This window comes from Streptomyces sp. NPDC007189 (assembly GCF_040703635.1).
Taxonomy (GTDB): domain Bacteria; phylum Actinomycetota; class Actinomycetes; order Streptomycetales; family Streptomycetaceae; genus Streptomyces.
The window spans coordinates 56,800-113,284 of the sequence record NZ_JBEYEY010000023.1; the positions used below are offsets into that span (position 1 = coordinate 56,800).

56 protein-coding genes and 1 tRNA gene (2 of these 57 running past the window's edge) are annotated in these 56,485 nt (G+C 68.8%); 10 read left to right on the plus strand and 47 right to left on the minus strand.

What is annotated here, in order from left to right; all coding sequences use genetic code 11:
* The 3 genes in view from AB0950_RS34945 to AB0950_RS34955 are tightly spaced (at most 13 nt apart) and all read left to right on the plus strand, a layout consistent with a single transcriptional unit that may run on beyond the window.
* A protein-coding gene (locus tag AB0950_RS34945) for an ATP-binding cassette domain-containing protein (RefSeq protein WP_360155127.1) crosses the window boundary here: on the plus strand, positions 1–517 show its 3' portion. 269 nt of this gene lie to the left of the window's left edge; only the last 517 of its 786 coding nucleotides appear in the window; the start codon falls outside the window, past its left edge; the stop codon is at positions 515–517.
* Between the two features lie 9 nt (positions 518–526).
* Positions 527–1,276, plus strand: a complete 750-nt coding sequence (locus AB0950_RS34950; protein WP_360155124.1) for an ABC transporter permease — start codon at positions 527–529, stop codon at positions 1,274–1,276.
* A gap of 13 nt (positions 1,277–1,289) precedes the next feature.
* Complete coding sequence (locus AB0950_RS34955; protein WP_366780222.1) at positions 1,290–1,865, plus strand: cob(I)yrinic acid a,c-diamide adenosyltransferase; 576 nt, start codon at positions 1,290–1,292, stop codon at positions 1,863–1,865.
* A 68-nt stretch (positions 1,866–1,933) separates the two neighbouring features.
* Here the strand turns inward: AB0950_RS34955 and AB0950_RS34960 are convergent, their stop codons facing one another.
* From AB0950_RS34960 to AB0950_RS34975, 4 genes are all read right to left on the minus strand, one after another.
* Positions 1,934–2,146, minus strand: coding sequence for a hypothetical protein (locus tag AB0950_RS34960; RefSeq protein ID WP_360155118.1), 213 nt, complete (start codon positions 2,144–2,146; stop codon positions 1,934–1,936).
* Positions 2,146–2,553 (minus strand): hypothetical protein, encoded by a 408-nt coding sequence (locus tag AB0950_RS34965; RefSeq protein ID WP_360155115.1) that lies wholly within the window; start codon positions 2,551–2,553, stop codon positions 2,146–2,148. The genes AB0950_RS34960 and AB0950_RS34965 overlap by 1 nt, the downstream gene beginning before the upstream one ends.
* Before the next feature lie 88 nt (positions 2,554–2,641).
* The gene (locus AB0950_RS34970) at positions 2,642–4,159 is read right to left on the minus strand and encodes a HAMP domain-containing sensor histidine kinase (protein ID WP_360155112.1); all 1,518 of its coding nucleotides are present in this window, start codon (positions 4,157–4,159) and stop codon (positions 2,642–2,644) included.
* A complete protein-coding gene (locus tag AB0950_RS34975) occupies positions 4,156–4,851 on the minus strand; it encodes a response regulator transcription factor (RefSeq protein WP_360155109.1) in 696 nt (231 codons plus the stop codon). The genes AB0950_RS34970 and AB0950_RS34975 overlap by 4 nt, the downstream gene beginning before the upstream one ends.
* Positions 4,852–5,101: 250 nt before the next feature.
* On the opposite strand from AB0950_RS34975, the gene AB0950_RS34980 reads away from it, so the two are divergent.
* On the plus strand, positions 5,102–6,922 hold the full coding sequence (locus tag AB0950_RS34980) for a glycosyl hydrolase family 18 protein (protein WP_360155106.1): 1,821 nt from the start codon (positions 5,102–5,104) through the stop codon (positions 6,920–6,922).
* 5 nt (positions 6,923–6,927) lie between these two features.
* Here AB0950_RS34980 and AB0950_RS34985 read toward each other — a convergent pair whose 3' ends face one another.
* The 26 genes from AB0950_RS34985 to AB0950_RS35110 form a co-directional block, all read right to left on the minus strand.
* Positions 6,928–7,374, minus strand: coding sequence for a DUF2550 domain-containing protein (locus AB0950_RS34985; protein ID WP_330337788.1), 447 nt, complete (start codon positions 7,372–7,374; stop codon positions 6,928–6,930).
* A 156-nt stretch (positions 7,375–7,530) separates the two neighbouring features.
* Entirely contained in the window at positions 7,531–7,905 is a 375-nt protein-coding gene (locus AB0950_RS34990; protein WP_270081641.1) for a F0F1 ATP synthase subunit epsilon, read from the minus strand.
* Positions 7,906–8,028: 123 nt separating this feature from the next.
* Positions 8,029–9,465 carry a F0F1 ATP synthase subunit beta gene (gene atpD, locus AB0950_RS34995; protein ID WP_360155101.1) on the minus strand — a complete coding sequence of 479 codons (1,437 nt, stop codon included), beginning with the start codon at positions 9,463–9,465 and terminating at the stop codon, positions 8,029–8,031.
* Positions 9,466–10,383: a F0F1 ATP synthase subunit gamma gene (locus tag AB0950_RS35000; protein ID WP_360155098.1), complete on the minus strand. Its 918-nt coding sequence runs from the start codon at positions 10,381–10,383 to the stop codon at positions 9,466–9,468.
* Positions 10,384–10,404: 21 nt separating this feature from the next.
* A complete protein-coding gene (atpA, locus tag AB0950_RS35005; RefSeq protein ID WP_360155095.1) occupies positions 10,405–11,997 on the minus strand; it encodes a F0F1 ATP synthase subunit alpha in 1,593 nt (530 codons plus the stop codon).
* Positions 11,998–12,124: 127 nt separating this feature from the next.
* Positions 12,125–12,940: a F0F1 ATP synthase subunit delta gene (locus AB0950_RS35010; protein WP_360155092.1), complete on the minus strand. Its 816-nt coding sequence runs from the start codon at positions 12,938–12,940 to the stop codon at positions 12,125–12,127.
* Positions 12,937–13,488, minus strand: coding sequence for a F0F1 ATP synthase subunit B (locus AB0950_RS35015; RefSeq protein ID WP_360574813.1), 552 nt, complete (start codon positions 13,486–13,488; stop codon positions 12,937–12,939). Before AB0950_RS35015 ends, AB0950_RS35010 begins: the two co-directional genes overlap by 4 nt.
* 39 nt (positions 13,489–13,527) lie before the next feature.
* Positions 13,528–13,767, minus strand: coding sequence for an ATP synthase F0 subunit C (gene atpE / locus AB0950_RS35020; protein WP_009190636.1), 240 nt, complete (start codon positions 13,765–13,767; stop codon positions 13,528–13,530).
* 72 nt (positions 13,768–13,839) lie between these two features.
* Positions 13,840–14,610, minus strand: a complete 771-nt coding sequence (atpB, locus tag AB0950_RS35025; protein WP_360574838.1) for a F0F1 ATP synthase subunit A — start codon at positions 14,608–14,610, stop codon at positions 13,840–13,842.
* A 273-nt stretch (positions 14,611–14,883) separates the two neighbouring features.
* On the minus strand, positions 14,884–15,321 hold the full coding sequence (locus tag AB0950_RS35030) for a hypothetical protein (RefSeq protein WP_366780224.1): 438 nt from the start codon (positions 15,319–15,321) through the stop codon (positions 14,884–14,886).
* A 301-nt stretch (positions 15,322–15,622) separates the two neighbouring features.
* The gene (locus AB0950_RS35035; RefSeq protein WP_360155080.1) at positions 15,623–16,942 is read right to left on the minus strand and encodes an MraY family glycosyltransferase; all 1,320 of its coding nucleotides are present in this window, start codon (positions 16,940–16,942) and stop codon (positions 15,623–15,625) included.
* Between the two features lie 151 nt (positions 16,943–17,093).
* A complete protein-coding gene (gene glyA, locus AB0950_RS35040) occupies positions 17,094–18,335 on the minus strand; it encodes a serine hydroxymethyltransferase (RefSeq protein ID WP_360155077.1) in 1,242 nt (413 codons plus the stop codon).
* 84 nt (positions 18,336–18,419) lie between these two features.
* Complete coding sequence (locus AB0950_RS35045; protein WP_360155074.1) at positions 18,420–19,097, minus strand: protein-tyrosine-phosphatase; 678 nt, start codon at positions 19,095–19,097, stop codon at positions 18,420–18,422.
* Positions 19,094–19,741: an L-threonylcarbamoyladenylate synthase gene (locus AB0950_RS35050; RefSeq protein WP_360155071.1), complete on the minus strand. Its 648-nt coding sequence runs from the start codon at positions 19,739–19,741 to the stop codon at positions 19,094–19,096. The genes AB0950_RS35045 and AB0950_RS35050 overlap by 4 nt, the downstream gene beginning before the upstream one ends.
* 49 nt (positions 19,742–19,790) lie before the next feature.
* Entirely contained in the window at positions 19,791–20,636 is an 846-nt protein-coding gene (gene prmC / locus AB0950_RS35055) for a peptide chain release factor N(5)-glutamine methyltransferase (RefSeq protein ID WP_360155068.1), read from the minus strand.
* 43 nt (positions 20,637–20,679) lie between these two features.
* Positions 20,680–21,747, minus strand: a complete 1,068-nt coding sequence (prfA, locus tag AB0950_RS35060) for a peptide chain release factor 1 (protein WP_360155065.1) — start codon at positions 21,745–21,747, stop codon at positions 20,680–20,682.
* 106 nt (positions 21,748–21,853) lie between these two features.
* Positions 21,854–22,078: a 50S ribosomal protein L31 gene (gene rpmE / locus AB0950_RS35065; protein ID WP_014675000.1), complete on the minus strand. Its 225-nt coding sequence runs from the start codon at positions 22,076–22,078 to the stop codon at positions 21,854–21,856.
* 149 nt (positions 22,079–22,227) lie between these two features.
* Positions 22,228–23,364 (minus strand): LCP family protein, encoded by a 1,137-nt coding sequence (locus AB0950_RS35070; protein WP_360155061.1) that lies wholly within the window; start codon positions 23,362–23,364, stop codon positions 22,228–22,230.
* A 195-nt stretch (positions 23,365–23,559) separates the two neighbouring features.
* On the minus strand, positions 23,560–25,395 hold the full coding sequence (locus AB0950_RS35075; RefSeq protein WP_366780226.1) for a trypsin-like serine protease: 1,836 nt from the start codon (positions 25,393–25,395) through the stop codon (positions 23,560–23,562).
* Between the two features lie 134 nt (positions 25,396–25,529).
* Positions 25,530–27,509, minus strand: coding sequence for a transcription termination factor Rho (rho, locus tag AB0950_RS35080; RefSeq protein WP_360574809.1), 1,980 nt, complete (start codon positions 27,507–27,509; stop codon positions 25,530–25,532).
* A 404-nt stretch (positions 27,510–27,913) separates the two neighbouring features.
* Positions 27,914–28,831: a homoserine kinase gene (gene thrB / locus AB0950_RS35085; protein ID WP_360155052.1), complete on the minus strand. Its 918-nt coding sequence runs from the start codon at positions 28,829–28,831 to the stop codon at positions 27,914–27,916.
* Between the two features lie 305 nt (positions 28,832–29,136).
* Positions 29,137–30,195 carry a threonine synthase gene (gene thrC / locus AB0950_RS35090; RefSeq protein ID WP_366780227.1) on the minus strand — a complete coding sequence of 353 codons (1,059 nt, stop codon included), beginning with the start codon at positions 30,193–30,195 and terminating at the stop codon, positions 29,137–29,139.
* A gap of 6 nt (positions 30,196–30,201) precedes the next feature.
* Positions 30,202–31,491, minus strand: a complete 1,290-nt coding sequence (locus AB0950_RS35095; protein WP_360155297.1) for a homoserine dehydrogenase — start codon at positions 31,489–31,491, stop codon at positions 30,202–30,204.
* Positions 31,492–31,678: 187 nt separating this feature from the next.
* Positions 31,679–33,070, minus strand: coding sequence for a diaminopimelate decarboxylase (gene lysA, locus AB0950_RS35100; RefSeq protein WP_360155046.1), 1,392 nt, complete (start codon positions 33,068–33,070; stop codon positions 31,679–31,681).
* A 55-nt stretch (positions 33,071–33,125) separates the two neighbouring features.
* The gene (gene nrtL, locus AB0950_RS35105; protein ID WP_366780228.1) at positions 33,126–34,214 is read right to left on the minus strand and encodes an ArgS-related anticodon-binding protein NrtL; all 1,089 of its coding nucleotides are present in this window, start codon (positions 34,212–34,214) and stop codon (positions 33,126–33,128) included.
* 154 nt (positions 34,215–34,368) lie between these two features.
* On the minus strand, positions 34,369–34,920 hold the full coding sequence (locus AB0950_RS35110; RefSeq protein ID WP_366780229.1) for a response regulator: 552 nt from the start codon (positions 34,918–34,920) through the stop codon (positions 34,369–34,371).
* A 189-nt stretch (positions 34,921–35,109) separates the two neighbouring features.
* Here AB0950_RS35110 and AB0950_RS35115 point away from each other — a divergent pair.
* Together AB0950_RS35115 and AB0950_RS35120 are read left to right on the plus strand one after the other, a co-directional pair.
* Positions 35,110–35,181, plus strand: a tRNA-Arg gene (locus AB0950_RS35115).
* Positions 35,182–35,448: 267 nt separating this feature from the next.
* Entirely contained in the window at positions 35,449–38,040 is a 2,592-nt protein-coding gene (locus AB0950_RS35120) for a DEAD/DEAH box helicase family protein (protein ID WP_366780253.1), read from the plus strand.
* A 242-nt stretch (positions 38,041–38,282) separates the two neighbouring features.
* Here the strand turns inward: AB0950_RS35120 and AB0950_RS35125 are convergent, their stop codons facing one another.
* From AB0950_RS35125 to AB0950_RS35190, 14 genes are all read right to left on the minus strand, one after another.
* Complete coding sequence (locus AB0950_RS35125) at positions 38,283–39,683, minus strand: hypothetical protein (protein ID WP_366780230.1); 1,401 nt, start codon at positions 39,681–39,683, stop codon at positions 38,283–38,285.
* A 180-nt stretch (positions 39,684–39,863) separates the two neighbouring features.
* Positions 39,864–41,327, minus strand: a complete 1,464-nt coding sequence (locus AB0950_RS35130) for a tyrosine-type recombinase/integrase (protein ID WP_366780231.1) — start codon at positions 41,325–41,327, stop codon at positions 39,864–39,866.
* Complete coding sequence (locus AB0950_RS35135) at positions 41,324–41,518, minus strand: helix-turn-helix domain-containing protein (RefSeq protein WP_111004752.1); 195 nt, start codon at positions 41,516–41,518, stop codon at positions 41,324–41,326. Before AB0950_RS35135 ends, AB0950_RS35130 begins: the two co-directional genes overlap by 4 nt.
* Positions 41,515–42,672 (minus strand): AAA family ATPase, encoded by a 1,158-nt coding sequence (locus AB0950_RS35140; protein WP_366780232.1) that lies wholly within the window; start codon positions 42,670–42,672, stop codon positions 41,515–41,517. Before AB0950_RS35140 ends, AB0950_RS35135 begins: the two co-directional genes overlap by 4 nt.
* On the minus strand, positions 42,669–43,568 hold the full coding sequence (locus AB0950_RS35145; protein WP_366780233.1) for a bifunctional DNA primase/polymerase: 900 nt from the start codon (positions 43,566–43,568) through the stop codon (positions 42,669–42,671). Before AB0950_RS35145 ends, AB0950_RS35140 begins: the two co-directional genes overlap by 4 nt.
* Before the next feature lie 90 nt (positions 43,569–43,658).
* A complete protein-coding gene (locus tag AB0950_RS35150; RefSeq protein WP_366780234.1) occupies positions 43,659–44,168 on the minus strand; it encodes a hypothetical protein in 510 nt (169 codons plus the stop codon).
* Positions 44,169–44,185: 17 nt separating this feature from the next.
* Positions 44,186–44,629 carry a hypothetical protein gene (locus tag AB0950_RS35155; RefSeq protein WP_366780235.1) on the minus strand — a complete coding sequence of 148 codons (444 nt, stop codon included), beginning with the start codon at positions 44,627–44,629 and terminating at the stop codon, positions 44,186–44,188.
* Between the two features lie 11 nt (positions 44,630–44,640).
* Positions 44,641–44,829: a hypothetical protein gene (locus AB0950_RS35160; RefSeq protein ID WP_193460181.1), complete on the minus strand. Its 189-nt coding sequence runs from the start codon at positions 44,827–44,829 to the stop codon at positions 44,641–44,643.
* Between the two features lie 35 nt (positions 44,830–44,864).
* Positions 44,865–45,116 carry a hypothetical protein gene (locus AB0950_RS35165; RefSeq protein ID WP_366780236.1) on the minus strand — a complete coding sequence of 84 codons (252 nt, stop codon included), beginning with the start codon at positions 45,114–45,116 and terminating at the stop codon, positions 44,865–44,867.
* A gap of 138 nt (positions 45,117–45,254) precedes the next feature.
* Positions 45,255–47,498, minus strand: a complete 2,244-nt coding sequence (locus AB0950_RS35170) for a cell division protein FtsK (RefSeq protein ID WP_366780237.1) — start codon at positions 47,496–47,498, stop codon at positions 45,255–45,257.
* Between the two features lie 82 nt (positions 47,499–47,580).
* Positions 47,581–47,964 (minus strand): RRQRL motif-containing zinc-binding protein, encoded by a 384-nt coding sequence (locus tag AB0950_RS35175; RefSeq protein WP_366780238.1) that lies wholly within the window; start codon positions 47,962–47,964, stop codon positions 47,581–47,583.
* A complete protein-coding gene (locus AB0950_RS35180; RefSeq protein ID WP_366780239.1) occupies positions 47,964–48,614 on the minus strand; it encodes a GGDEF domain-containing protein in 651 nt (216 codons plus the stop codon). The genes AB0950_RS35175 and AB0950_RS35180 overlap by 1 nt, the downstream gene beginning before the upstream one ends.
* Entirely contained in the window at positions 48,611–49,603 is a 993-nt protein-coding gene (locus tag AB0950_RS35185; RefSeq protein WP_366780240.1) for a DUF2637 domain-containing protein, read from the minus strand. The genes AB0950_RS35180 and AB0950_RS35185 overlap by 4 nt, the downstream gene beginning before the upstream one ends.
* On the minus strand, positions 49,600–49,899 hold the full coding sequence (locus AB0950_RS35190) for a hypothetical protein (RefSeq protein ID WP_366780241.1): 300 nt from the start codon (positions 49,897–49,899) through the stop codon (positions 49,600–49,602). Before AB0950_RS35190 ends, AB0950_RS35185 begins: the two co-directional genes overlap by 4 nt.
* A 163-nt stretch (positions 49,900–50,062) precedes the next feature.
* Between AB0950_RS35190 and AB0950_RS35195 the strand changes: the two genes are divergently transcribed.
* Positions 50,063–50,458: a winged helix-turn-helix domain-containing protein gene (locus AB0950_RS35195; RefSeq protein ID WP_351799847.1), complete on the plus strand. Its 396-nt coding sequence runs from the start codon at positions 50,063–50,065 to the stop codon at positions 50,456–50,458.
* 216 nt (positions 50,459–50,674) lie between these two features.
* On the opposite strand, the gene AB0950_RS35200 is transcribed toward AB0950_RS35195, so the two are convergent.
* Positions 50,675–51,253 carry a flavoprotein gene (locus AB0950_RS35200; RefSeq protein ID WP_366780242.1) on the minus strand — a complete coding sequence of 193 codons (579 nt, stop codon included), beginning with the start codon at positions 51,251–51,253 and terminating at the stop codon, positions 50,675–50,677.
* On the minus strand, positions 51,235–52,470 hold the full coding sequence (locus AB0950_RS35205) for a helix-turn-helix transcriptional regulator (RefSeq protein ID WP_366780243.1): 1,236 nt from the start codon (positions 52,468–52,470) through the stop codon (positions 51,235–51,237). Before AB0950_RS35205 ends, AB0950_RS35200 begins: the two co-directional genes overlap by 19 nt.
* Before the next feature lie 577 nt (positions 52,471–53,047).
* Between AB0950_RS35205 and AB0950_RS35210 the strand changes: the two genes are divergently transcribed.
* The 3 genes from AB0950_RS35210 to AB0950_RS35220 all read left to right on the plus strand — a co-directional run bounded on the left by AB0950_RS35210 (position 53,048) and on the right by AB0950_RS35220 (position 55,899).
* Positions 53,048–53,641: a hypothetical protein gene (locus AB0950_RS35210; RefSeq protein WP_366780244.1), complete on the plus strand. Its 594-nt coding sequence runs from the start codon at positions 53,048–53,050 to the stop codon at positions 53,639–53,641.
* Positions 53,641–55,041 carry a hypothetical protein gene (locus AB0950_RS35215; RefSeq protein WP_366780245.1) on the plus strand — a complete coding sequence of 467 codons (1,401 nt, stop codon included), beginning with the start codon at positions 53,641–53,643 and terminating at the stop codon, positions 55,039–55,041. Before AB0950_RS35210 ends, AB0950_RS35215 begins: the two co-directional genes overlap by 1 nt.
* Positions 55,042–55,266: 225 nt before the next feature.
* A complete protein-coding gene (locus AB0950_RS35220; protein WP_366780246.1) occupies positions 55,267–55,899 on the plus strand; it encodes a DUF4145 domain-containing protein in 633 nt (210 codons plus the stop codon).
* A 202-nt stretch (positions 55,900–56,101) separates the two neighbouring features.
* On the opposite strand, the gene AB0950_RS35225 is transcribed toward AB0950_RS35220, so the two are convergent.
* On the minus strand, positions 56,102–56,485 hold the 3' portion of the coding sequence (locus tag AB0950_RS35225) for a hypothetical protein (protein WP_366780247.1). Its footprint extends 78 nt past the window's final position; only the last 384 of its 462 coding nucleotides appear in the window; its start codon lies beyond the right edge, outside the window — the gene reads right to left on this strand; it ends in the stop codon at positions 56,102–56,104.

Here is a 56,485-nt window from a genome sequence, read left to right on the forward strand (position 1 = left end):
CGGCGTCGATCCGCAGATCACCGTGCGGGAGGAGCTGGTCACCCAGGGGCGGATGTACCGCCTGTCGAAGACGGAGGCCGCCCTGCGCGCCGGGGAGCTGGCGCGGGAGCTGGACCTCACCGGGTTCCTCGACCGGAAGGCCGGTGCCCTCTCCGGCGGGCAGCGGCGCCGGCTGGACATCGCGATGGCGCTCACCCACCGACCGAAGGTGCTGTTCCTGGACGAGCCGACGACCGGACTCGACCCGGGCAGCCGCGCCGACCTGTGGGACCTGGTCCGCCGGCTGCGCGACGAGCACGGCACGACCGTCTTCCTGACCACCCACTACCTGGACGAGGCCGACGCCCTCGCCGACCGCCTGGTGGTCGTGGACCGGGGCACGGTCGCCGCCGAGGGCACGCCGACCGCGCTCAAGCTCGCGTACGGCGGCTCGATCGACGCCACCCTCCAGGACACCTTCCTCGCCATCACCGGACGCGGGCCGGTCCCGGCCGACTCCGTCCCCGTAGCCGTCTAGGAATCCCCGATGCTTCTGCACGACACGGCCCTCGTCTACGGCCGTTATCTGCGCCAGTCGCTGCGCTCCCGGTTCGCCCTGCTCTTCGGGGTGCTCACGCCGCTGCTCTACCTGGTCTTCTTCGGTCCGCTGCTGACGCGTCTGCCGCTCGGCGGGGCGGGCAGCTCCTGGCAGGTGCTCGTGCCCGGCCTGCTGCTCCAACTCGGCCTGTTCGGCGCCCTGTTCGCCGGGTTCGCGGTCATCGTGGAGAAGGGGCAGGGGGTGGTGGAGCGGATGCGGGTCACCCCGGTCAGCCGGCTCGCGCTGCTGCTCGGCCGGGTGCTGCGCGACGCCACGGTCCTCGTCTTCCAGTCGGTGCTGCTGGTGCTGGCCGCGCTGCTGATGGGCCTGCGTGCGCCGCTCGCCGGCGTCCTGATCGGCTTCGGCTTCGTCGCCCTGCTCACGCTGTCGCTGGCCTCGCTGTCGTACGCGCTCGGTATGAAGGTCCGCACCCCGCAGGAGTTCGGCCCGCTGATCAACATGGTGTCCATGCCGTCGATGCTGCTGTCCGGGCTGATGCTCCCGATGACCCTGGCGCCCGCCTGGCTGGACGTGCTCTCGCACTTCGTCCCGTTCCGCTATCTGGTGGACGCGGTGCGCGACGCGTACGTCGGGCAGTACACGAGCGCGCACATGCTCTACGGCGTCCTCGTCGCCGTCGCCTTCGCCGCGCTGACGGTGACGGTGGGCACACGGGTGTTCCGGACGGCCGGGGCGTAACTACGCTGGTCGCATGGTCAATCTGACGCGCATCTACACCAGGACCGGCGACAAGGGCACCACGGCGCTCGGCGACATGAGCCGGGTCGCCAAGACCGACCTGCGGATCTCCGCCTACGCCGACGCCAACGAGGCCAACGCGGTGATCGGCGCCGCGATCGCGCTGGGCGGCCTGGACGCGGAGATCGTGAAGGTGCTCACGCGCGTCCAGAACGACCTGTTCGACGTGGGCGCGGACCTGTCGACGCCGGTGGTGGAGAACCCGCAGTTCCCGCCGCTCCGGGTGGAGCAGTTCTACATCGACCGGCTGGAGGCGGACTGCGACCGCTTCAACGAGCAGCTGGACAAGCTCCGCTCCTTCATCCTGCCCGGCGGCGCCCCGGGCGCGGCCCTGCTGCACCAGGCCTGCACGGTCGTACGCCGCGCCGAGCGCTCCACCTGGGCGGCCCTGGAGGCGCACGGCGACACGATGAACCCGCTCACGGCGACCTATCTCAACCGGCTGTCCGACCTGCTGTTCATCCTGGCCCGCGTGGCGAACAAGAAGACCGGGGACGTGCTGTGGGTGCCGGGCGGGGAACGCGGCTGAAGCGGCCTTGCGGTGCCGTGGGTCCCCGGTGGGGGCGCTGAGCCCTCCCCCACCGGGGCCCGCCCGGGTCAGCGGTCGGTGTTGCTCGCGGCGTCCCGGTCGGCCGCGGCGGCCGCCGACTCGGCCGCGTCCACCTTCTTCTGCATCTCCGCATAGCCGGAGGGCGTGCCGGACGCCGGCCGTGTCTTCGGAGCCGCCGCGTCGTGGTGGGCGCAGCCCGCGGTGAGCGCCGCCAGCAGGGCCACCGCCGGCAGGGCGGCCGCCGCCCGCCGCGCCCGCATCAGCTCGCCGCCTTCCCGCCGCCGTCGGCCTGGCACCAGGTGCGCACGTCGCCCAGGTCCTTCTGGCGCTGCTTCAGGTTGGTCACCAGCGACTTGCGGAACTCCAGCCGGTCCTTGAGGAAGGTGGCGACCGCGGTGTGGCCCGCCTTCTCGGCGTTGTCCACCCGCTGCTGCAGCCGGGCGATGGAGCCACGGGTGCCGGGCCCGGCGTCCAGCCGCTTCAGGGCGCGCGCGATCCGCCGGTCGATCTTGGGCACCCGCTTGCACAGCTTCTGCGCCCCGTCGCCGGTCGGGGCCGGCTTCGGCGTGCTGTCGGCCGACGCGACCCCGGCGGTGCCCGCCACCGCCAGTACGGCCGCCATCGCGCCGCCCGCGAGCAGCGTGCGCGTACGTCGTCGTGCGTTCATCCTTCTCTCCGTTTCCCTCCCGGACCGGTCCGGTCGCCGGTCCGGCCGCTTTCCGGACGGGCGGGTCGCCGTCCGTACGGGACGGAGGCTAGGGACGGTCTTTGGGGAAACTCTGTGACCGGTTTGCCCCGGCTGTGCCGATCAGCCAGTCCCGGTCTGCCCCGGCTGTGCCGATCAGCCAGTCCCGTCGGCCCGGCAGTCCCCCGCCGTCCGCGGGCAGGCCGCCGCCGTCCGCGGGCAGCCGTACCTCGAAGCGGGCGCCGGTCCCTTCGGGGCCGTCCGTGACGGTGACGCTCCCCCGGTGCAGGGCCGCCTGCTGGGCGACGAGGGTGAGGCCGAGCCCGGAGCCCGCGCTGTCCGGGCCTCGCTGGAACCGTTCGAAGATCCGGGCGCGGGCGTCGGGCGGCACGCCGGGGCCCTGGTCGTCGACCGTGACGAGGAGCCCGCCTGCGGCGCCGGTCACGCCGACCCGCACCCGTGCCCGGCCCTGTGCGTCGCGGCCGTGGGCGAGGGCGTTGCCGAGCAGGTTGTCCAGCAGCAGCCTGAGGCCCGGCTCCCAGCCGTGCATGGTGAGTCCGGGGGCCGCCTGGAGGGTGATGTCCGCGTCCGGGGCGCGGCGGCGGGCCTCGGCGACGGCCGCGTCGGCGAGGTCGGCGAGGTCGACGGGCCGCAACGCGTCGGCCTCCACCAGATCCGCCCGCCCCAGGTCCCGCAGCATCACCAACAGGCCGAGCAGGCGGGCGTGTTCGCGGTGCAGGTCGGCCAGCACCTCGGCGCGCTCCGCGTCCGGCAGATCGGGGTGGTCGGTGAGGATGTCGAGGTTGGTGCCCATGCTCATCAGCGGGGTGCGCAGTTCGTGCGCGGCGGCGGAGGAGAAGGAGCGGGCGGTGTCCAGGGCCTGGCCGGTGCGGGCGGCCTGTTCGTCGTAGCGGGCGAGGACGGTCCTGAGGGTCGCGGCGAGTTCGTCGACCTCCCGTACGCCGGTGCGTTCTTCCGGCAGCCGGGCGGTGCTGGTGCGCGGGTCGAGTCCGGCGGTGCGGCGGGTGAGGCGGGCCAGGGGCGCGCTCGCCCCGGCGGCCAGGCCCCAGGCGAGCAGTCCGGACAGGGGCGCGGCGAGCACGGCGGTGAGGATCACGCGGTTGCGCACGAGCCGGACCTGCGCGCGGTCGGCGGTGTCGGGCGCGAACAGCCACAGGGTGCCGGAGGCGGCGGGGGTGCGGACGGACCGGACGAGGGCCCGCCAACTGCGCCCGCCGGAGCGGACGGTGACGAACCCGGCGGACCGGTCGGGCAGGGTCACGGACGGGTCCGGCTGGGGGCCGCCCCTGAAGTCGGTGTCCGGTCCGACGAGCCGTACGCCGACGTCGAGGGCCGAGCTGAACAGCCGCCGCTCGCGGGTGTCGGCGGCCTTGGGGCGGCCGTTCGCCGAGGCCCGCAGCAGTGCGCGGGCCTCGGGGCCCAGCGCCACGGCGCGCTGCTGGAGGTGCCCGTCCTCGGCCCGGTGCAGATCCCGGGCGACGAGGCTCAGCAGCAGCCAGCCGGCGGCGAGGACGAGCAGCGGGACGGTGCAGCCGACGGCGAGGGCGATCCGGGTGGAGAGCCTCATGGCCGTTCCCTCAGCACGAAGCCGACGCCGCGCACGGTGTGGATCAGCCGGGGCCGCCCCTCGGCCTCCAGTTTGCGCCGCAGATAGCTGACGAAGGTGTCGACGGCGTCGGTGCGCACGTCGAAGTCGTAGCCCCACACCCGTTCCAGGAGCTGGTCGCGGGTGAGGACGAGGCCGGCGTTGCGGGCGAGCACCTCCAGCAGCTCGAACTCGCGCCGGGTGAGGTCCAGCGACCTGCCGTCCCGCTCGGCGGTGCGGGCGGCCGGGTCGACGACCAGGTCCGCCACCCTGAGCTGCTCCCGGCCGGCGGGCGGGCGGCGGCGCAGCAGGGCGCGCAGCCGGAGCACCAGTTCCTGCAGGGCGAAGGGCTTGACCAGGTAGTCGTCGCCGCCCGCCTGGAGCCCGGCGATCCGGTCGGCGGTCTCGTCCAGCGCCGAGAGCATCAGCACCGGCAGGTCCCGGCCCTCGTCGCGCAGCCGGGTGCACACCTCGATGCCGCTCATGCCGGGCATCGACACGTCGAGCACCAGGACGTCGGGCGGCACGTCCCGGATCTCGGCCAGCGCCTGCGGCCCGTCGGCGGCGGTCCGCACCGCGAACCCGCTCAGCCTCAGGCCGCGCTCCAGCGAGCGCCGGATCGCCGCGTCGTCGTCGACGACCAGCACCGCTCCCTGGCCCGCCGTGTCCGTCATGCGCCCCTCCTCGTCGCCGGGTCAGCGTACGACCCTCCGCCGGGCGCGGGGCAGCCCAGGTGGGCGATCCGGTACGCGGGTGGCAAGCAGCCGCATGGACACGGGAGTTGCGGATCAAGGGAGCCCTACAGCCAACTGGTCCAGACCTATTGACCCGTGGTCCAGACCTTTCTACTCTCGCAGCACCGTGGGCGTGAAGGCTCAGTCATGCTCACGACATCCTCAACTCCCCCTAGCGAGGAGGCGCAGCATGCGCTTCAGACACAGAGCCGCGGCAGGGTTCGCGACCCTGTTGCTCCCCCTGGCCGGCCTCGTCGGTCTCGCGAGCCCCGCCCAGGCCGCGACCAACGCCACGGCCACCTACACCAAGTCCAGCGACTGGGGAACCGGTTTCGGCGGTCAGTGGACCATCAAGAACACCGGTACCAGCAGCATCAGTTCCTGGACCGTCGAGTGGGACTTCCCCACGGGGACGTCCGTCACCTCCGCCTGGGACGCGGACGTCACCAGCTCCGGCACCCACTGGACCGCCAAGAACAAGTCCTACAACGGCACCATCGCCCCCGGCGCCTCCGTCTCCTTCGGCTTCAACGGCTCCGGATCAGGCTCGCCGAGCAACTGCAAGCTCAACGGCGACAGTTGCGACGGCACGACGGCCCCCGGTGACGCCCCGCCCTCCGCGCCCGGCACCCCGACCGCCTCCGGCGTCACCGACACCTCGGTGAAGCTCTCCTGGGGCGCGGCCACCGACGACAAGGGCGTGAAGAACTACGACGTCCTGCGCGACGGCAAGGTCGTCGGCACCGTGACGACCACCTCGTACGCGGACAGCGCCCTGACCGCCGGCACCGACTACTCCTACACCGTGCAGGCCCGCGACACCGCCGGCCAGACCGGCCCGGTCAGCGGTGCGGTCAAGGTGCACACCACCGGCGGCACCACCACTCCCCCGGCCACCGGCGACAAGGTCAAGCTCGGCTACTTCACCGAGTGGGGCATCTACGGCCGCAACTACAACGTCAAGAACCTGGTGACGTCCGGCTCGGCGGCGAAGATCACGCACATCAACTACGCCTTCGGCAATGTGACCAACGGCCAGTGCGCCATCGGCGACTCCTACGCCGACTACGACAAGGCCTTCACCGCCGACCAGTCGGTGAGCGGTGTCGCCGACACCTGGGACCAGCCGCTGCGCGGCAACTTCAACCAGCTGCGCGAGCTGAAGGCCAAGTACCCGAACCTCAAGGTGCTGTGGTCCTTCGGCGGCTGGACCTGGTCCGGCGGCTTCGCCCAGGCCGCGGCCAATCCGGCCGCGTTCGCCGACTCCTGCTACAAGCTGGTCGAGGACCCCCGCTGGGCCGACGTCTTCGACGGCATCGACATCGACTGGGAGTACCCCAACGCCTGCGGCCTGTCCTGCGACACCAGCGGGGCGGCGGCCTTCAAGAACGTGATGGCCGCGCTGCGCGCCAAGTTCGGCTCCAAGGCCCTGGTCACCGCGGCGGTCACCGCCGACGGCTCCTCCGGCGGCAAGATCGAGGCCGCGGACTACGCCGGTGCCTCCCAGTACGTCGACTGGTACAACGTGATGTCGTACGACTTCTTCGGCGCCTGGGACGCCCAGGGCCCGACCGCCCCGCACTCCCCGCTCACCTCGTACTCCGGCATCCCGAAGGCCGGCTTCGACACGGCCGACGCGATCGCCAAGTACAAGTCCGTCGGCGTCCCCGCGAGCAAGCTGCTCATCGGCATCGGCTTCTACGGCCGCGGCTGGACCGGCGTCACCCAGGACGCCCCGGGCGGCACGGCCACGGGACCGGCGGCCGGCACCTACGAGCAGGGCATCGAGGACTACAAGGTGCTCAAGTCGTCCTGCCCGGTCACCGGCACCGTCGCGGGCACGGCGTACGCCCACTGCGGCAGCAACTGGTGGTCGTACGACACCCCGTCGACCATCGCCGGGAAGATGAGCTGGGCCAAGTCCCAGGGGCTCGGCGGAGCCTTCTTCTGGGAGTTCAGCGGCGACACCAGCGACGGCGAGCTGGTGAACGCCATCAGCAGCAATCTGTAAGTGCGCTAAGCAACGTTGACGCGCTGACCGGGCGGGGCTGCTTCCAGCCACGCGAGGAATCCGGTCAGCGCGTCTTCGCTCATGGCGAGTTCGAGGCGCGTGCCCCGATGGGTACAGGCGAGGACCACCGCGTCGGAGAGCAGCGCCAGTTCCTCCTCGCCCTCGGGCAGCCGGCGGCCGGCCACCTCGATCTGCGCGCGCTCCAGGGTGCGGCGCGGACGGAAGGCGTAGGAGAAGACGCGGTACCACTCGATGCGGTCGCCGTTGTAGCGGGCGACGCCGTAGGACCAGCCCTTGCCGCCCGCGTCCGGTTTCTCGGCCACGTCCCAGCGCAGGGAACAGTCGAAGGTCCCGCCGGAGCGCTGGATCAGCCTGCGCCGCAGCCCGAACAGGAACAGCCCCACCACCACGAGCGCGACCACGATCCCGCACACAGTCAGAGCGAGGACCATCGGCACCGACCTCCTCGTCTCCTCGGTAGGGGAACTGCTTCTGTGCTTGAGTAATGAAACGGAAAAAACACCCACATCTGCCTCAGCCGCGGCCGGCACCGGATTGCTCCGGGCCGGCCGCGGCTGAGTGACGTCATACGGCGGACGAGCGTGGGCTCAGCTCGCCGCCGCCGCACGCAGGCGGACATCCGCGCGGCGCTCGGCGGCGGCGTCGCCCTCCGCCTTCGCGCGCTCCAGCTCCCGCTCCGTGCGCTGGACATCGATCTCGTCCGACAGCTCGGCGATCTCGGCCAGCAGGGACAGCTTGTTGTCCGCGAACGAGATGAAACCGCCGTGCACCGCGGCGACGACCGTTCCACCTTCACTCGTACGGATGGTCACCGGGCCCGACTCCAGCACACCGAGCAGCGGCTGGTGACCGGGCATGACGCCGATGTCGCCGGACGTGGTGCGCGCGACGACCAGGGTGGCCTCGCCGGACCAGACCTGGCGGTCGGCGGCGACCAGCTCGACGTGCAGCTCAGCAGCCAAGGGTGGCTCCTCGGGTCACCACCCGGCGGGGGTGCCGGGTGTTGGGGTCAATTCTAGTGGGCGTGACGGAGGGGGCGGGACGGACCCGCCCCCTCACACGAGCACGAGGCTCGGAGCCGAGGCTCAGGAGACGCCCAGCTCCTTCGCGTTCTTCTTCAGGTCCTCGAGACCACCGCACATGAAGAACGCCTGCTCCGGGAAGTGGTCGTACTCACCGTCGCAGATCGCGTTGAACGCGGCGATCGACTCGTCCAGCGGCACGTCCGAACCGTCCACGCCGGTGAACTGCTTGGCGACGTGGGTGTTCTGGGACAGGAAGCGCTCCACGCGACGGGCACGGTGGACGACGAGCTTGTCCTCCTCGCCCAGCTCGTCGATACCGAGGATCGCGATGATGTCCTGGAGGTCCTTGTACTTCTGCAGGATCCCCTTGACGCGCATCGCGCAGTCGTAGTGGTCCTTCGCGATGTAACGCGGGTCCAGGATCCGGGACGTGGAGTCCAGCGGGTCCACGGCCGGGTAGATGCCCTTCTCCGAGATCGGACGGGACAGCACCGTCGTCGCGTCGAGGTGGGCGAAGGTGGTGGCCGGGGCCGGGTCGGTCAGGTCGTCGGCGGGGACGTAGATCGCCTGCATCGAGGTGATCGAGTGACCGCGGGTCGAGGTGATGCGCTCCTGCAGGAGGCCCATCTCGTCGGCCAGGTTCGGCTGGTAGCCCACCGCGGACGGCATACGGCCGAGCAGGGTGGAGACCTCGGAACCGGCCTGCGTGAAGCGGAAGATGTTGTCGATGAAGAACAGCACGTCCTGCTTCTGGACGTCGCGGAAGTACTCGGCCATGGTCAGGCCGGCCAGCGCGACGCGCAGACGGGTGCCCGGGGGCTCGTCCATCTGGCCGAAGACCAGCGCGGTCTTGTCGATGACGCCCGAGTCGGACATCTCCTCGATCAGGTCGTTGCCCTCACGGGTGCGCTCGCCGACACCGGCGAACACGGAGACACCGTCGTGGTTGTTGGCGACACGGTAGATCATCTCCTGGATGAGCACCGTCTTGCCGACGCCGGCGCCGCCGAACAGACCGATCTTGCCGCCCTTGACGTACGGGGTGAGCAGGTCGATGACCTTGACGCCCGTCTCGAACATCTCGGTCTTCGACTCGAGCTCGTCGAAGTTCGGGGCCTTGCGGTGGATCGGCCAGCGCTCGCCGTCGTAGGTCTCGTCGACGTTCAGCACCTCACCGAGGGTGTTGAACACCTTGCCCTTGGTGAAGTCGCCGACCGGCACGGTGATCGGCGCGCCGGTGTCGACGACCGGGGCCTGGCGGACCAGACCGTCGGTCGGCTGCATGGAGATCGCGCGGACCAGGCCGTCACCCAGGTGCTGGGCGACCTCCAGGGTCAGCGTCTTCTTCTCGCCCTGGTTCGCCGGGTCGGCGACCTCGACGTGCAGGGCCTGGTAGATGTCCGGCATCGCGTCGACGGGGAACTCCACGTCGACGACCGGGCCGATGACCCGGGCGACGCGGCCCGTAGCCGTCGCGGTCTCAACAGTGGTGGTCATTTATCGGTCACTCCCCGCGGTCGCGTCGGCCAGGGCACTGGCGCCACCGACGATCTCGCTGATTTCCTGGGTGATTTCGGCCTGGCGGGCCTGGTTGGCAAGCCGGGTGAGCGTCTCGATCAGCTCTCCGGCGTTGTCCGTGGCCGACTTCATCGCGCGCCGCGTGGCGGCGTGCTTCGAAGCGGCCGACTGGAGCAGCGCGTTGTAGATACGGCTCTCCACGTAGCGCGGCAGCAGGGCGTCGAGGACGTCCTCCGCCGACGGCTCGAAGTCGTACAGCGGGAGGATCTCGCCCTGGGGGCGGGCCTCCTCCGCGACCTCCTCGAGGCGCAGCGGCAGCAACCGGGCGTCCAGCGCCGTCTGCGTCATCATCGAGACGAACTCGGTGAAGACGATGTGGAGTTCGTCCACGCCGCCGTCCGCCGTCTCCTTCTCGATGGCCTCGATCAGGGGCGCCGCGACCTTCTTGGCGTCCGCGTACGTCGGCTCGTCGGTGAAGCCCGTCCACGACTCCGCGATCTTGCGCTCACGGAAGTTGTAGTGGGCGACACCGCGCCGGCCGACGATGTACGTGTCGACCTGCTTGCCGTCGCGCTCCAGGCGCTCGGTCAGCTGCTCCGCCGTCTTGATGGCGTTGGAGTTGAAGGCGCCGGCCAGACCGCGATCGCTCGTGAGGAGCAGGACCGCGGCACGGGTCGGGTTCTCCGCCTCCGTGGTGAGCGGGTGCTTGGTGTTCGAGCCGGTGCCGACCGCCGTGACCGCACGCGTCAGCTCGTTCGCGTACGGCGTGGAGGCCGCCACCTTGCGCTGCGCCTTGACGACGCGCGAGGCGGCGATCATCTCCATCGCCTTGGTGATCTTCTTGGTCGCGCTGACGGATCGGATGCGACGCTTGTAGACCCGGAGCTGGGCTCCCATGAGTCAGGTCCCTTCCTTACGTCACTTGGCGGCAGCGGCAGGAACGTCCTCGCCGAGCAGCTTGCCGTCGCTCGTCTCGAACTGCTTCTTGAACTCCGCGATCGCGTCGGCGACGGCCGTGAGCGTGTCGTCCGACATCTTGCCGCCCTCCCTGATGGAGGTCATGAGCGGCTGGTGCTTGCGGTGCAGGAACTCCAGCAGCTCCTTCTCGAAGCGGCGGATGTCGACGACCGGGACGTCGTCCATCTTGCCGGTGGTGCCGGCCCACACGGAGACGACCTGGTCCTCGGTGGACATCGGCTGGTACTGCTCCTGCTTCAGCAGCTCGACCATGCGCTGACCGCGCTCCAGCTGCGCCTTCGACGCGGCGTCCAGGTCGGAACCGAAGGCCGCGAAGGCCTCCAGCTCACGGAACTGGGCCAGGTCGACACGCAGACGGCCGGAGACCTGCTTCATCGCCTTGTGCTGGGCGGAACCGCCGACTCGGGAGACGGAGATACCGACGTTCAGCGCGGGACGCTGACCGGCGTTGAACAGGTCCGACTCCAGGAAGCACTGGCCGTCGGTGATGGAGATGACGTTGGTCGGGATGAACGCCGAGACGTCGTTGGCCTTCGTCTCGACGATCGGCAGACCGGTCATCGAACCGGCGCCCATGTCGTCGGAGAGCTTGGCGCAGCGCTCCAGCAGCCGGGAGTGCAGGTAGAAGACGTCACCCGGGTAGGCCTCACGGCCCGGCGGGCGGCGCAGCAGCAGGGACACGGCGCGGTAGGCGTCGGCCTGCTTCGACAGGTCGTCGAAGATGATCAGGACGTGCTTGCCCTGGTACATCCAGTGCTGGCCGATGGCCGAACCGGTGTACGGCGCCAGGTACTTGAAGCCGGCCGGGTCGGACGCCGGGGCGGCGACGATGGTCGTGTACTCCAGGGCGCCGTTCTCCTCCAGCGCGCGGCGCACGCCGGCGATGGTGGAGCCCTTCTGGCCGATGGCGACGTAGATGCAGCGGACCTGCTTCTTCGGGTCGCCCGAGCGCCAGTTGTCGCGCTGGTTGATGATCGTGTCGACGGCCAGGGCGGTCTTGCCGGTCTGGCGGTCACCGATGATCAGCTGACGCTGACCGCGGCCGATCGGGGTCATCGCGTCGACGGCCTTGTAGCCGGTCTCCATCGGCTCGTGCACCGACTTGCGCTGCATGACCGTGGGGGCCTGCAGTTCCAGCGCGCGCCGGCTGTCGGTCTCGATCTCGCCGAGGCCGTCGATCGGGTTGCCGAGCGGGTCGACGACGCGGCCGAGGTAGCCCTCGCCGACCGCGACGGAGAGGACCTCACCGGTGCGCGTGACCGGCTGACCCTCCTCGATGCCACTGAACTCGCCCAGGACGACCGCACCGATCTCGCGCTCTTCCAGGTTCAGCGCGAGACCGAGGGAGCCATCCTCGAACTTCAGCAGCTCGTTCGCCATGGCCGAGGGCAGACCCTCGATCTTGGCGATACCGTCGCCGGCGACGGTGACCGTACCGACCTCCTCGCGCGAGGCCGCGTCCGGCTTGTACGACTGGACGAAGGTCTCCAGTGCGTCCCGGATCTCCTCCGGCCGGATCGTGAGCTCCGCCATCTGGGTTCCCTGCTCTCCTTGTTGGGCCCGAAGTTTCACTTGGGGGGTATGGGCACACCCCCCAATAGGAGGTGAATCCTCTGCACGGCCCAACCAGGGCCGTAAGTAAGTACTGACTCTTGAGTTGCTAACTCGCCATGCGACGGGCGGCGTCGTCCAGCCGGTCCGCGAGGGAGCCGTTGATGACCTCGTCACCGACCTGCACCCGGATACCGCCGATCACCTCGGGGTCCACGTCCAGGTTGAGGTGCATCCGACGGCCGTAGAGCTTGGCGAGGGCGGCGCCGAGGCGCTGCTTCTGGCCGTCGCTCAGCGGCACCGCCGAGGTGACGACCGCGACCACGCGGTCCCGGCGCTCGGCAGCCAGCTTGGACAGGGACTCCAGTCCCGCTTCCAGGCTACGTCCCCGCGGCGCGGTCACAAGGCGCGTCACCAGACGCTCGGTGATCGGCTTGGCCCGTCCGCCGAGCAGCCGGTGCAGCAGCTCGGTCTTGGCCTCGCCGGCGGCGGCACGGTCGGTCAGCGCGGCGCGCAGGTCGGTGCTGGAGGAGACGATCCGGCCGAACCGGAACAGCTCGTCCTCCACCTCGTCGAGGTTGCCCCGCTTCTCCGCGGCCGTGAGGTCGGCGACGTCCGCCAGCTGCTCCAGCGCGTCCACCAGGTCGCGCGGCTGCGACCAGCGGGAACGCACCATCCCGGCGACCAGGTCGGCGGCGGGCCCGCTGACCTGGCTGCCGAACAGACGCTGGACGAGGCCGGCCTTGGCCTCCGCGGACTTCGCCGGGTCGGTGAGGGCCCGGCGCAGCCCGGCCTCGCGGTCGAGCAGCGCGGTGACGGCCGCCAGCTCGTCGGCGAGCGCGGTGGCGTCGACGGACGTGGAGTCCGTCAGCGCGTCGAGACGCTCACGTGCGGCTGCCAGGGCCTCGCGGCTCGCTCCGTTCATCGCGTGGCCTCGGCCTTCTCCTCGAGCTCGTCGAGGAAGCGGTCGATCACACGGCTCTGGCGGGCGTGGTCCTCGAGGGACTCGCCGACGAGCTTGCCGGCCAGTTCGGTGGCGAGCCGGCCGACGTCCTGCCGGAGCGTGGCAGCGGCGACCTTGCGGTCGGCCTCGATCTGGGCGTGGCCGGCGGCGATGATCTCCTCACGCTGCCGCTGGCCCTCGGCCCGCATCTCGGCGATGAGCGCGGCACCCTGCTCCTGCGCCTCCTGGCGCAGGCGCGCGGCCTCGTGCCGGGCCTCGGCGAGCTGGGCCTTGTACTGCTCAAGGACGCTCTGGGCCTCGACCTTCATGGCGTCGGCCTCTTCGATACCGCCTTCGATCGCCGCGCGGCGCTCCTCCAGAACCTTGTTGATGTTCGGAAGCAGCTTCTTCCAGAAGAAGAAGAACACGATGGCGAAGGCGATGGTGCCGACGAGCAGCTCGGGACCAGCGGGGACGAGCGGGTTCTGCTTCGTCTCCTCGGCCGCCAGCTGTGCCAGGTTGGCGATCACATCAGTGCCTTTCGTCGAAACGTGTCGGTGGGTGGCTGATTACCGACCGAACACGAACGGCATAACGATGCCGATGAGGGCGAGCGCCTCACAGAAGGCGAAGCCGAGGATCTGGTTGGCACGGATCAGACCGGCCGCCTCGGGCTGGCGGGCGAGGGCCTGGGTGCCGTTACCGAAGATGATGCCGACGCCGATGCCGGGGCCGATGGCCGCGAGGCCGTAGCCGATGGAACCGAGGGAACCGGAGACGCCGGCGGCGAGGTCGATGGCAGCGGACATGCCGTTTCTTCCTTCTCTTTTACGGACCGGTGGGGGTTGGCCACCGGACGACCGGGGGTTGGGGGGTGTGGCTCAGTGGTGCTCGGCGAGAGCGCCCTGAATGTAGGAGCAGGCCAGCAGCACGAAGACGTACGCCTGGACGGCCTGCACGAAAAGCTCGAAGCAGATCATGGCCATCGTCATCACGAAGGAGACGCCGGCGCCCACGACCAGCCAGCTGTTCAGCAGGTACCAGGAGGCCACGGTGAACATGACCAGCATCAGGTGACCGGCGAACATGTTGGCGAAGAGTCGCACCGCGTGCGTGAACGGGCGGACCAGCAGGTTCGAGAAGAACTCGATGACCATGACGAGGGGCAGCACGGCGCCGAGCGACTTGTCGTAGCCCGTGACGTTCTTGAAGAAGCCGACGAATCCGTGCTTCTTGAAAGTGAGCGCGATCCACGTGACGTAGACGATCACGGCCAGCACCATCGGGAAGGCGATGACCGAGGACACCGGGAACTGCGCCAGCGGGATCACGGACCAGACGTTCATGATCCAGATGAAGAAGAACAGCGAGACCATGAGCGGGACGTACTTCTCGCCCTCGCGCTTGCCGAGGGTCTCGTACACGATGCCGCGGCGTACGAAGTCGTAGCCGGCCTCGCCGACCATCTGCAGCTTGCCCGGGACGACCCTGGCCTTGCCGAAGGCGGCCCAGAAGAAGGCGATGATGAGAACGGTGGTGACGAGCGCGAGCAGCATCACCTTGTTGAACTCGAACCCGCCGGCCGTGAAGAGCGGCTTGAACAGGAAGGACTGCAGGCCCGGGGCCGGGAAGCCGCACCCGTTGTCGGACATGATCCGACAACTCCAGTCAAAGGCGAGCTGGGTCTGGTCAGCACTCACCGCGGGCTCCTTCGGCATGACGCATGGGTACGGCAACCTCGTTGTGTCGGCGCGGCGCACGGCCGCGGATCGGCACCGGACTGGTGTTACGGATGTGGGGGCGGCTGGGGGGCATCGAGCCTCGCGATTGAGCAGGCGTCAGCTCAGATGCCCGCGCCCGCGATGCCGCAGTTGGCACCGGACGATAGCAGGAGATCTCACAAGCCTTTATCCCGCCCCTACTCCTCACGACGACGGCCCTGTCTTCTCGGGCTTCTCGCTCTTCTGGGAGTCCGGGTCGACGTAGAAGATCTTGGCCTTCATATGCGCGCGAGCCTGCGCGGCCATCCACACGACGGTCGCGACGACGAGCGACACAGCGAACGTCTTCGGGTTGAAGAGAGAGGTGTCCTTGAAAACAGCGACGAAGATCAGGAGAAGCAGCAGCTGCGCCACATAGAGCATCAGGCCCATCATCTGGAACAGCTGCGGGAGCGTTTTTGCCGTCCACTGGAGCACGTACAGGCCGATTCCCATGAACAGAATCGCCAGCAGCGTGCCGACGACCGCGCCGACCGCGCCCTTGCCCCCCGCGACCGCGGCGCTCACGGCGACGGCGATCACGCCGGCAGCCGCTGCGGGCACAGCGATCTGCGCAAGGTTCCGGACGTCATTGGACGGCATGGCGGCAACTCCGCTTTCACAGGGGGCAGGGTGTCGTCATGGACGAGCGTAGTCCCGGGCTGAGTGGTCGAGACCTCATACGGGCGGGCCGTCGCACTACGGTCCTTCGGTTCTCTCCGGGGTTCTCGTGAACCGTATCACAAACTATTTGATGAGGTCTTTACCCGTGACGTGTGCTTACTCTCACACATGAGAGTGACAGTGCGCGTCTGTGCAGGAACCCGGCCCACTTGTCTGGTAATGGGGGCTTTGTTCCCCCACGAGTTGGCAATGCTCTAGTCAGATTCTTACCTTGGGCGTCTCAGTCACGGTCAAGGAAACGCGAACGGGCGCCCAGCGCCGTCGCTCCGTTGACGCCCGAGACCCCGGCCGTGACCGGAGCCCGCCGAGCGGTCTCCTGCGTCTCGTGGTGCTCGGCGGACTCCATCGCCACAGCCGTCTCGGCCGCCCGGCGCCGCGGCCGGTAGCGCGGCGGCACGAACCGCTGGGCCCACACCGGCACCCGCGGCGTGAAGCGCGGAAGCAGCAGCAGGATCAGACCGACCGCGCTGAGGAAGACCACGCCGAGCACGATCCACATCGAGGCGGAGTTGACCGAGTATGCCAGCGCGCCGAAGGCGATCAGCGCCGACCAGAAGTACATGATCAGCACGGCCCGGCTGTGCGAGTGGCCGATCTCCAGCAGCCGGTGGTGCAGATGCCCGCGGTCTGCGGCGAACGGCGACTGGCCGCGCCAGGTGCGCCGGACGATGGCGAGGACCAGGTCGGCGGCGGGTACGGCGATGATCGTCAGCGGCAGCAGCAGCGGGATGTAGACCGGGACCGTCGCGTGCACCGCGGCCTTCTCGGAACCCACGTACAGGTTCAGCGCGTCCGGGTCGAGCTGACCGGTGATCGAGATCGCACCCGCCGCCAGCACCAGGCCGATCAGCATCGAGCCGGAGTCGCCCATGAAGATCCGCGCGGGATGCATGTTGTGCGGCAGGAAGCCCAGGCACATGCCCATCAGGATGGCCGCGAACAGGGTGCCGGGAGCGGCGGCCTCGATGCCGTACGAGTACCAGATCCGGTAGGCGTACAGGAAGAAGGCGGCGGCCGCGATGCACACCATGCCCGCCGCGAGGCCGTCCAGGCCGTCGACGAAGTTCACCGCGTTGATCGTGATGACGACGAGCGCCACGGTCAGCAGCGTGCCCTGCCACTGGGTGAGCGCCACGTTGCCGACGCCGGGGATGGGCAGCCACAGGATCGTCAGACCCTGCACGACCATGACGCCCGCGGCGATCATCTGGCCGCCCAGCTTGATCAGCGCGTCGATCTCGAACTTGTCGTCCAGGACGCCGATCAGCCAGATCAGGGCCGCGCCGGAGAGCAGGGCGCGCGGCTCGTTCGACTTCGCGAAGACCTCGTTGAGGTTGGTCAGGTGGTCCGCGACCAGCAGGCCCGCGCACAGGCCGAAGAACATGGCGATACCGCCGAGCCGCGGAGTGGGTTCCCGGTGCACGTCACGGGCCCGGATCTCCGGCATCGCCCCGGCCACGATCGCGAACTTGCGTACCGGCCCGGTCAGCAGGTACGTCACCGCGGCCGTGATGCAGAGCGTCAGCAGGTATTCACGCACGGGCTTCCCCACAGGTCTCGCTGGCCATCACAGCCCCACACCCTAGCGACGGTCGTATAAGGATGGGGACTTCCGGGTAGCCACGATGGTTGCACGAGTGGCTGTGGACCACGTCGCACACCGGGGTGTACGGGACATCGCCTACCCCCGTTCAGGCCGGATACGGCGGAAAAGCGGCTGTGAGTCCGCGCACCTCCTCCCGCGCCGCGGCCGGCTCGGTCTCGCCGCGCAGCACGGCCGCCGTCAGCGCGGCGATCCGCACCATCTCCGGCTCCCCCATGCCCTGCGTGGTCACCGCCGCCGTACCCAGGCGCAGGCCCCGGCCGTCGCCGTGCGGCAGCGCGCAGCAGTCCATGACCAGTCCGGCCGCCAGGAGCCGGCCGCGGGCGGTGCGGCCCTCCACGCCGAGCGGGGCCGGGTCGGCGGTGATCAGGTGGGTGTCGGTGCCGCCGGTGACCACGGTGAGGCCCTCCGCGGCCAGGTGACCGGCCAGCACGCGCGCGTTGGCGATCACCTGATGGGCGTACACGGCGAAGGCCGGTGTCGCCGCCTCGCCGAACGCGACGGCCTTCGCGGCGATCGTGTGCATCTGCGCACCGCCCTGGGTGAACGGGAACACGGCCCGGTCGACGCGCTCGGCCAGTTCGGGGGAACCGCACAGGATCATGCCGCCGCGCGGGCCGCGCAGCACCTTGTGGGTGGTCGCGCACACGAGGTCGGCGTACGGCACCGGGTTCGGCGCCGCGCCGCCCGCGACCAGCCCGATGGGGTGGGCGGCGTCGGCGATCAGATAGGCCCCGACCTCGTCGGCGACCTCCCGGAAGAAGGCGTAGTCGATGTGCCGGGGGTAGGCGATCGAGCCGCACACGATCGCCTTCGGCCGGTGGTTCCTGGCCAGATGGCGCACCTGGTCGTGATCGATGAGCCCGGTCTCCGCGTCCACGCCGTAGCCGACGAAGTCGAACCAGCGGCCGGAGAAGTTCGCGGGCGAGCCGTGCGTGAGGTGGCCGCCGTAGTGCAGGCCGAGGGCGAGGACGGTGTCGCCGGGGCGCAGCAGGGCGGCGTAGGCGGCCAGGACGGCCGAGGAGCCGGAGTGGGGCTGGACGTTGGCGTGGTCGGCGCCGAACAGTTCCTTGGCGCGGTCGATGGCGGCGCGCTCGGCGACGTCGGCGAGTTCGCAGCCGCCGTGGTGGCGGGCGCCGGGATAGCCCTCGGCGTACTTGTTGGCGAGCGGCGAGCCGAGGGCGGCGAGCACGGCCGGCGAGCAGAAGTTCTCGGCGGCGATCAGCTGCAGGGTGGTCGACTGCCGGTGCAGCTCGGCCATGAGGATCTCGGCCATCGCCGGGTCCTGTTTGCGCAGGACGTCGGTCTCGAGAGTAGGGGTGACCGACATGGCGGGCTCCCGGGCGGTCGGTGGTGACGTAGGTCCAATGTAGGCCTGCGATGTGCGCTATGCCCGGTATCTGCGCCTTCCGGCCTACGTCCGCGCCGGTACTCCGGTCAGCGCCGTCACCACCGGGTCCAGCGCCTCGCGTATCTCGTCGCCGATGGACCGGAAGAACGGCAGCGGCGCCCCGTAGGGGTCGTACACCTCGTCCGCCTCCGCCGTCGGGGCCAGGAGCCACCCGCGTAGAGCGGCGGCCGCGCGGACCAGGGCCCGCGCGCGCATGACCACGCCGTCCTCCAGCGGCGGGAGGGTGGCGGGGTCTATGGCGCGCACCAGGCGGGTGAACTCCTTCAGGGTGAAGGTGCGCAGGCCCGCCGAGTGCCCCATGGAGATGACCTGGGCGCGATGGTCGCGGGTGGCCGTCAGCACCAGGTCGGCCCTGATCACGTGCTCGTCCAGCAGCTCCCGGCCGAAGAACCCGGAGGCGTCCGCGCCGAACTCGGCCAGCACGGTCTCCGCGTTCGCCTCCATCGGGGCGCCCTCGTGGCCCCAGGTGCCCGCGCTCTCCACGATCAGCCCGCCGCCGAGCACGCCGAGCCGCTCCGCGACGAAATGGCGGGTCAGCCGCTCGGTGATGGGCGAGCGGCACACATTGCCGGTGCTGACGTGGAGGATGCGGAAGGTGTCGCGCGGAAAGCCGAACGTCGTCGTCTGTTCCGCCGCGCTTTCCCCGGTGCCTATGCCACGCCCCGCCTCAGGGGCCGTCAATTCGCCACCTCGAGGTCGGGTACGACCTTGCGCAGCTCCTCCGGCGAGATCGCGCCCTCGCGCAGCAGCAGCGGCACCCCGCGGGAGACGTCCACGATGGAGGAGGGCACGTTGCCCGGGGTGGGGCCGCCGTCGAGGTAGACGGAGACGGAGTCGCCGAGCATCTCCTGGGCGGCGTCGCAGTCCTCCGGCGCCGGGTGGCCGGTGAGGTTGGCGGAGGAGACGGCCATCGGGCCGACCTCGGTGAGCAGCTCGATGGCGACCGGGTGCAGCGGCATGCGGACGGCCACCGTGCCCCGGGTGTCGCCCAGGTCCCACTGCAGGGACGGCTGGTGCCTGGCGACGAGCGTGAGGGCGCCCGGCCAGAAGGCGTCGACCAGTTCCCAGGCCTGCTCGGAGAAGTCCGTGACGAGGCCGTGCAGCGTGTTCGGGGAGCCGATGAGGACGGGGGTGGGCATGGTGCGGCCCCGGCCCTTGGCGGCGAGCAGGTCGGCGACCGCTTCGGAGGAGAACGCGTCGGCGCCGATGCCGTACACCGTGTCGGTCGGCAGCACCACCAGTTCGCCCCGGCGGACGGCGGACGCGGCCTCGCGCAGACCCGTCGCGCGGTCGGTCGCGTCGTTGGTGTCGTATCGCCGTGCCATCTTCAGCGGGCCTCCTCGTACGCGTACTGCGGGAAATGTGTCTGCGGGGTCACGGCAGGGCCTTGCGGGCGGTGGCGAAGCGCGGCCGGTTGTTGAGGTCGGGGTGGTCGGCCGCGTCGGCCCAGCCCCGCTCCTCGGCGAAGATCCACGGCACCTGGCCGCCCTGGGTGTCCGCGTGCTCGATCACGACGACGCCGCCGGGGCGCAGGAGGCGGTGCGCGGTGCGTTCGATGCCCCGGATGAGGTCCAGGCCGTCCTCGCCGGAGAACAGGGCGAGCTCCGGGTCGTAGTCGCGGGCCTCGGGAGCGACGTACTCCCACTCGGTGAGCGGGATGTACGGCGGGTTGGAGATGACCAGGTCGACCTGCCCGTCGAGGTCCGGGAAGGCCGTCAGGCAGTCTCCCTGCCGCAGGTCGACCCTGGACCCGGCGACGTTCTTCCGCGTCCACACCAGGGCGTCCTCGGACAGCTCCACCGCGTGCACGCGGGAGCGCGGCACCTCCTGGGCGAGGGCGAGCGCGATGGCGCCGGAGCCGGTGCACAGGTCGACGATGCACGGCTCGACGACGTCCATGGCGCGCACGGCGTCTATGGCCCAGCCGACCACGGACTCGGTCTCCGGCCGGGGCACGAAGACGCCCGGCCCGACCTGGAGCTCCAGATACCGGAAGTAGGCCCGCCCGGTGATGTGCTGCAGCGGCTCGCGCTGCTCGCGCCGGGCGATGACCTCCCAGTACCGGGCGTCGAAGTCCGCGTCCTTCACGGAGTGCAGTTGGCTGCGCTTCACCCCGTGCACGAACGCGGCGAGCTCCTCCGCGTCGGTGCGCGGCGAGGGCACGCCGGCGTCGGCCAGCCGCTGGGTGGCCTGGGCCACCTCGGCGAGCAGCAGGTTCACGCGAGTCCTCCGTGTCGTGCTCGTACTGGTGCGGGTGCGCGTCCTACGCGGCCGCCAGCTTCGCCGCCGAGTCGGCGTCGACGCAGGCCTGGATGACCGCGTCGAGGTCGCCGTCCAGGACCTGGTCGAGGTTGTAGGCCTTGAAGCCGACGCGGTGGTCGGAGATGCGGTTCTCCGGGAAGTTGTAGGTGCGGATCTTCTCGGAGCGGTCGACCGTGCGGACCTGGCTGCGGCGGGCGTCGGCGGCCTCCCGCTCGGCCTCCTCCTGCGCGATGGCGAGCAGCCTGGAGCGCAGGATACGCAGCGCCTGCTCCTTGTTCTGCAGCTGGCTCTTCTCGTTCTGGCAGGAGGCGACGACGCCGGTCGGGATGTGCGTGATGCGGACCGCGGAGTCGGTGGTGTTCACGGACTGGCCGCCCGGCCCCGAGGACCGGTAGACGTCGATCCGCAGGTCGTTCGGGTTGATCTCCACGTCCACCTCCTCGGCTTCCGGGGTCACGAGGACGCCGGCGGCGGAGGTGTGGATACGGCCCTGCGACTCGGTCGCCGGCACGCGCTGCACGCGGTGCACACCGCCCTCGTACTTCAGCCGGGCCCACACGCCCTGGCCGGGCTCGATCTGCCCGCGGGCCTTCACCGCGACCTGGACGTCCTTGTATCCGCCCAGCTCGGACTCGGTGGCGTCGATGATCTCGGTCTTCCAGCCGACGCGCTCGGCGTAGCGCAGGTACATGCGCAGCAGGTCGCCGGCGAACAGCGCCGACTCGTCGCCGCCCGCGCCCGCCTTGATCTCGAGGATCACGTCCTTGTCGTCGCTGGGGTCGCGCGGGACCAGCAGCAGGCGGAGCTTCTCGGTCAGCTCCTCGCGCTGCTTCTCCAGGTCCTTGACCTCGGCGACGAAGTCGGGGTCGTCGGCCGCGAATTCGCGCGCGGTCTCGATGTCGTCGCCGGTCTGCTTCCAGGAGCGGTACGTGGCGACGATCGGGGTGAGCTCGGCGTAGCGCTTGTTCAGCTTGCGCGCGTGTGCCTGGTCGGCGTGGACCGACGGGTCGGCGAGCTTCTTCTCCAGATCGGCGTGCTCGGCGACGAGTTCGTCGACGGCCTCGAACATCTTGGGCTCCTGATACTGCGGGTGAAGGGCGGGCGGGCGACCAAAAACGCCGGTCCCGGGCACACCCCGGTGAGGGTGTGGCCGTGGACCGGCGAAATGGGGCTCGCTACTTCTTGGAGCCGGCGGCAGCCTTGCCGAAGCGGGCCTCGAAGCGGGCCACACGGCCACCGGTGTCGAGGATCTTCTGCTTGCCCGTGTAGAACGGGTGGCACTCGGAGCAGACCTCGGCCCGGATGGTGCCGGACTCGATGGTGCTGCGGGTGGTGAACGACGCGCCGCAGGTGCAGCTGACCTGCGTCTCGACGTACGCGGGGTGGATGTCGCGCTTCAAGGTGTCTCCTAGGTTTCGGGAGGGCGCCGGGTCGCCGCCGCGGGGCGCGGGGGCGTGAACCGGAGCCGACGTACCAGTCTGCCAGGACTGGTGCCATCCACCCAAACCGGGGGTGGCCGTCTTCTATTCCGGTGGGGGCCACGCGCCTCTCAGGGCGCGTTCACGACGCCCTTGGCTTCACCGGTGGCCGTGCCCGCCGTCGCCCTCTTCGGGATGGGCCGGTCGTTCTTCAGGGCGTCCCACACCAGCTGGGCCTTGGACTTCTGCATGATCACGCGGTTGGGGTCGGCCGGGTCGTACCGGACCGGTGTGGTGATCATGGTCATGTGCCGGGGGCCGATGCCCTTGAGGCCGTCGGCGAAGTCGATCAGGGAGTTGACCGAGCCGAGGTCGGAGTCGGTGGTGACGGCCTTGGTGGCGGTGTCGGCGAGGTCGTAGAGCTTCTTGGGGTTGCTGAAGACGCCGACGTGCTTGACCTGGGTGATCAGTGCCTTGACGAAGGCCTGCTGGAGCTGGATGCGGCCCAGGTCGGAGCCGTCGCCGACGCCGTGCCGGGTGCGGACCAGACCGAGGGCCTGCTGCCCGTTCAGGGTGTGGGTGCCGGCCTTGAGGTCCAGGTGGCTCTGCGGGTCGTCGATGGCCTTCGTCGTGGTGACCGGGACGCCGCCGAGGTCGTCGATGAGCTTCTGGAAGCCGGTGAAGTCGACTTCGAGGTAGTGGTCCATGCGGAGGCCGGTGAGGGACTCGACCGTCTTCACGGTGCAGGCCGCGCCGCCGGTGGAGTAGGCCTCGTTGAACATCGCGCCGGTCACGGCCGGGTGCGTGGCGCCCTTGGTGTCCGTGCAGGCCGGGCGGTCGATCAGGGTGTCGCGGGGGACGGAGACGACGGCGGCCTGCTTGTGGCCCCGGTAGACGTGGACGATCATCGCCGTGTCGGAGCGGGCGCTGCCGTCGTCGGTGCCGCCGCCGAGCTTCCTGTTGCCGCCGGAGCGGGTGTCCGAGCCGAGGACCAGGATGTTCTCGGAGCCGTTGTCGACCTTGGAGGGCCGGTCGTTGCCGAGGGCCTGGTTGATGTCGATGCTGCGGATGTTGCCGTTGAGCTTGAAGTACAGGTATCCGGCGCCCGTACCGCCCAGCACGACCACACCGGCGGCCGTCCACGCCGCGGCGTGCAGGGCCCGGCGGCCCTTGCTGCGGGGCCTGCGGCGGCGGCCCTTGCCCGGCTTGCCAGGGCCGGTGTCGCCCGGCTCGGTTATCGCGGGCTCCGGCGTGCTCTCGGCGGTCACATCGCTCCTAGGTCTCGTCGGTCGGTTACCCCCTGCTTTCAGGGTCAGGCGCGGCCGGTACCGCTCCATCGTCGCTCCGTATGGTCGGACGGAGAAACCCGGGACAGAGTTGCACAACGCAGAGTGCCCACCGCGTACGGCGATGGGCACTGTGCGTAACGGGTCACGCGTGGCGAGCCTTGCTCACCTGGGGTTTCAGCCCCAGATGTCGTACGCCTGGAATCCGGTACCGACCGAGATCCTTGTGGCAAAGATCTCGCTGGTCGCCTTGCCGGTGCCCGGGTACAGGTAGAGCGTGCCGCCGGAGGTGCGGGCCAGGAAGTCGGCCTTGCCGTCGCCGGTCACGTCGCCGACCGCGTCGAAGGCGTTGTAGCCGGTCCAGCCGCTGCGCACCTTGATCCGGCTGGAGAAGGCCTCGGAGCCGGACTTGCCGGTGCCCTTGTACAGGTACAGGTCGCCGGTGCTGGACTGGCGGGCGAGCAGGTCGGCCCTGCCGTCACCGGTGAAGTCGCCGTGGCCGCGCACGGAGTTGTACTGGTTCCAGCCGGTACGGACCGAGTAGCGGGTGCCGAAGGTGCCGTTGCCCTTGCCCGGGTAGATCCACATCGTGCCGCCGGAGTCGACGGACAGGACGTCGGGCAGGTAGTCGCCGGTGACGTCGCCCGGCGCGATGATCCGGGTGCGGGTCGTCCAGCCGGAGAAGATCTTCGTGTCGGTCCAGGAGCCGTCGGTGCGGGCGCTGTTGAGCACGAAATGCTCCCAGTACACGTCACCGGTGGAGCTGACCCGGTAGACCAGGTCCTGGAAGCCGTCCCGGTTGAGGTCGGTCTGGACGGCCAGGTTGACACCGCCCCAGTTGCCCCAGGAGGCGCGGGCGCCGAAGGAACTGCCGCCGGAGTCCTTCTCGTAGCCGGTCTTCGTGGAGGACTCCCGGACGAAGATGTCGGCCTTGCCGTCCGGCTTGTTGTTGAAAAGGCTCAGGTTCGTGTCGTCGATCTGGTGGTAGGCGGAGCCGACGTAGGCACCCGCCTTCGTGAAGACGCTGTAGTAGCCCTTCTCCACACAGTCCTTGATGCCCCAGGAGACCACGCCGATGATCCGGCCGCCCACCACGAGCGGGCCGCCCGAGTCGCCGTTGCAGGTGGCGGTGGTTGCGGTGTCACTCCCGCTCTGCGTGCCCGCGCAGACCATTTTCGCCGGGACGAAGGCCGTGTCGTAGGCGCCGGAGCAGGTGCTGTCGGACTGCAGGGTCAGCGTGGCCGTCCGCAGCGTCTGGGAGATGTCCTGGCTGGTGGAGCTGGTACGGCCCCAGCCGTAGACCTTGGCCTGGGTGCCGGCGGTGTACGAGGCGGTGTCGCCGGAGGCGACCATGCGGATCGGCGGGGCCTTGACCGGGACGGCCAGGGTGAGCATGGCGAGGTCGTCCGCGTTCCGCCCCTCCTCCCTGTCCACCGGGTCGTACCCCGGCTGCCACCACTGGCGCAGCACGCCCGTGGCCTGGCCGCCGTGCAGGTCGGTGGTGCCGGTGGAGTCCGTGGTGGGCAACTGGTCGGTACCGGTGACGACGGCACCGTGGGCCTTCCAGTCGTAGTCCGTGTTGTCGTGCCGGACGCAGTGCGCGGCGGTCAGGATCTTCGTCGGCGAGACGACCGAGCCACCGCAGAAGAAGCTCACGTCGTCACTGGTGTCGGTGGTGTTCCGGTCGTCGTAGTACCAGAGCTGGGCCATCCAGGGCGCCGAGGAGATGGTGGTCTCGCTGCCACCGACGATGCTCGGCGAGACGGCGCCGCTGCTGCTGGTGCCGGCCGACGTGTCGGCGTCGACGGCACCCGCGATCCGCTTCTCCAGGGTGGCCTGGGAGGGCTGGCTGATGACAGGGTCGGCGCTCGGCGCCGGCCGCGGGGTGGCCGCGCCCGCGGACGTCGTCAGCAGTGCGGCGGTGACGGCGGCGGCAGCGGCGGCCGCGCCGAGGGGCAGGGCAAGACGTATACGACGTCTGTGACGACCACTGCCGGGCAGGGACGTGCGCAAAAGGTTCCCCCAGGGAGAGCTGAGCAGGAAGGGGCGCGTGTTGCGTCCCGTACCTCTCAGCGCCGAAAGGCCGCCCCCCGTCACTCAGTGACGGGGGGCGGCCTCCATGCCCCTGGGTTCGCCCAGCGGAGCAGCTAGTCGCCGTTGCCCGGCGTCGGCGTCGTCTTCTGAATCTGCATCAGGAACTCGGCGTTCGACTTGGTCTGCTTCATCTTGTCGAGGAGCAGTTCGACCGCCTGCTGCTGGTCGAGGGCGTGCAGCACCCGGCGCAGCTTCCAGACGATGCCCAGCTCCTCGGCACCGAGCAGGATCTCTTCCTTACGGGTGCCGGACGCGTCCACGTCCACCGCCGGGAAGATGCGCTTGTCGGCGAGCTTGCGGTCGAGCTTGAGCTCGGCGTTGCCCGTGCCCTTGAACTCCTCGAAGATCACCTCGTCCATGCGGGATCCGGTGTCCACGAGCGCCGTGGCCAGGATGGTCAGCGAACCGCCGTCCTCGATGTTGCGCGCCGCGCCGAAGAACCGCTTCGGCGGGTACAGGGCGGTGGAGTCGACACCACCGGACAGGATGCGGCCGGACGCCGGCGCCGCCAGGTTGTAGGCGCGGCCCAGACGCGTGATGGAGTCGAGCAGCACGACCACGTCGTGGCCCAGCTCCACCAGGCGCTTGGCGCGCTCGATGGCGAGCTCGGCGACCGTGGTGTGGTCCTCGGCCGGGCGGTCGAAGGTCGAGGAGATGACCTCGCCCTTGACCGACCGCTGCATGTCGGTGACCTCTTCCGGACGCTCGTCGACGAGGACGACCATCAGGTGGCACTCGGGGTTGTTGTGGGTGATCGCGTTGGCGATCGCCTGCATGATCATGGTCTTGCCGGTCTTCGGCGGGGCCACGATCAGACCGCGCTGGCCCTTACCGATCGGCGAGACCAGGTCGATGATGCGGGTGGTGAGCACGCCCGGGTCCGTCTCCAGGCGGAGGCGGTCCTGCGGGTAGAGCGGGGTGAGCTTGTTGAACTCCGGGCGGCCGCGGCCGTGTTCGGGCGCCATGCCGTTCACGGAGTCGAGGCGGACCAGCGCGTTGAACTTCTCGCGGCGCTCGCCCTCCTTCGGCTGGCGGACCGCGCCGGTGACGTGGTCGCCCTTGCGCAGGCCGTTCTTGCGGACCTGGGCGAGGGAGACGTACACGTCGTTCGGGCCGGGCAGGTAGCCGGAGGTCCGGATGAAGGCGTAGTTGTCGAGGATGTCCAGGATGCCCGCGACGGGGATCAGGACGTCGTCCTCGGCGACCTGCGGCTCGGCGATGTCGTCGCGGCCGCGGCGGCCACGGCGGTCGCGGTAGCGGCCGCGACGGCCCCGGCGGCCGCCCTCGAAGTCGTCGTCGTCCTGCCGGCTGTCCTGACGGCCCTGCTGCTGGCCCTGCTGCTGACGCTGCTGGCCGCCGCCCTGCTGGTCGTCGCCCTTGTTGCGGCGGTCACGGTCACGGTCGCGGCCGCGCTCACGGCGGTCGCGGCGGCCACGGCCCTCGCCGTCACCGGCGTCGCCCTTCGCCTCGCCCTGCTGCTGCGGCTGCTGGGCGGGCGTCTCGGCCTTGGGCTCGGCCTTGGCCTCGGCGGCGACGGTCTCGGCGCCGCTCTGCGCGGGGCTGCCGGCGTCGGCGGTGGCACGACGGCGACGGCGCTCGGCCGGCTCGTCGGAGGCCGGCTGGCCGGGAATCTCGATCTGCTGCTGGGCCACGGCCTTCTCGGCGGGGGCCTCGGCCTTCTTCTCGCCGTCGACGGCGCCCTCACCCGTACGGGCCTTGGAGGTGGCGCGGCGCTTGGGCTTGGTCTCGGTGGCGGCCTCGGCCTTGGAAGCCGCTCCCCCAGCGGGGCTGCCCCCGCCTGCGGCCTGCGCCTCCTTGATGACCTCGATCAGCTGGCTCTTGCGCATCCGCGCGGTGCCCCTGATGCCGAGGCCCGAGGCGACCTGCTGCAGCTCGGCCAGCACCATGCCCTCGAGGCCGGTACCGCGGCGCCGCCGGGAGCCGGCACCGGTGGCAGGCGCGGAGGCGTCCGTGGCGGGCGCGGCAGCGGTCTCCTCGACACGTGCGCCCATCAGATCGGTGGTGTCGCTCACGAAGGGTCCTTCCCTGGAGCGGACGTCGGCCTGTCTGGCTCGGCGACCGGTTGTGCTGTCCGGCTACGGTTCTTGCTTTCCGCGAACCGTGCCGGGGCGGTGGTCCGCCAAAGCGGCGGAGGAAATGTGCGGTGATGGCGCTTCCGCGGATCGTGGCACCCAGTGTCACGTGGCGTGGTAGCACCGATTCCGGAGCGTGCCCGGCGACCCGCTCAGTGCCCGCATACGACGTACTGCCCAGGTACGGCGTACGGAACACGGAGTGGCGTGGGAGACTCCCGGAAGAATGTCTGTCCCGAACTGGGACACGAGGCACCTCGCCATGGTGGGGTCGGGTGCAGACTTGAGGTTAACACTACCGGATCCAACAAACATTCCCCCTCTCCAAATCCGGCAACCGTGTGTCAGGTCGCAAGCGGCAGCACGCTCGCTCCCTGGACGTCGAGGTCCAGCCGGTTCGCGGCCCAGCCCTCACCCGCGAGGTGGGCGACCTTGTCGGCGCTGCCGGCGTCGGCCAGCGCCATGACGGTGGGGCCGGCGCCGGAGATCACGGCGGGGATGCCGTCGGCCCGCAGCCGCTCCACCAGCGCGGCGCTCTCCGGCATGGCCGGGGCGCGGTACTCCTGGTGGAGGCGGTCCTCGGTGGCGGGCAGCAGCAGCTCGGGGCGCCGGGTGAGGGCCTCGACGAGCAGGGCGGCACGGCCCGCGTTGACGGCGGCGTCGACGTGCGGCACGGTGCGGGGCAGCAGGCCGCGGGCGGTCTCGGTCAGGACCGGCTTTCCGGGCACGAAAACCACCGGAACGATGGAATCGCTGGGCTCCAGCCTGATCGCGCGGGCGGCCCCGGCCTCCATCCAGGCGATCGTGAAACCGCCGAGCAGGCACGGGGCCACGTTGTCGGGGTGGCCCTCGATCTCGGTGGCCAGGGCCAGCAGGGCCGCGTCGTCCAGACGGGCCTCGCCGCCTATGGTCACGGCGCGGGCGGCGACGATGCCGGCGCAGATGGCGGCGGAGGACGAGCCGAGGCCGCGGCCGTGCGGGATGCGGTTGGCGCAGACGATCTCCAGGCCGCGGGGCTGTCCGCCCAGCAGGTCGAAGGCGGTGCGCAGGGAGCGGACGAGCAGGTGGGACTCGTCACGCGGGAGGGTCTCGCTGCCCTCTCCCGCGATGTCGATGTGCAGCCCGGAGTCGGCCACCCGGACGACGACGTCGTCGTAGAGCCCCAGCGCGAGGCCGAGGGCGTCGAAGCCCGGGCCGAGATTGGCGCTGGTGGCGGGAACGCGCACCCGGACGGCGGCGGCGCGGAACGCTGGACCGGCCATCGCTCGTTGACTCTCCTTGAGCTGCGTGACTGTCGAAGACATTCGATGACGTACGGGGAGACCCTCGGGCCGCGCAGAAGGCGCGGCGCTGCCCCGATGCGAGGGCATATGCAACGGGCGGGTTCGGTACAGCCTATCGAAGGAAGGTTCTGTGGCGACATAGGGCGCACAGGAGGCGCACGATGCGTGTCGCAAGCCCCCTGTGCCCCCTGTCAGGGAAAACCCCGGTACGAGACCTGTGCGTGAAGCGGCGCGGGCCGCTCGGGCGACGCTCGGCCGGGGCCGGAGCGTCGCTCGAGCGATGCTCAGCCGAGGCCGAGGCGCTCGGCCGCGGCGGCCGCGTCGACGGGGACGGTGACCGGCTGCGGGGCGCCGGCGACGGCCCAGTCGGGGTCCTTCAGACCGTTGCCGGTGACCGTGCACACGATCGTCTGGCCCGGGTCGACCCTGCCCTGCTCGGCGGCCTTCAGCAGACCGGCCACCGAGGCGGCGGAGGCGGGCTCCACGAACACGCCCTCCTGCGCGGCCAACAGGCGGTAGGCGCGCAGGATTTCACGGTCCGTCACCTCGTCGATGGCGCCGCCCGACTCGTCGCGCGCGGCGAGGGCGAACTGCCAGGAGGCGGGGTTGCCGATGCGGATCGCGGTGGCGATGGTCGAGGGGTCCTTGACCACCTCGCCGCGCACGATCGGCGCGCTGCCGGAGGCCTGGAAGCCCCACATGCGCGGGGTCTTCGTGGCGATGTCGTCGGCGGCGTACTCCTTGTAGCCCTTCCAGTAGGCGGTGATGTTGCCCGCGTTGCCCACCGGGAGGACGTGGATGTCCGGCGCCTCACCGAGCATGTCCACGATCTCGAACGCAGCCGTCTTCTGGCCCTCGATACGCACCGGGTTGACCGAATTGACCAGCGCCACCGGGTAGTTCTCGCTCAGCGAGCGGGCCAGCGTGAGGCAGTCGTCGAAGTTGCCGTCGACCTGGAGGATCTTCGCGCCGTGCACGAGGGCCTGGCCCATCTTGCCGAGCGCGATCTTGCCCTGCGGGACGAGAACGGCCGAGACCATGCCGGCCCGCACGGCGTAAGCGGCGGCGGAGGCCGACGTATTGCCGGTGGAGGCGCAGATCACAGCCTTCGCCCCCTCCTCCTTGGCCTTGGAGATGGCCATGGTCATGCCCCGGTCCTTGAAGGAGCCGGTGGGGTTGGCGCCCTCCACCTTCAGGTGGACCTCGCAGCCCGTGCGCTCGGAGAGCACCTGCGCGGGCACGAGGGGCGTGCCGCCCTCGCGGAGCGTCACGACCGGCGTGGTGTCGGATACCGGCAACCGGTCCCGGTACTCCTCGATGATTCCGCGCCACTGGTGGGTCATTGCTGGTTACTCTCCTTCAACCCGCATGATGCTGGCGACACCCCGCACGGTGTCGAGCTTGCGCAGCGCCTCGACGGTCCCGTTCAGGGCGGCGTCGGACGCGCGGTGGGTGACGACGACGAGGGAGGCCTCGCCGTCCTTGCCCTGCTGGCGCACCGTATCGATCGACACCCCGTGCTCCGCGAACACCGTCGCGACCTGGGCGAGAACACCCGGTTTGTCCGCGACGTCGAGGCTGATGTGGTAGCGCGTGACGACCTCGCCCATGGATGAGACGGGCAGGGCGGCGTACGCCGACTCACCGGGCCCCGTTGCGCCGTTGAGCCGGTTGCGGCAGACGGCGACCAGGTCGCCGAGCACGGCGGAGGCGGTCGGCGAACCGCCGGCGCCGGGGCCGTAGAACATGAGCTGCCCGGCCGCGTCGGACTCCACGAAGACGGCGTTGTAGGCGCCGCGCACGGAGGCGAGCGGGTGGGTCAGCGGAATCATCGCGGGATGCACGCGCGCGGTGACGGAGCCGCCGTCCGCCGCCCGCTCGCAGATGGCGAGCAGCTTGATGGTGCAGCCCATCTCCTTCGCCGAGCGGAAGTCGGCGGCGGTGACCTCGGTCATCCCCTCGCGGTAGACGTCGTCGAGGCGCACGCGCGTGTGGAAGGCGATCCCGGCGAGGATGGCGGCCTTGGCGGCGGCGTCGAACCCTTCGACGTCGGCGGTCGGGTCGGCCTCGGCGTACCCGAGGGCGGTGGCCTCGTCGAGCGCCTCCTGGTACCCGGCGCCGGTGGAGTCCATCTTGTCGAGGATGAAGTTGGTCGTGCCGTTGACGATGCCCATCACCCGGTTGATCTTGTCGCCGGCGAGGGACTCGCGCAGCGGGCGGATCAGCGGGATGGCGCCGGCGACGGCGGCCTCGTAGTAGAGGTCCTTGCCGTGCTCCTCCGCCGCCGCGTGCAGGGCGGCCCCGTCCTGGGCGAGCAGGGCCTTGTTGGCGGAGACGACGGACGCGCCGTACTCGAAGGCGGTGGTGATGAGGGTCCGCGCGGGCTCGATGCCGCCGATCACCTCGACCACCACGTCGATGTCGCCGCGTTTGACGAGGGCGGTGGCGTCGGTGGTGACGAGGGCCGGGTCGATGCCCTCGCGGACCTTGGACGGCCGCCGTACCGCGACCCCCGCGAGCTCCACGGGGGCTCCGATCCTGGCCGCGAGGTCGTCGGCGTGCGTCGTCATGATGCGCGCCACCTCTGAGCCGACAACCCCACAGCCCAGCAGCGCCACCTTCAGCGGACGCGTACGCATCATCCGACCTCGTTTCCTCATACCGTCTACGGTTGGACCAGTCTCACTCACCGGACGGAAGTTTCTCCCCTTCGTCCGGATCCTGAGACTCGTATTTCACTTGTGCGGGCCCGGAAGACCGGAGATCTTCCAGCCCCCTTCGCCCTGCGCCAGCCGCCGTCTCCCGGCGCCGCTGCTCTGGTCGTCCTCATCCGACGTCGAGACGCAGGAGGTCCTCCTCCGTCTCGCGCCGGACGATCACCCGGGACTCGCCGTCCTTCACGGCGACGACCGGCGGCCGCAGCACATGGTTGTAGTTGCTGGCCATGGACCGGCAGTACGCGCCCGTCGCCGGTACGGCGATCAGGTCGCCCGGCGCCAGGTCCGCGGGCAGGAACGCGTCCCTGACCACGATGTCCCCGCTCTCGCAGTGCTTGCCGACCACACGGGCCAGCATCGGCTCGGCGCTGGAGGAGCGGGAGACGAGGGCGACGCTGTACTCGGCGTCGTACAGCGCCGTCCGGATGTTGTCGGACATGCCGCCGTCGACGGACACGTACGTCCGCAGCCCCGCCAGCGGCTTGACGGTGCCGACCTCGTAGAGCGTGAAGGCGGTCGGCCCGACGATGGCGCGCCCCGGCTCGACGGAGATGCGGGGCGTGCGCAGCCTGGCGGCGTCGCACTCGCGGCTGACGATCTCGGTCAGCGCCTTGGCGATCTCGTGCGGCTCACGCGGATCGTCGTCGCTGGTGTAGGCGATGCCGAGCCCGCCGCCGAGGTCGATCTCGGGCAGCTCGACCCCGTGCTCGTCGCGGATGTCCTTCAGCAGCCCGACGACCCGGTGCGCGGCGACCTCGAACCCGGACATGTCGAAGATCTGCGACCCGATGTGGCTGTGGATGCCGATCAGCTCCAGCCCGTCGAGCTGCAGCGCCCGCCGCACGGCCTCGGCGGCCTGCCCCCCGGCCAGCGGGATCCCGAACTTCTGGTCCTCGTGCGCGGTGGCGATGAACTCGTGCGTATGAGCCTCCACCCCGACGGTGATCCGGATCTGGACCTTCTGCCGCTTGCCCAGGGACTGCGCGATGTGGGCGACCCGCACGATCTCCTGGAAGGAGTCGAGCACGATCCGCCCGACACCGGCCTCGACGGCGCGCCGGATCTCCTCCGAGGACTTGTTGTTGCCGTGGAACGCGATCCGCTCGGCCGGCATGCCCGCGGACAGGGCGGTGGCCAGCTCGCCCCCCGAGCACACGTCGAGGTTGAGCCCCTCCTCATCGAGCCACCGCACGACGGCACGGGACAGGAACGCCTTCCCGGCGTAGAACACGTCGGCCTCGGCCCCGAACGCGGTACGCCACGCACGCGCGCGTGCCCGGAAGTCGGCCTCGTCGAGGATGTACGCGGGCGTGCCGTGGCGCTCGGCGAGGGTCTTCACATCGACGCCGCCGACGGTGACGACCCCGTCGGCGTCACGCCCCACGGTCTGGGCCCACACCTTGTGGTCCAGCGCGTTGAGGTCGGCCGGCGGCGCGGTGTAGTGCCCCTCGGGCAGGACGTCGGCGTGGCGGGGCCCGGCGGGGTGGGCGGAACGGCTCATGACGGTGGCTCTCAGACTCTCTGTCTCTCTCCGGGGCGCATCTGCTCTCGGGCCCTCAGAGATGTTCGGGTGCGTCGATGCCGAGCAGGGACAGGCCGCCGGCCAGCACCGTCCCGGCGGCTTCGGCAAGCGCGAGCCGGGCGCGGTGGGCGGCCGAGGGTTTCTCCTCACCACGGGGAAGCACACAGGGCAGGAAGGGCAACGCGGCATCGGCAACGTCGACGAGATGCCGCGCAAGCCGGTCCGGGGCACGGTGGGTGGCGGCCGCGGTGAGGATGCGGGGGTGGTTGGTCAGGGGAGGGAGGAGGGGGTGGGGGGTGTGGGGGTGGATGGTGCGGGGGGTGGCCATGACGGCGTGGACCGGCTCGGTGGGGGTGGGGCCTCGGTCGAGCGGCTCGGCGCGGAGCGGGCCGCGGTCGAGCTGCTGCTCCGCGTGAAGGGGGCCGGGCTCGGCGGTGAAGCCCAGGCGGGCGGCGTTACGGCTGAGGGACCGGATGCGGGCATGGGCGTACCGCACCCGGAACAGCGGATTGCTCTCCCGCTGGACGAGGTGGTCGGCGGTGATCCGGGGCCGGTCGTGCGGGGCGGGATGGAGCAGGGCCCACCGGGAGGCGTCGGGACCGAGCGGGGCGGGGTCCTCCGGAGCCGGCACGGGCCGCAGATTGACGGGCTCACCGTGCTCGACGGTGGCCCGCCCGCCCTGCGTGGCGACGATCCGTACGACGGCGTCGGCGACGACCTCGGCCCGGACCTCGTACGGCACGCGGAGCACGACGACCTGCCCGGCGAGGGCGTCGCCGTACCCGTACGCGGCACCACGGTCCCGGATCTCCCGGACGAGCCCGGTGACGAGATCGGCCGCCGACTCGAGGCTGATGTTGAGGAACCCGGGCCCGGTCACGACGACGTCGCGGATGCCGTCGGCGCCGGCAATCCGGGGCAGCAGAATCTCGGCAACCCGCAAGGGCGGCTGCCCGGCCGGCCGAGCGAGCTGCAGCGCGACGTTCGTGGCGAAGTCCCCGCACCCCCCGGGCCCGGGCTCGGTCACCACGACCCGCTCGGGCACGGTCACACTGAGCTCCCCGTCCTCGACAGCACAACGCACCGCGTGCAGCACGGTGCGGGACAGCTCGACGGGGGTCACGGGACAAGCGTAGGGGAGGGAGGGGGTGGGTAGGCGAGGCGGTTCTCACTGTGGGACGGCGGTGGTGCTGGCGGGTAGGTGTGGGGCTGGCGACCCCGGGGTGGGCCGATCGCGGCCGACCTGCGCCCAGTGGGCCCAACACGACCCACAAACCTCAACCGCCGGAGGAAACACCCCCCGGAACCCGTTGACCTCCCCCTAGGCCGCCCTGTCCCCCTTCTCCATCCCCATCTCCACCCCCATCACCATCTTCCTCCCCACCGCCACGATGCCCTCCCTTTCCCCCATGCCCTTCTCCCCCGTCCCCGTCTCCACCGGCTCCGTCACCGCCCCCACGCTCGATGAGCTGCTTGACGAGCCGGACGAGCTCGGCGGGTTCGAAGGGCTTGGCAAGGAAGGCGTCCACCCCGACGTCGAGACCGGTGTCGACTTCGTACTGCGTGCACGCGCTGATGATGGCGAGGGGCAGATGATGCGTACGGGGATCGGCACGGAGCCGGGCGGCGGTCCGCAGGCCGTCCAGCCGGGGCATGACGACATCGAGCGTCACGACGTCGGGCCGCACCTGGTGGACCACATCCAGACACTCGGCACCGTCGGCGGCGGTCACGACCTCGAGACCTTCGAGCTCGAGGTTGACCCTGATCAGCTGCCGGATGACCTTGTTGTCGTCCACAACAAGCACCCGGCCCGAAGCGCCTGGCACAAGTCGAGAGTAGGTCCGGACCGGCCACCGCGTCCGGGTTTTCCCCACTTCCACCCCGTACAGGGGACCCACTCCGCCACAGAGTGGACCCGCCCCACCCGGCACCCCGGGAAACGGATTCCTGATCACCCCGCCGGACCTGCTAGTGTTCTGTCCGTCGCCGCGAGCAAGAAGCTCCGCAGCCGACACGCCCCCGTAGCTCAGGGGATAGAGCAACGGCCTCCGGAGCCGTGTGCGCAGGTTCGAATCCTGCCGGGGGCACTCGCCGAGGATCAGCAAAAATAGAGCGCTGACAGCGCTGACCAGGGCGGATGCCGAGGGAAGAGGGCGGGAGTCAGTCTCACTGACTCCCGCCCTCTCTTGTTGTCTCTCAGTAGTCGCGACACACCTCCGACACACGGCACCCCCACCGACAGGCGGGCCGCAGCCAACAGTCCGTCTCACCCCTGCCCGCGGGAGCAACTTCAGCCAGCAGCGCCGTAGAGTTCACCCCTAACGACTGACTGTAGGGGGGCGGCGTTGACCAACGTGGCAAAGCCAGATTTCGAACAGAATCTGGTGGCTTTCGAGTCAGCTAGGTTCACTGAGCTTCGGCCTGGTCAGCGCCAGGTCCTCGCAACCTACGCAGAGCAGCATCTCGACACCACAGACCTGGCCATCGAGATGCCCACCGGCGAGGGTAAGACGCTACTAGCACTACTGATCGCCGATCACGCCCTCACACGCGGATGGTCGGTGGCCTATTTGACCGGTACTCGCCAACTCGCCGAACAGGTGGAAGAGGAAGCCAACGAGCTCGGACTAGAGGTCGTCCGCTTCGCCTCTAAGGACTACGGCGGAGCCAAGCTCGACGACTACCACCAGGCCCAAGCCGTCGGCGTGATGAACTATTGGGTCTATTTCAATAGTAGCCCCGTCCCGCAGCCCGCCGACCTGGTCATCTTTGACGACGCCCACCTAGCCGAACAGCCTCTCAGCGGGCTCCAGACCCTGCGCATACCGGACAAGCCCGGGCCCTGTCGCCAGCTCTACCGGACGATCTGCGAGCTGGTGGTGGGGCACACCGACGCCTACCCCGGCCTGCGTGCCATGGTCGCCGGCACTGCTCTGCCCGGCACCCCACCTGAACTCCTGTCCTTCAGCGACTGGGCCGCCATCGCAGGCCCGGCCCGTGACGCCATCGAGGCATCGCCCCTCGTCACAGACCGCGACCTTAAAGACGAGTTGCGTTACGTCTGGCCCACCGTCCGCTACCACCTCACCCAGTGCGGCGTCCTCATCGGACCTTCCGGCATCGAGATCCGCCCCTACCACCCGCCAACCGCGCTCAACTCCCAGTACAGCAAGGCTAAGCAGCGGATCTACCTATCGGCCACGCTCGGCTCGATGGACGATCTCCAGCGGCGAGTCGGCGGCGGCCCGATAACCCGTCTGACCAGCTCCACGCCACTACCGTCCGGTGCGACTGGCGAGCGGCTACTTGTTCTTAACCCCAGCGCTGAACAGGCATTCGACCCGAACGTCCTCGACTGGGCCCTTGCCCAAGCGCAGTCGGCCGGAGGCCGAGCCGCCTGGTTGTGCGCCAGCCGCACCGAAGCCGATACCCTCCAAGACACCCTCACCGCCAACAACCAACAGGTTTACCGTCTTCGTCCCGGTGACGACTCAATGGTCGACACCTGGAGTCGTGTCACGGACGGACATCTGATCACCGCTGGCCGCTACGACGGCCTCGACCTCGCAGGCGACCTGTGCAAGCTGGTCATCATCACCACAGTCCCGCAGGCAAGTAGCGAGTTCGAGAGGTTCGTCGTTGCCTACCTTGGCGACGCCAGCTTCATGCGCCACCGCGTCGGCCAGCGCGTCACCCAGGCACTGGGCCGCGCCAACCGCGAACCCACCGACCGCTCCCTATACCTCGGACTCGACCCCAGCTTCGCCCAGATGCTCGCGGACCCCGCAGTCCGTAAGTCGATCCCCGCAAGCACCGAACCCACCGTCCGGGCCGCACTTGAGCTCTACGACCAGGGCTGGGAGGGCACCCTTCGAGCCTGCTCCGCTTTCTGGCAATCGCCCAAGCAGCCACCTGCATCCCCCGACAACGCAGCCCCCACGGGGCCTCGTCGCAAGGCGCGGCCCGGCCGCAGCACTGGCGGGAGCAGCGACGTCTCCAGTGCCGACGCCGAGGTCTACGCTGCGACCAACCTGTGGCTCGGCGACCACGCAGGAGCAGCCAGCAAAGCGAGCGACGCAGCCGCTCGGCTCGCCGAGGCCGGAGAAACCGAACACGCCGCGTTCTGGCGCTACGTCGAAGCCCACGCCCACTTCGACCGAGGGCGCACCCAAGACCTGGCCGCCGCACGCAAGGCGCTGGAGGATGCCACCGCCGGCGGTCCGCGCACCACCTGGTTCCTCCGGCTAGCCCGTACCGTCGCTGACCTCGAGGGCTACGAACATACCGCTGACGATACCGACCGGTTCTTCCTTGCCTGGGACGAGTGGCGCCGCGAAACTGGACCCCGACTCGACAGAGTCCTCTCCGAGGGCCGCAGCCTGCTTGCTGGAGGCCACGATCAACAGTGCGAGGGACTCACGAGGCTCGCACGTCTAGTGGGCGCCAACGGCAATCGCCCGCCGAAGACCGAGCAGAGTGCCACCGACTGCCGCTGGACGTGGTCCACCGTCAAACGTGCCGAACGCCGGGTTTGGGAGGTCAAGACCGTCCCGAAGGGCGAACCCAAGCCACTCATCCGCGGCGACGTGAACCAGCTGCTCGGGCAGATCGAGGTCGAGACCAGGCGCTCGCAGAAGACTCGCGTCTTCGGCTGCCTACTTACCCCGGCGCCCAGCACCAAAGACGACGCCGCCGAGGCGGCCCACGACAAGATCGTGTTGATCAATCATGGCGCAGCCATCAGGCTCTACGACATGCTGGCCGACCGGCTCCGCCAGTACGACGCGCTGTGCGGTGACAACAACGCCGAAGCACGCGGCGAAGCCCGCACGAAGATTGAGACACTCCTGCCACGAGAAGATGGCTGGCTCGGCAAGCTGCTCGCACCGTCTCGTGGGCGACTCATCACCGCAGATGACATAGCCGCGATCTTCCCTTCGACATAGTGACAAGCAGTGCTGCACGGGTGTGTCCGGCGTGGCTCGACATCTTTCCGCAGCACCCACGCGAAGCTCCTAGGAGGTTGCGGGTGATCTTGGGGGCCCGCCTACCAGGAGCTTCGCTGTTACATGCAGTCCGACAGCCTCAACTGCGCTCCCCTGGAATATGGTTGGAGAGGGCTCAATACGTTAGCCGCTAGCGGTGACGCCTGCCATCGCAGAGAGTCAAAATGCCCTAGTCTCCTCGGTCACCCAAGCAACTTTGAGGCACCTGCTATCAGGCACTTCTGAGCAAGAAATTTCACCAACTCGACATCCGGCCCTAGCGACTCTGCCTCCTTGGAGAAAGGAAGCAATATTTCAGCTGCCGACTCTCCGCCGTCCTCCTTAGTGTGAACGATGCGACACCGAATGTCATACACTCGATTAGCCACCTGATTCAGGAGGTCGTTTCGACGATCTTTAACGTCAATTCGCGCAACACCCCTCAGCGCCTTACCTTCGAGATGACCGAGGAAGTCTGCATCGAATTCCAGAAATTCCTTTACGTGTTCTTCCGTTACGCAACCTTTGACTGTCGCCTTAAGCTGATCCCGCTCACCCCCGTACCCCTTTCCCGCTTGTGCCGCGAGCATCAGAACACGGGAAAGATGCGCATCATCCTCAACCTCGAAACGAGGATCACGTAGCTCGTGACGCAGCTTATCAAGGATATCCCGGCGACTATAGCTCGGAAAGTAGTACTCGAGAACCTGATAATATGCCAGGAATTCTAGCAGAGGTATACCTGCCGAGGATCTTCCATACCAGTAAAGGCTTAGCGGCTTCTCCGAATAAGCAGTTCGGGGGGCTCGCACTTCGGCACTTGAAGCATCGCCACGATCCACGAAACGACGCCTCTGGCACCTTATCCTGTCGCGCGCCGGAGCCAACTTGAGCGGGACATCGAAGCGCAGGTCGATCTCAAAGAATAGGGCGTCGGACACCTTAGTGAGGAGCTGAAGAGCATCATCATGCTGCGTAACGTCTACATTGATCAATCGCAGCGTTACAAACTTATCGCGATTGGGCCTACTAAGGTAGACGGTGAAGTTCTGCATGCTAGGTCGGTTATACCGTGTCGTGAAGTCCCAGAACCGCTCACCGACAGTTCCCAGCTCAATTTTGTAGGAAGAGCCTGTATTCTGCTCTATATCCAATACCCAATCATCACCCGGCCGTACACGATCGCCAGAATCATCGGATGACCTAAGCTCCTTCAACTCTTCATCCAACGGAAGCTGACCGTCATTCAGTTTTCGAATTCCGGGAATGTCGAGAAAGCTGCGCTCCAGTCGGGGCCCTGATCCATGTATCTGGATCGATGCTTCGATCGTTCGCGTGTCTTTGAAAAGACATGCGTCGAAATCACCAAGGTAGGTGACTTCCGTAAAAGAATTCGTCAAAAAAGATCGCGCCCTCTCACGAGACAACCGGCGCAATCGCCCCTGTCGACCATTAGGCATTCTAACTGTTAGGCGAACATCCGATCCCAGAGCGGCGAATTCAAAGGCATAACCCACTTCCTTGCATTTTTCAACGACAAGACGGATAGGGTCGGACGGTTCCAGACGCTCAACGAAATCACTAGAACCTTGACTATCACGCATGTTGGATATGCCCCCTTTTAGCCCAGCGAGATCTTGGCAGTCTATCTTCCCTTGCCCGCGTAGACTGGCGAATCGATAGGTTGGTATGAGGCTAACCGACTTCTGGGTGCCACGGTTTGGTCCGGCGTCAGCTCTGGTACCGACCTTCGTCAATCACTACCAGAGCCCCACACTGCATGCTTAGCCCATATCGCCGTCCTCTTCTAGTGCTCGTGCAATCTTCGCGTTCGCGGCCTCCTCATGACCGTCGATACAGCCGTGGTAGCGGCGATGTATCACCTCGGGTGAGTTGCCGACCCTACGAGCCACCTCAGCGATCGGCACCCCAGCGTTTAGCCACCGCGTGATGCATGCGTGGCGCAGGTCGTACGGGCGCCCGGCCAACGGCGAGTCGACGCGTTCCGGCGGAAGCGCGTACTCCCGCGCCTCCCCCCACACTCGCCAATAGGTGGAAGAGCCGACCACTCCCCCACGTTCGTTGCCGAACACGCGCCCTTCCTTGGCGGTCCCGAACTCCTTCAGGTGGGCCCGGACGATGGCGACCAGGACGGGCGGGATGGGCACCGGTCGGTCGCTTGTCGCCTCCCGCGCCTTCAGGCCGCGGCGGTCGTGTCGCTCGCCTGAGTCGGTCCACTGCTTGCCGGAGACGGGGCGTGTCTCCCGCAGCGTGAGCGTGCCCCAACCCGTCTCCGGCAGGTGGCAGTCAGACCGCCTCAGCCCGACCGCCTCAGCGGGCCTCAAGCCCGCGTAGTACAGGACCGCGTAGAAAGCCGCCAGGCGCCGCCCCCGGCAGCGATGCCATGACCCGACGTAGGAGACAGCAGTGAGCAACTGCCGAGCCTGTACGGCGTTTACGAGGACGCGGCGGTCCACCACCTCATTGGAGCCGACGTGCCTCCGGCGGGCGCGCTGAAGGGGGTTCTCCGGGAGCTCACCTGCGACCACCGCGTGTTCGAGGGTGGTGTTCAGAGCGCGCCGCCGCCGCTTGTACGTGTCGCCTGCGGCCGGGGTGCCGTCCAGCTTGTAGCTGAGGCGGTACAGCACATCCTCGAACACCTCGGGGTCGGCCAGGTCACCCAACGGCCGGTCGGCCGTCGTGACCCAGTCGTACGCGGCCTTGAGTTCGGCCGGCGGGTCCTCCCCCGCGTTCGCAGGCACAATCCCCCACCGGAAGGCCAGCCGTAGGATCTCGTCGTCGGGAGCGTCGTTCCCACGCTTGACCATGGCGAGCGTCACGGCCGCCAGGCCGTCCGCCATGCCCTCACGAGTCTTGGCCGCAGCCGTACGCCACCGTCCGGCCACGTACTTCCGGCAGAACTCGAACCATCGCAACGGCGACTCGGCGTCCGCTGCTTCGGCGGCTTCGGCCGCCGCGCGTACCTCGGACTCAGGCAGTCCTGATTCGATCTCGAACGCTTCACCACGCCGATTCATGGCCTGCCACAGCTCGGACCGGCGGCTCTCTGCGAGAGCCAACGTGGTGAACGTCTCGCCGTGCACCCGCCCTGCGACCACCCACCGGAGGCGCCACGGGCGGGACTTGCGCCCGGTCTTGGTCACCTTCCACAGCTTGACGTCGAAGGAGTAGCCCGGCCGGGCGGACCCGCGAGGGCGCCCGGCCGGGGTGTCGTTCTCAGTGCTCACGCAGCGTCCTCCCGCTCCGCAAGCCAACGCTCGTACTCCGACCGCCGGATGCGCACGTCGCCGTTCGGAAGCTTGATCGCGCGGGGCCCCTTCCCGAGCTGGCGCCACCGGTAGAAGGTCGACGGAGCGACCTTCAGATCAGCGATGACCTCCTTGACGGTCATCTTCTCGTCCCGCGTACGGGCGCTCATTTCGCCATCCCTTCTGCTTCGTCCGCACCGGACAGGCCGGACAGCTCCAATTCCGACTGTCCGGGGTGTTCGTGCTGGTCAGACGGGACAACCGGACTGCCGGACAGTGCGGACACCTCTTGGGCGCCCTGCGTCCGGGTTTCGGTGTCCGGGTAGTACCGGCCGCCGGCGTCCTTGGTGAGCTGTCCGGCGTCGGCCATGCGGTTGCAGGTGCGGCGGATCGTGTCGATGTCGACGTGGGGCAGCTCGCCCGCCATGTCCTTCGGCTTGGCGCCGGGGTGGGCGCGGACGTACCGCAGGATCGTGGCGCGGGTGTCGCTGACGGTGTGGTCGGAGACCGGGCCGTCCAACAGGTGCCAGGCGCCGGAAGCGGGTTGGAAGCTGAGGGCGTACTCGGCTTCGTCCACGTCGCGGCCGGTGACGTGCAGGATGCCGTCCGCCTGCCCACGGGCCCGCTTCAGCACGAGCGTGGCGTCAGCGGCTCCGGCGATGCCGTTGGTGCCGGAGACCTCGGTCAGGAAGTCTTCGGAGCCTGCCTTGCGGACGTGGTGCACGAGGACGACGGCCACGCCGTAGTGGTCGGCGAGCCGCTTGGCGTAGCCGACGGCGACATAGTCCGCGTCGTACGCCGACACCCCGGCCGGGGCCTGTCCGCGCATCTTGGCGAACACGTCGATGACGACCATGCGCGCGTCGGGGTTGCGCTCCAGCCACTGGGCGATGGCCTCGGTCCCGCCCTGCGGGAAGGGCGGGCATTCGGTGACCAGGGTCAGACCGGCGGGCGCGGGCTGGCCTCCGAGCAGCTTGCCCATGCGGGTCTGGAGACGGCGCGGGGTGTCTTCCAGGGCGAGGTAGAGCACCGGTCCGCCCTCGACGGGCACGGAGTCGAACGCCTTGCCGCCGGCCGCGACCGACAGCCCCAGTCCGAGGGAGAGCCAGGACTTGCCGACCTTGGGCGGTCCGGCGAGCACGTTGACGCCCTCGGCGAGGATGCTGGGCACGGCCCATTTCGGCTCGGGGAAGTGTGCGGCCATGAGCTGATCGGCCGTCCATGCGGTCCGGGGGCGCTCCCGCTTTGGCGGCGCGATGGGGGCCGTCTCAGGGTCGCTGGGCACGGAGTACAGGTGCAGGGGCGGGATGGGGTTGGCGCTCATGCGGCGACCGTCCGGGGGCGACGTGCTCCGGCACGCAGGCCGGAGGCGATGGTGCGCCGTGCCTCGCGCTCGCCTTGGCCGACTTGGAGCGCGGCCGTGAGGAGCCAGCCGGTGACGTCGACTTCGCTCAACTCGCCTCCGGCAACGAGCTGTCCGAGGGCGACCGCGGCGATGTAGAGGCTGTTGTTGTGCTCGTGCGGGCCGGAGCCGGTGACCCGCTGCACCTCCCCGTTGATCGCGGAGCGGAGGAAGGCGGTGCGCCGTCCGTGGCCGGTGAGGGCGACCGTGACGGGTGTCTGTGGGGGCAACGGGGCCGGGCGCAGGAGTTCGGCGAGCCAGCCCGGGAGGGGCGCCGCGGGGCCATGGTGGGTGACCTCGTACGGGTGTCCGGCGAAGGTGCTGCCCGCGCCGACCACGAGCCCGCCCCACGCGCGGGTGTCGACTTTCCAGCCCAGCCCGCGGGCGCTGTCCCCGGCGGTGTTGCGCAGGGGCTCGCCCTCGGGCGCGAGGAAGTACAGGTGGGTGCCGCCGCTCCACGTGCGCACCGTGTAGGTGTCGGCTGGGAAGGGCTGGCCGTGGCGCTCGCAGAGCACGGCGAGCACGTCGGCGCCGTCGGTGACGCCATGCTCGGCCCAAGCGGCCGGCGGGGTGTCGCCGGGGTGCTTGGGCTTGTCCAGGTCGATGACGACCAGGCCGGACGGGCCGGTGGCGATGCCGAGGTTGAAGGCGGCGACGTACCACGCGCGGGTGATGCGGTCCGGGTCGGTGGTGGCGCGGGTCTCCCAGTCGGAGACGGCCGGGCGCTTGTCACCGGGGATCAGGGGGAAGACGCGCCAGTCGCGCGACGCTGCGTCAAGCGCGGCGGTGAGCTGGGCAGAGCCGTCCAGGTGCGGCATGCTGGGGGTTCTCCTGTTCTGTCTGCGGATGGGCAGGGAGAACCGCGGCGGCGGGCGACCTTGCTGGGGAGTCCCGCCGCCGCGGCGTTGCTACTGGTTCTTCGCCCAGTGGGCGTATTCCTGGCGGACGTAGCCGCGCGGGTCAGCGGCGGTGGCCGGGTGCTCCGGCCAGTACGGGGCGCCGTCGTAGTCGCCCTCGCCGTCCCGGTCGTGCTCGATGAGTCGGCGGGCGGCTTCCGTGGCTACCTCGTCGTCGTCACCGGGCGTGCCGTCCTCCTCGCCCTGGAGCGCGATACGGTCCAGCAGCGCGGCTTTGCGGAGCCAGAACTCCCGCTCCAGGTGCTCGCCGAACGGCTTGTCGGCGGCCGTCCGGGCGGTCCATCCGATCTCGCGAATGATGCTCGGGGCGAGCGCGTACGCCACGTCCGGCGTGGGCCACGGTCCGGGCTCGGGGCGGTGGTCGGCGGTGACGTACAGGCGGGCGCGCTCGCCGTCGCGGGTGGGGTAGGTGCGGACGGCGCCGGCGGCGAACGCGCCGCTGAGTGCGGCGGTGATCCGGTCGGTGTCGGCCGGGTCGCAGATGACGCGGATCTCGAACACGGGTCTCCTCTCGGGGTTCAGCCGTGAAAGTGGCTGCGCTTGATGACGGCCTTGCGGATCTGGACGGTGCTGCCGCGGGCGCCGGCGACGGCGCGGGCGGGGGCGCGCCAGGCGAGCACGGCGAGCGCGATCCAGACCAGGGCGCCGGAGCCGAGTCCGGCGAGCGCGTTGACGGCCTCGCCGATGCCGTAGCCGACGCCGGCGGCCAGGGCGCCGCCGCCGATGCCGGCGCCCATCAAGCGCTGGGCGAGGGGGTCCAGTAGGGGCAGCGGGGTCAGGTCGCGCGGCTCGGGGCGCGGTATGGGAGGCGGGGCGAGGTGCTTGGGCATGGGCACCATGCGCCCGTAGGCGTCGGGCACCCACACCACTGGCCCGCGCTCGGCGGCCAGTTCGACCGCGGCCGGGGCGGACGCGTACGGCTCGGTGGGCACGTAGGGCGCGGGCAGGGTCGGTTCGTTCACGGCGGTGCTCCTCACAGGTGCTGGATGGCGTCGATGACGGCGACGGCAAGCTGGTTGATGGGCCCTGCGGCGCCGGTAGAGGCGAGGAAGAAGCCGAACCCGGCGGCGGTGAACGCGGCGCCGTAGCCGAGGGACTTGGAGCGCAGCAGGAAGAACAGGACGAGTCCGAACAGGGCCACGAGCGAGACGGTGACGGCCACGGGCGGAACCTCCCTTCGGCGGGGTGGGCGGGTGGTCAGTGGGTGCCTTCGCGGTAGATCCGCTGGGCTCGGTTGAAGAGCCAGCGGCCGGCGCGTATGCGCTTGCCGGTGGCCTTGCAGCGGCGGCAGCTCTTGCCGCGCTTGGGCCGTCCCTTGCGGTCGGTTTCCATGGCGAAGCCGAAGCCGTTGCACTTGCGGCAGGTGCCGAACGGGCTGGCCGCGCACATTCCGACGTAACCAAGCGTGATGACGAACAGGCAGGCGACAGCAAGGGCGATGGGGGTCATGAGAGGCCCTTCCAGGCGGTTTTCGGGGTTTTCGCAGGTGGGTGCTATGCGCTAGATCGCAGATCAGGCGCCGTGCGGGGTGCTAGCGGGGGTGCTACCGGTAGCAGGGCGAGGTGCTACCGGTAGCACCGTCCAGGGCTAGGCGGCGCCCCGCTTTTCGTCACGATCCGCAATCACCTTCGTGAGGTCGGCGCGGACGATGCCGCGGCGGGTGGTGCGGGTGCCGTCGTCGGTGGTCCCGGCCACGTCGCGGGTCTTGATGCCGTGCGGCTTGAGCGCGCTGGTGACGTTCTCGCCCTTCCAGCCGCCGTAGACCTCCGGCCGCAACTCGGCCAGCCGGGCGGCGATCCGCTCGTTCCACACCCGCTCTTCCGACGGCGGCACGACCGCGGCGACGTCGGCGAGCAGGTCGTACGACGGACCGGTCACGGCCTCGGGGTCCTCTCCGAGCGCGTGGCCGGACAGGGTTCCCTCGGCCTTGCGCAGGGCGTAGGCACGCTGGGCGATGGCGTGGGTGGCGTGGTCGTCCAGGTAGGCGGTGCGTACCACGACCGGCAGCGCGGTGGCGCCGGCGAGGTAGCCGTTACCGGCGTCAATCTCCGGGCGGAACGAGGTGGCGCGCACGCCGTTCTTGTACGCGGATGTACCGAGGATCATGTCGTTCTCGACCTGCCCGGCGACCTTGAGGGCGAAGCGGATGGACACGTTGCCGCTGATGCCGGTCGGGAGCGAGTCCTTGTCCGGGCGCTGCGTGGCCAGAACGAGGATCACGCCCAGGGCGCGCCCGAGCTTGATGATGAACTCGGCGTCGTCGCCTGCCTGTTTGCCGTACTTGGGGTGTGCGAACAGGTTCTGGCACTCGTCGAACACGCCCACGAGCGGCCACAGCTTGAGCGAGCGCTTGTCGGCGATGGCACGGGTGATGCGCTTGTCCGGGCACAGATCCCGCGGCAGCTTCTTGATCGCAGCCGCACGGCGCATGACCTCCTCGCGCAACAGCTTCAGGGAGTCGGCCGCGTACTTGATCGAGTCGTCGTCGATGCCGGAGACGAACCGGTGGCTGACGCATTCAAGGGAGTCCAGGTCGCCGGTGCCCTTGTTCTCGTGCAGCCACAATTCCACGGACGGGTCCATGGCGGCGCCGCAGGCCAGGACGCGCACGGAGGCGGTTTTGCCCTGGCCGGGCAGCGAGCCGATCAGGATGTTGTGCTGGATCATCGGCACGGACTGAGCCCGGCCGCGCGGGTCGATGCCGAACGGGATCCGCTTGAAGATGTCGTGCTTGCGGGCGTTGGCGAGTGGCCACTTGACGAGTCCGGTCTTGGACAGATCCCGGTCCCCCACCCACAGGATGAGCCGCCCCTCGTGCTCGTTGGGGTCGGCGTCCGGCCACACACAGCCGAGCGGGCGGCGCAGGCCGGAGGCGAGCCGGGCGCGCCGGTCGGCCACGTCGGCGACCGTGACGCCCAAGGGGAGGTCGATGTCCGCGCGCCAGCCGGGACCCTCGCGGGTGATCGGGGCGACGAACTTGATGCCGTCCTGGCCCTTGGCGACCGCGGACGTGATCTGCCCGATACCGATGGACGCCATGGCCTTGACCACGATGTCGCTGGTCAGCTTCTGCACCTCGGTCTTGATGACCGCGCGGGTAGCCAGCGGCGCATCCGCCGGCGCGCCCAGCCAGCCCAGCGTCAGCACGGTAAACGTGGCGGCGATGACCTGCGTACGCGGCTCGGCGCCGTAGACCAGGAACAGGCCCATGACCAGGGCGGCCAGGGCACCGAAGATGGTGAGGAGCATCCGCAGCCGCACCCGCCGGTCGCGCTGACGGGAGAGCTTCAGGTACAGCTCGGAGTTCTCCCGCCGAGCCTCGGCCTGCCGCAGCGGCTCACCCTCCGAGTCGACCGCCCAGCGGCCCACGCGGGTCAGGGTGTTGGCCAGGCCGCGCGGCGAGCGCCAGATGAGCTTGGGCACGTACAGAAACGGCACGCGGACCGCGTGGAAGGCGATGGTGTGCCAGACGTGCCCGGCCAGCCACCGCATCGCGTCGGCGAACTCCGGGCCTGACTTCGCCCACGCCGGGAGGATGTCCAGCCGCTTGGAGTCGCGGATGCGGTCGATCAGACCGGGGCCCGACTGAGTCGGCGCCGGAGGGTCGACCAGGGTCGGGGCGGAGTCGTCCGACTCCCCCTCGCCCGGGTCGGCCGACTCGGTCGGCTTCGGGGCGCCCGACCGGTCGGGCCCGGAGTCGGGCGCGCGGTCGGCCGACTCGGTGCGGGCCGACCGGGCCTTGTCCAGGTCGACTACGGCGCCGTCGGAGTCGGCGGCCATCTCGGCTTCAAGCCGGTTGAAGAGTTCGTTGTCGTCGTCGGGATGTTTCACTGAGGGTTCCTTCTCTCTGGGAGGGATGCGGGGCCCGGCCGCTGCTTTGGTCGGTTTGGGACCGGGCCCCGCATTGAGCGGGTCAGGCGGCGCGCTGTTCCTCGGGGTAGGTGCAGAGGAGGCACATCCCGAGCGAGGTCGGGATGCAGTAGCTGTAGGTGATCCGGCACTTGGGGCAGGTGCGGCGGGCGAGCATCGCCAGGGCGAGCGCACCCCACTTGCGGGAGGTCATCGGCCGGACCGGCTTCGCGCGGTCGACGCGGTAGAGGTAGGCGATCTGCACCCCGGTCTTGCGGCCCCGGTGGCGGCGCATCACCTGTGCGGCGACCGGCTGTCCGCCCGGCCGCAGCCCGGCCGCACGCAGCTGCCGGCGGGTGGCGTAGCCGTCTGGGGCGAATCGCCACGGGTACGTGGGGACCCCGAACCGGGCGCCGGACGGGTCGAAGCACTTGCCGTAGGCGGACATCAGGCCGCCACCCCCACGACCGGCGCATCGGTCCGGGCCCCGGCGCGGCCGGCGCGGCGTCCAGTGACCGTGGCGAACAGCCGCCCCAGCCCCGCCCGGCGGGTACCGGCGCGGGCCTGCTTGGCCGCGTACATCGCCTCATCCGCCCGCCGCAGCAGAGCAGACAGGTCGTCGCCGGGGAAGTCCGCGGCGCGCACCCAGCCGAGCGAGACCGTGGTGTGTACGGCCGGGTCCTGGCCGTCGACCGGGCGGGCGAGCACGCCGTGCAGCACGGCGAGCATGTCGGAGGCGGTGCCGTGGTCGTCGATCAGGACGGCGGCGAACTCATCGCCCCCGAGCCGCCCGGCCACCCCGGAGCGCCCGACGTGGTAGGTGAGCCGGTCCGCGGTCGCCTTCAACAGCGCGTCCCCGGCCGCATGCCCGAAGGTGTCGTTGATCTGCTTGAAGTGGTCGACGTCGGCCAGCACTACGACCGCCCGGGGGTCCCGCAGCAGAGCCGCTGCGCGACGGGTGAACCCCTCGCGCGTCCGCAGCCCGGTCAGCGGGTCACGGCGGGCGACGTTCAGGCGCCGCCGTAGCCACAGCGTGTGCGCCGTCCAGCCGGAGGCGAACGGCGCCGCCGCGGCCAGCATGGTCAACACGGTGTTCATGCCGCCGCCTCCTCGGTCCCCTCGTCGCCGTCGACGGAGTGCAGGCGGCGCCCCGCGGCCCGCTCGCTCAGCAACAGGTCGCGCAGCACGCGGGAGTTGGCAGCCGAGCAGTGCAGCGTGGTCCGGATGGCTTCCGCGTTGATCGCGTCATCGGCCCAGTCGGCCGTGGCCTCGCGTGCCTCGGCGAGCAGTTCCGCCGGGGTCCGCGGTGCCTTGGCAGTCTTGGCCTTGCTCTTGGTGCTGGTCGGGCGCTTTCGCGGCGTCTTAGGTGCCTCCGGCTTCGGCTTCTCCGTCTGCTGCGGCGGAACGGGCGGGACGTCCTCGCTCGCCGGGGCCAGCTCGCCCAGCTTCAGCAACACGCGTTCCGGGCGCGGGGTCTTCGACCGCCACCGCCGGCCGTGCCGCTCGCGCAGCCGGGCGCGGGCCAGCTGCCGCTCACGCTCCCGCTTCAATGCCTCGGAGTAGGAGGTGATCTCCCACAGCGTCATCCGCCGCCACAGGGCGAACGTCGACAGCGGGGCGAGCATCCAGCGGGAGAACCGCACCTTCTCCATCCGGCGGCCGGTGGCGGCGCCGATCCGGACGGCGTAGACGTGGGCGCCGATCTCGGAGAACACCACCCACAGCAGGGGCATCGTGCCGTGCGCGACCTTGGCCCACAGGGTGTGCCCGGCGGCGACGTTTAACCCGCACGTGATCAGCGTCAGCGCCCAGGGCACGAACCGCACCCACGCCAACGCCATGTCCATCCGGATCAGTAGCAGGTTGGCCACGGTGAACACCGGAATGGCCACGTCGATGCCGACCGGCAGCGTCCACGGTGCGCCGAAGCCCCAGCGGGCGGCGGCGGAGGAGACCGCGTCGAACGAGGCGATCAGCCCCAGGGCGCCGACCCCGGCCGCGGCCAGCGCGCCCAGTCCGGCAAGGCTCATCTCCGGCTTCGTCAGCGGCGGCACCGCCGGCCGTGCCGTCTCGGTTGCGGTCGTCATGCCACCGCCCCCTTCCGGGAGGACCAGCGGCGCCTCGCGGGGCGCGCCAGTGGGACGACGTTGAACAGCTCCGGGGCGTGCGCCTCGATCACCTCGGCGGCGATGCGGGCCACGTCGTCCGGCAGGTTGCTGTACTCGGGGTCGGCGAGGATGTCGCGCGCCGCGTCCAGGCGGGCCGCACGCTCCTCGTCCGTCTCGCCCTCCGCCCCGAGCCACAGCTCAACCGGAGTGCCAAGGGCCAGCTCCACGAAGTCCTCAGCCGATACGGCCTGTTGATGGCCGATGTACGTGCGCATGGTGCTCTCCTGAGTCGAAGGAGCAGGGAGTACCGCGGCAGCGGGCGACCTTGCTGGGGAGTCCCAGCGCCGCGGGACTTCAGATTGACCTAGGTCAATCTGTCTGTCAAGGAGCGGCAGCGGGAGAACAGAGATTGACCTAGGTCCAGCTACTCTCGAAGCCATGGAGCAGAGCTCAGAAGCGCCGAAGCAGACGCCCACGGCCAAAGAGATCGCCGCCGATTTCCGCGCGAAGATCACAGGTCCGGACCGCTCGTACGAACCGGGCGATCAGCTGCCCGCGGCTCGCAGGCTCGCCAAAGACCTCGGCGTGCAGCTCATGACCGTGCAGAGTGCATACGGGCAGCTCCGCGACGAGGGGCTCGTGCTTACCCAGCAGGGCCGCGGAACCTTCGTCCGCGACCCGTCGGTGCCGCTCGGCACCGAGCCGGGCAGTAGCCCCGCGTTCACTGCGCTCTCGGCTGAGCTCAGCGCGATTCACGACGCGCTTCATACGCTCGGCGAGCGGCTTGATCGTCTTGAACGCCTCGTCGGCAACGAGACTCCACCCGCTCCGTGAGCCTGTCCGCGCGCCTTAGCAGTCGTTCAGCCGTGACGCGCGCCTCGCCCATGCCCACTTTGATCGCGGCGAGTTCGGCACAGGTCAGGCCTGCCGACTCGCTGCTTCGCTCATTGATCCCTGACATGCCAATGAGCATGCAGCCGGAAACAGCAGAGGACCCGGACAGACTGTCCGGGTCCTCTTTCCTTGCGGATCAGGCCTGTTGACGACCCATCACTGAGTGGCCCCGTCCACGGCGTCCAGCACTGCAGTCCACGGAAGTTCACGCCCGGCCGGCGCATCCCTCGGCTCGTACAGCGGCCAGACATCCGGGCCGTAGACCAGATGCACCCCTCCCGCCCTGAGAGCGTCGATGTGGCCTTGCCACGCGGGGTGGCGAGCGTGCGCCGCGTTCACCCGCGGGAAGACCACGACGGGGAGACCGAGAGTCCCGATGGCCTCGCCAACCTGCGTCAGCGCCTGGTTGTCCATCAGGCCGGTCGCCAGCTTGGCGACCATGTTGGCGGACGCGGGGGCGACCACGTAGCACTCAACCGGCGGATGTGGCCGGGCCTCGCCGGGAAGGCGCGGCTCATCCCGAACGGGCAGGCCAGTCAGCTTCTCCAACCGCTCACGCTCGCCGCTCGTGCGCAGCCACTGACCTGCGGTTGGCGTGAGCGTGACGGCCACCCGCCATCCGCGGCCCATGGCGGGCTCTACGAGACCGGTGCGCAACGCTTCTACGCCGCCGGCCGCCGAGCCGACGACTCCCAGAACCCCACGATTGCCTGAACTCACTGCACCGCCCTGCACCGCTGAGCCATCGCGAACACGTCCGACGAACGCGAGCCGCCCGTCACTGGGGACTGCTTGATCAGGTCTCGCAGCGTCTCGCGCACCCTCGGATTGTTGCGTACGAGCTGCGGCGACGTGCGTTCGGCCGTACGCAGCTCTGCAAAGGCATCATCACCTTGCCCAGCGAGCGACAGGGCACGGGCGAAGTCGATACGGTGCGAGACGCTGCGTTCCTGCGGCATGTGATCGACGTTGATCCGACCGCGCTCCACCACATACGAGACGTTGTCGAGGTCCAGCTCGATGGACAGTCGGTGGAGCAGCACGTTCGTCGGCCCGAAGCCGGTCTGCCAGTAGTTCTCATCCGAGCCGAGATCGTCCGCGAGCTCCTCCGCACGGTTCAGCAGCGCCGTTGCGGTGGGCCGGTCCTGATGGCGCGCCGCCGCGACGGCTGCACGCAGGTGGATCATTCCCAGCAGGCTGAGTGCCGCCGGGTTGTGATCAGTTACCTGAGACGACAGCCAGGCTGCGGCCGTGTTGCCGAGTTCGAGGGCATCGTCATAGCGCCCGTTGGCCAGCAGCGCGTGCGTACCCGAACGTGCGGCGGACGCCAGAACGAGCGGGTCGTCCGACTCGTCAGCGGCTCGCATCGCGCGCTCGGCAGCGAGCCACGAGATGTCCGACTCGCCGATCTTGGCGAGCGTCGTGGCCGCAAGGTGGTGCGTGCGGGCCGACACTGCCCAGCAGTCGCCACGGTCATCGCCGCGGCGCGCCGCGCGCTCCTCCAGCTCCTGAGCCGTCTGAAGCAGGGCGGGCAGTGCAGCGATGACGCTGCCGAGCCGACCGCCCTGGTAGTCGTTCCACGCATGCTCCACGCGCACGGCCACAGGAACGGGCGTCGGGAGCTGAGCCTCAGCGTCCGGACCGAAGAGGAGACGGGACAGCCGGCGCGGGCTCATGAGGGCGTCGCGCACGGCGGGAACGTCGTCCTGTTGCCGCTCGTCTTCCACGAGGACGGTCTGTCCGAGCAGGTCTCCGAGTGGCACACGCAGAATGCGCGACAGCTCCGCGAGCATGTCGATGCGTGGCGGCTTCCTACGACCGGTCTCGATCTTCGCCAGCCAGTCAGTGCTCCGACCGACCAGGCCGGCCAGCACCTCTTGCGTGTAGCCGCGGCGCTTCCGATAGAACGCAATGCGCTCGCCGATGCTGAGGTGATCTCCAAGACCACGCATGGGGTGTTGCCTCCCGCTGCTGAGTAGGGGCGCCATTCACGGTACCGACGCGGCGGGGAACCGGTAAGTGATCACAGCCTTTCCGCCACCATGACCAGCGTGTGGCAGCGAAGGGGCCAGAACCCGGACGGACTGTCCGGGTCCGGTGGAGCTCCGCTGGGAGGTGTCCGCACTGTCCGGCTGTCCGGTTCTGCCTCTCACCTGCATAAACGGCCCGGACAGCTCGTAATGCCGGTGTCCGGGCTGTCCGCTCACAGACGGCTGCAACACCCCGGGAGTGTTGCAGCCCGTCGGCGAAGCCGACCTCTCAATAGGAGTAGGAGCCGGAGGCGACTTCCAATCTGCTCTGCCTGAGAGACGTGAACTGCAGAACGCGAAACTCTCCCTAACCTGATCAACCCCCGCGCACGGCGCGGGCGCGCGCCGCCTCTGCGGCGCGGCCTGCCTCCTGTCTCCGCCCCGGCTGGCCGCGCCCGGCGGCGCGCTGCGTGGATGCATGCGGGCAGAGGTAGGAAAACCCTCTCCACACCTGCTACGCAGGGTACTCAACGAGCAACAGACTGGGTACGATCAAGGCATGTCGGGAGAGCTACTGCACAGTAAGGGCGAAGAGGGGGCACGGAGAGCCAAACACTGGCTCGACTCGACCACCCGCGCAAACGCCCGATGGGTGAACCCGAACCCTGTCGCTATCCCGAAACTCACATTCCAATGGGCCGACGGATCAAACTTCTCCTACGACCTCGGCGGCCTTCTGATTGGCGGAGACCTTGAGGGTCAGGAATTTCTTGTGGAATCCAAATTCTACGAGACGCCAGGACATCAAGGCCAGATGTACGTCGAATACTTAGCCAAGTGCTACCGCGCATTCGTCACCCGGCCCGACCGGTGCGACAATTTCATGTGGATAACCTGGCACCCTTTTTCTCTAACCAAGTGGTCGAAACTGTGTTCAGCCGATGAGGTAAAATCCGCGGCCGTCAATCACTACGAAAGATGCTTGGGATGCGCAGACCGTAATGACGCGGAATCGGCGGTGGACGATGAGGTATGCAAAGAGGTTGCGGACCGCTTGTGGCTGATTCTGTTGAGTAAGCGTCAGGAAGAACTCGTAATTAGCAAAAAGCATCTCGGCTGGATACGGGATCGCGAGACCATGGAGGAGGACTAGTGTCAGCTATCGATTACGCAGCGGCACTGCGCGATGCCCTATACGACCCGGATCCAGAATCAAGCGTACGGCGCACTAAAGAGCTTGTAATTCGGGAACTGCGGGATGTTGATCCACGAGTGGACATCAAGAACACCGAATACTTCAACCACACGTTCTCTCCAGATCTTGTCTTAAGTTGGCCAGGGGCCTCCAAACGACTAAAGCGCTATGTTTTCCTGCGCCTTCCTGACAACCCGGCATATTTTGTGGAGGACGTGGAGACGGTTAGCGAACTACACCCAATTGTCTACGGGTTGAACGGAGGCAGTGATCTATCGGCTTCGCTGCATGCCGTAGCACGCTTCAGTCGTGAAAATAACGTTCTAGTCACCGATGTGCATGGAATAGATCGACTAGCCCGTAACAGGAAAACTCGTAATATTGCCAACTTGGTCTCCGCAGCTCTAATCCGTGGAGGCAGAGGCGTAATGGACTCGGCTGGCGCGGAGAACCTGTCCTCCACAGTGAGTGACGGGTTTGAGGCAGCTCGCGCGGCTGATGTTGGAGTAACCGCGAGTGCTGTGCAGGCACTGGACAGCTATTTGGCGCCGGCGCAGTCACAGCAAATGACTCAGTTCCTGCAGGCCGTCTGGATTTCCTCACAGGGCCGAATTGAAGGATTCCCTGGCCCTAAGCAACTCTCGGGAGAAATTGGGGACGAATCATTGGAGTACCTGCTTCAGTTCGACCCAATCAATGATCCGGAATTTTGGCGAGCCTTTGGAGCATCAGTCACAGTCGACCAACTCTCTCGGCTCAAGATCTCGGGCGCTCCCGTCAACCTCCAGTATCTAGTGACAGAGAACCTCGATCGCCTATGGTCGCGTCAAATGAAGGTTCTAACCGGCGAGTTGACGCTGGAAAGCATGGCCGGAAAAGCAGAATGGGTCATTGTGCGAGAATCCCTTTGCTTGCGCGGCAATGATTACACTGCCTTCTTCGCTCAAAATGCAGCCAACCTGCGTCACATAAAAGCGCCCAGGGCTTACGGTCTCACAATGCCTGAAATTCGTCAGCGTTCTCGCAGTGTCCACTTGCGAGAGCTAAAGATGCGCACCGGAGGTGAGAGCTTCACTGTAGAGGCAGAAGGTAGCGGCAGTGTTTTGGAGGCAGAGAGCCTTTCGGCGTTGCCCGAAAGTTACTTGGCAAAAACGCGCGTAGTGCGAGCCACGGCTCAGACTCCGGGCGGCCAGGAAATCCATTGTGACTTTCTTGAAAGGGACGCCACGGCGGTAACCAGTGCTCGTGTAAGCCTGGACGACTGGTTGGGCTCCGCACTTCCACTGTTGTGGGACATCCCGCAAGAATCAATCCCTTTCCTACACATTCACGCTGGCGAGGATGACGAGCCCCTCTGATGCCAGGCCGGTGAGTCAGCATCGCCACAGATATAAGAAGCACAGTGAAGCGCATCGTGTTTCGGATAGCTGCAAGCGCCTATGCCGGCCAACGCATAGACGTCAAGGTAGCCGACGGATTCCACACCAACGCGACTGCTGAACTTCCCAGGCAGATGTCGACTACGGTGAGTGATTCACTGATTCCCGCCTCTGCGGGACGTAAAGTGTCATAACTTTTGATGTATGACGCATCCGCTGCAGCCTGCTGGCGAGCCCCTGGTGATCCATTGTCCCTCCTGCGAAAAGCCCGTGCTCGCCCACGTAGCGGGACGCGTAGTACAGCCGGAGACTGACGACGGGCCAGCTGAACTAATTACGTTGGTTCAATGCAGCTTGCGCGCTAAAGCGATGTTGGCTACCCAAGGCGACTTCCATGATGTTTGGTCAGGTCCGATCAGGCTCTATCCGCCTCAGGGAGCGAAACTCAGCTGGCATATTTCTTACCAATTGATCTCAGAGCATGCCGAAGCGCGCAGATGTTTTGAGGCTCATGCTTATACGGCTGCCGTCGTCATGGTGCGCCGCACCCTCGAAGGGGTTTGTATAGAGCAGGGAGTGACGAAGAAGCAACCCCTCATTAAGTCGCTTGAGGAGTTGGCTAAAGCGGGAAAACTTGATGACCGGCTGATGGAGTGGGCTCAAGAGTTGCGGGTCCTTGGAAACCAGGGAGCTCACTACACGGGAAAGTCGGTATGGCGTGACGACGCAAGGGACGCCTTGCTGTTCGCTGAGGCATTGCTGGAGTACATGTACACCCTGCCCACACAATACGAGCAGTTCCGACAAAGAAGGTTCAAGGATGCCGGTGCAAAATAGACGCACGCCTCGGCCTGGATGCCCGAGCAGCATAAAGCAGCTCCTAACCTTACAGCCGATTGACATCCGGACCGTGGGCTCAGTTCGTCGCATCCAAGACGCTGACGGCAGTGACAGCAGCGCCCACGGACGTCCTACGGCAGCTTGTCGGGGAGGTCACAGGGAGGGTGCAGGACAAGGCCGCTCGGACGTGCCCGCATTTTTAGAGGTTGCTTTTAAGTAGCGACTTCATCTCTCTATGCTTGCTGAAGTTGTGATTCCTAAATGCCACATAAGTATTACGCAGCAGCGGGGGAATCAAGAGGAGAAAGAACCCCATGCTGATTGCCGCAGTAATCAAGTTGCCAACCAGGTCCCCGTCGGCGAGGAGGTTCAAGGTGTAGATCTCACAGGTTAGTAGCGATATGACTCCGACATACCAAAACCCGGTAGCTATTTGAAACCCTCGAACTGCGATCCGATCCTTATAGATAGCGACGACTAGCTTGCCGACCTGGCGAGCGGTGAGAGGGTTGTTGGCGGGAAAGACATAGTTACGTGTCCGATCTCGGCAAGCTGAGATGCGCGCTTCCAGTCGGTTGCGGAT

Bases quoted from the DNA above. Each gene is read 5' to 3' on its own strand.
- AB0950_RS34950 (WP_360155124.1), top strand. From the start codon at position 527: ATGCTTCTGCACGACACGGCCCTCGTCTACGGCCGTTATCTGCGCCAG.
- AB0950_RS34955 (WP_366780222.1), top strand. From the start codon at position 1,290: ATGGTCAATCTGACGCGCATCTACACCAGGACCGGCGACAAGGGCACC.
- AB0950_RS34960 (WP_360155118.1), bottom strand. From the start codon at position 2,146: ATGCGGGCGCGGCGGGCGGCGGCCGCCCTGCCGGCGGTGGCCCTGCTG.
- AB0950_RS34965 (WP_360155115.1), bottom strand. From the start codon at position 2,553: ATGAACGCACGACGACGTACGCGCACGCTGCTCGCGGGCGGCGCGATG.
- AB0950_RS34970 (WP_360155112.1), bottom strand. From the start codon at position 4,159: ATGAGGCTCTCCACCCGGATCGCCCTCGCCGTCGGCTGCACCGTCCCG.
- AB0950_RS34975 (WP_360155109.1), bottom strand. From the start codon at position 4,851: ATGACGGACACGGCGGGCCAGGGAGCGGTGCTGGTCGTCGACGACGAC.
- AB0950_RS34980 (WP_360155106.1), top strand. From the start codon at position 5,102: ATGCGCTTCAGACACAGAGCCGCGGCAGGGTTCGCGACCCTGTTGCTC.
- AB0950_RS34985 (WP_330337788.1), bottom strand. From the start codon at position 7,374: ATGGTCCTCGCTCTGACTGTGTGCGGGATCGTGGTCGCGCTCGTGGTG.
- atpD (WP_360155101.1), bottom strand. From the start codon at position 9,465: ATGACCACCACTGTTGAGACCGCGACGGCTACGGGCCGCGTCGCCCGG.
- AB0950_RS35000 (WP_360155098.1), bottom strand. From the start codon at position 10,383: ATGGGAGCCCAGCTCCGGGTCTACAAGCGTCGCATCCGATCCGTCAGC.
- atpA (WP_360155095.1), bottom strand. From the start codon at position 11,997: ATGGCGGAGCTCACGATCCGGCCGGAGGAGATCCGGGACGCACTGGAG.
- AB0950_RS35010 (WP_360155092.1), bottom strand. From the start codon at position 12,940: ATGAACGGAGCGAGCCGCGAGGCCCTGGCAGCCGCACGTGAGCGTCTC.
- atpE (WP_009190636.1), bottom strand. From the start codon at position 13,767: ATGTCCGCTGCCATCGACCTCGCCGCCGGCGTCTCCGGTTCCCTCGGT.
- atpB (WP_360574838.1), bottom strand. From the start codon at position 14,610: ATGTCCGACAACGGGTGCGGCTTCCCGGCCCCGGGCCTGCAGTCCTTC.
- AB0950_RS35030 (WP_366780224.1), bottom strand. From the start codon at position 15,321: ATGCCGTCCAATGACGTCCGGAACCTTGCGCAGATCGCTGTGCCCGCA.
- glyA (WP_360155077.1), bottom strand. From the start codon at position 18,335: ATGTCGGTCACCCCTACTCTCGAGACCGACGTCCTGCGCAAACAGGAC.
- AB0950_RS35050 (WP_360155071.1), bottom strand. From the start codon at position 19,741: ATGGCACGGCGATACGACACCAACGACGCGACCGACCGCGCGACGGGT.
- prfA (WP_360155065.1), bottom strand. From the start codon at position 21,747: ATGTTCGAGGCCGTCGACGAACTCGTCGCCGAGCACGCCGATCTGGAG.
- thrB (WP_360155052.1), bottom strand. From the start codon at position 28,831: ATGGCCGGTCCAGCGTTCCGCGCCGCCGCCGTCCGGGTGCGCGTTCCC.
- thrC (WP_366780227.1), bottom strand. From the start codon at position 30,195: ATGACCCACCAGTGGCGCGGAATCATCGAGGAGTACCGGGACCGGTTG.
- AB0950_RS35095 (WP_360155297.1), bottom strand. From the start codon at position 31,491: ATGCGTACGCGTCCGCTGAAGGTGGCGCTGCTGGGCTGTGGGGTTGTC.
- lysA (WP_360155046.1), bottom strand. From the start codon at position 33,070: ATGAGCCGTTCCGCCCACCCCGCCGGGCCCCGCCACGCCGACGTCCTG.
- AB0950_RS35125 (WP_366780230.1), bottom strand. From the start codon at position 39,683: ATGCGTGATAGTCAAGGTTCTAGTGATTTCGTTGAGCGTCTGGAACCG.
- AB0950_RS35135 (WP_111004752.1), bottom strand. From the start codon at position 41,518: ATGAGCGCCCGTACGCGGGACGAGAAGATGACCGTCAAGGAGGTCATC.
- AB0950_RS35140 (WP_366780232.1), bottom strand. From the start codon at position 42,672: ATGAGCGCCAACCCCATCCCGCCCCTGCACCTGTACTCCGTGCCCAGC.
- AB0950_RS35145 (WP_366780233.1), bottom strand. From the start codon at position 43,568: ATGCCGCACCTGGACGGCTCTGCCCAGCTCACCGCCGCGCTTGACGCA.
- AB0950_RS35165 (WP_366780236.1), bottom strand. From the start codon at position 45,116: ATGACCCCCATCGCCCTTGCTGTCGCCTGCCTGTTCGTCATCACGCTT.
- AB0950_RS35175 (WP_366780238.1), bottom strand. From the start codon at position 47,964: ATGTCCGCCTACGGCAAGTGCTTCGACCCGTCCGGCGCCCGGTTCGGG.
- AB0950_RS35180 (WP_366780239.1), bottom strand. From the start codon at position 48,614: ATGAACACCGTGTTGACCATGCTGGCCGCGGCGGCGCCGTTCGCCTCC.
- AB0950_RS35185 (WP_366780240.1), bottom strand. From the start codon at position 49,603: ATGACGACCGCAACCGAGACGGCACGGCCGGCGGTGCCGCCGCTGACG.
- AB0950_RS35190 (WP_366780241.1), bottom strand. From the start codon at position 49,899: ATGCGCACGTACATCGGCCATCAACAGGCCGTATCGGCTGAGGACTTC.
- AB0950_RS35195 (WP_351799847.1), top strand. From the start codon at position 50,063: ATGGAGCAGAGCTCAGAAGCGCCGAAGCAGACGCCCACGGCCAAAGAG.
- AB0950_RS35205 (WP_366780243.1), bottom strand. From the start codon at position 52,470: ATGCGTGGTCTTGGAGATCACCTCAGCATCGGCGAGCGCATTGCGTTC.
- AB0950_RS35210 (WP_366780244.1), top strand. From the start codon at position 53,048: ATGTCGGGAGAGCTACTGCACAGTAAGGGCGAAGAGGGGGCACGGAGA.
- AB0950_RS35220 (WP_366780246.1), top strand. From the start codon at position 55,267: ATGACGCATCCGCTGCAGCCTGCTGGCGAGCCCCTGGTGATCCATTGT.